This is a genomic window from Roseivirga sp. BDSF3-8 (assembly GCF_041449215.1).
Taxonomy (GTDB): Bacteria; Bacteroidota; Bacteroidia; order Cytophagales; family Cyclobacteriaceae; genus JBGNFV01.
Genome location: NZ_JBGNFV010000001.1, coordinates 4,474,103 through 4,531,773, shown reverse-complemented (window position 1 = coordinate 4,531,773; position 57,671 = coordinate 4,474,103). Strand labels below are relative to the sequence as shown.

At 47.0% G+C, this 57,671-nt stretch carries 54 protein-coding genes (2 of these 54 running past the window's edge); 16 read left to right on the top strand and 38 right to left on the bottom strand.

All coding sequences use genetic code 11. The annotated features are described in order from the left end of the window. The 3 genes from AB9P05_RS18725 to AB9P05_RS18715 all read right to left on the bottom strand — a co-directional run. Positions 1–134, bottom strand: the start of a protein-coding gene (locus AB9P05_RS18725) for a hypothetical protein (protein ID WP_371910366.1). The gene continues 730 nt to the left of window position 1, outside the view; 134 of the gene's 864 nt are visible here — the first part of the coding sequence; the start codon lies at positions 132–134; the stop codon falls past the left edge of the window. A gap of 1 nt (position 135) precedes the next feature. Further along, the gene (locus AB9P05_RS18720; protein ID WP_371910365.1) at positions 136–1,419 is read right to left on the bottom strand and encodes a S8 family serine peptidase; all 1,284 of its coding nucleotides are present in this window, start codon (positions 1,417–1,419) and stop codon (positions 136–138) included. A gap of 81 nt (positions 1,420–1,500) precedes the next feature. After that, the gene (locus AB9P05_RS18715) at positions 1,501–2,121 is read right to left on the bottom strand and encodes a response regulator transcription factor (RefSeq protein WP_371910364.1); all 621 of its coding nucleotides are present in this window, start codon (positions 2,119–2,121) and stop codon (positions 1,501–1,503) included. Between the two features lie 252 nt (positions 2,122–2,373). Between AB9P05_RS18715 and AB9P05_RS18710 the strand changes: the two genes are divergently transcribed. Together AB9P05_RS18710 and AB9P05_RS18705 are read left to right on the top strand one after the other, a co-directional pair. Next, positions 2,374–4,584 (top strand): TonB-dependent receptor domain-containing protein, encoded by a 2,211-nt coding sequence (locus tag AB9P05_RS18710; RefSeq protein ID WP_371910363.1) that lies wholly within the window; start codon positions 2,374–2,376, stop codon positions 4,582–4,584. A 50-nt stretch (positions 4,585–4,634) separates the two neighbouring features. Beyond that, a complete protein-coding gene (locus AB9P05_RS18705) occupies positions 4,635–5,021 on the top strand; it encodes a VOC family protein (RefSeq protein ID WP_371910362.1) in 387 nt (128 codons plus the stop codon). Positions 5,022–5,024: 3 nt separating this feature from the next. On the opposite strand, the gene AB9P05_RS18700 is transcribed toward AB9P05_RS18705, so the two are convergent. The 3 genes from AB9P05_RS18700 to AB9P05_RS18690 form a co-directional block, all read right to left on the bottom strand. Next, on the bottom strand, positions 5,025–7,847 hold the full coding sequence (locus tag AB9P05_RS18700; RefSeq protein ID WP_371910361.1) for an AAA domain-containing protein: 2,823 nt from the start codon (positions 7,845–7,847) through the stop codon (positions 5,025–5,027). A gap of 595 nt (positions 7,848–8,442) precedes the next feature. Further along, positions 8,443–8,856: a hypothetical protein gene (locus AB9P05_RS18695; RefSeq protein WP_371910360.1), complete on the bottom strand. Its 414-nt coding sequence runs from the start codon at positions 8,854–8,856 to the stop codon at positions 8,443–8,445. A gap of 48 nt (positions 8,857–8,904) precedes the next feature. Further along, on the bottom strand, positions 8,905–9,021 hold the full coding sequence (locus AB9P05_RS18690) for a DUF418 domain-containing protein (protein ID WP_371910359.1): 117 nt from the start codon (positions 9,019–9,021) through the stop codon (positions 8,905–8,907). Positions 9,022–9,065: 44 nt separating this feature from the next. On the opposite strand from AB9P05_RS18690, the gene AB9P05_RS18685 reads away from it, so the two are divergent. Further along, complete coding sequence (locus AB9P05_RS18685) at positions 9,066–9,302, top strand: helix-turn-helix domain-containing protein (protein WP_371910358.1); 237 nt, start codon at positions 9,066–9,068, stop codon at positions 9,300–9,302. A gap of 71 nt (positions 9,303–9,373) precedes the next feature. On the opposite strand, the gene AB9P05_RS18680 is transcribed toward AB9P05_RS18685, so the two are convergent. The 3 genes from AB9P05_RS18680 to AB9P05_RS18670 form a co-directional block, all read right to left on the bottom strand. Then, on the bottom strand, positions 9,374–9,859 hold the full coding sequence (locus AB9P05_RS18680) for a hypothetical protein (RefSeq protein ID WP_371910357.1): 486 nt from the start codon (positions 9,857–9,859) through the stop codon (positions 9,374–9,376). Continuing rightward, positions 9,856–10,875: an RHS repeat-associated core domain-containing protein gene (locus AB9P05_RS18675; protein ID WP_371910356.1), complete on the bottom strand. Its 1,020-nt coding sequence runs from the start codon at positions 10,873–10,875 to the stop codon at positions 9,856–9,858. Before AB9P05_RS18675 ends, AB9P05_RS18680 begins: the two co-directional genes overlap by 4 nt. A gap of 143 nt (positions 10,876–11,018) precedes the next feature. Further along, a complete protein-coding gene (locus AB9P05_RS18670) occupies positions 11,019–12,257 on the bottom strand; it encodes a DUF418 domain-containing protein (protein WP_371910355.1) in 1,239 nt (412 codons plus the stop codon). Positions 12,258–12,403: 146 nt separating this feature from the next. Here AB9P05_RS18670 and AB9P05_RS18665 point away from each other — a divergent pair, with 146 nt between their 5' ends. Beyond that, the gene (locus AB9P05_RS18665) at positions 12,404–12,838 is read left to right on the top strand and encodes a hypothetical protein (RefSeq protein ID WP_371910354.1); all 435 of its coding nucleotides are present in this window, start codon (positions 12,404–12,406) and stop codon (positions 12,836–12,838) included. Positions 12,839–12,963: 125 nt separating this feature from the next. Here AB9P05_RS18665 and AB9P05_RS18660 read toward each other — a convergent pair whose 3' ends face one another. The 9 genes from AB9P05_RS18660 to AB9P05_RS18620 form a co-directional block, all read right to left on the bottom strand. Then, complete coding sequence (locus AB9P05_RS18660; protein WP_371910353.1) at positions 12,964–13,401, bottom strand: hypothetical protein; 438 nt, start codon at positions 13,399–13,401, stop codon at positions 12,964–12,966. Beyond that, entirely contained in the window at positions 13,398–13,655 is a 258-nt protein-coding gene (locus tag AB9P05_RS18655) for a hypothetical protein (protein WP_371910352.1), read from the bottom strand. The genes AB9P05_RS18660 and AB9P05_RS18655 overlap by 4 nt, the downstream gene beginning before the upstream one ends. A gap of 51 nt (positions 13,656–13,706) precedes the next feature. Then, a complete protein-coding gene (locus AB9P05_RS18650; protein ID WP_371910351.1) occupies positions 13,707–14,555 on the bottom strand; it encodes a family 16 glycosylhydrolase in 849 nt (282 codons plus the stop codon). Next, positions 14,552–16,909 carry a beta-glucosidase BglX gene (gene bglX, locus AB9P05_RS18645; RefSeq protein WP_371910350.1) on the bottom strand — a complete coding sequence of 786 codons (2,358 nt, stop codon included), beginning with the start codon at positions 16,907–16,909 and terminating at the stop codon, positions 14,552–14,554. Before bglX ends, AB9P05_RS18650 begins: the two co-directional genes overlap by 4 nt. A 26-nt stretch (positions 16,910–16,935) precedes the next feature. Continuing rightward, complete coding sequence (locus AB9P05_RS18640) at positions 16,936–18,072, bottom strand: family 16 glycosylhydrolase (protein ID WP_371910349.1); 1,137 nt, start codon at positions 18,070–18,072, stop codon at positions 16,936–16,938. Positions 18,073–18,116: 44 nt separating this feature from the next. Next, positions 18,117–19,001, bottom strand: coding sequence for a family 16 glycosylhydrolase (locus AB9P05_RS18635; RefSeq protein WP_371910348.1), 885 nt, complete (start codon positions 18,999–19,001; stop codon positions 18,117–18,119). 168 nt (positions 19,002–19,169) lie between these two features. Then, the gene (locus AB9P05_RS18630) at positions 19,170–21,182 is read right to left on the bottom strand and encodes a PKD domain-containing protein (protein ID WP_371910347.1); all 2,013 of its coding nucleotides are present in this window, start codon (positions 21,180–21,182) and stop codon (positions 19,170–19,172) included. A 17-nt stretch (positions 21,183–21,199) separates the two neighbouring features. Beyond that, on the bottom strand, positions 21,200–22,669 hold the full coding sequence (locus tag AB9P05_RS18625; RefSeq protein WP_371910346.1) for a RagB/SusD family nutrient uptake outer membrane protein: 1,470 nt from the start codon (positions 22,667–22,669) through the stop codon (positions 21,200–21,202). Between the two features lie 6 nt (positions 22,670–22,675). After that, positions 22,676–25,759, bottom strand: coding sequence for a SusC/RagA family TonB-linked outer membrane protein (locus tag AB9P05_RS18620; RefSeq protein ID WP_371910345.1), 3,084 nt, complete (start codon positions 25,757–25,759; stop codon positions 22,676–22,678). A 585-nt stretch (positions 25,760–26,344) separates the two neighbouring features. Here AB9P05_RS18620 and AB9P05_RS18615 point away from each other — a divergent pair. Together AB9P05_RS18615 and AB9P05_RS18610 are read left to right on the top strand one after the other, a co-directional pair. Further along, positions 26,345–26,944, top strand: coding sequence for a transcriptional regulator (locus tag AB9P05_RS18615; protein WP_371910344.1), 600 nt, complete (start codon positions 26,345–26,347; stop codon positions 26,942–26,944). After that, positions 26,941–27,660, top strand: a complete 720-nt coding sequence (locus AB9P05_RS18610; protein WP_371910343.1) for a DUF3307 domain-containing protein — start codon at positions 26,941–26,943, stop codon at positions 27,658–27,660. Before AB9P05_RS18615 ends, AB9P05_RS18610 begins: the two co-directional genes overlap by 4 nt. An 80-nt stretch (positions 27,661–27,740) precedes the next feature. On the opposite strand, the gene AB9P05_RS18605 is transcribed toward AB9P05_RS18610, so the two are convergent. Together AB9P05_RS18605 and AB9P05_RS18600 are read right to left on the bottom strand one after the other, a co-directional pair. Then, positions 27,741–28,214, bottom strand: a complete 474-nt coding sequence (locus AB9P05_RS18605) for a hypothetical protein (protein ID WP_371910342.1) — start codon at positions 28,212–28,214, stop codon at positions 27,741–27,743. A 96-nt stretch (positions 28,215–28,310) separates the two neighbouring features. After that, positions 28,311–28,532, bottom strand: coding sequence for a hypothetical protein (locus tag AB9P05_RS18600; RefSeq protein WP_371910341.1), 222 nt, complete (start codon positions 28,530–28,532; stop codon positions 28,311–28,313). A 241-nt stretch (positions 28,533–28,773) separates the two neighbouring features. On the opposite strand from AB9P05_RS18600, the gene AB9P05_RS18595 reads away from it, so the two are divergent. Further along, positions 28,774–29,181 (top strand): hypothetical protein, encoded by a 408-nt coding sequence (locus tag AB9P05_RS18595; RefSeq protein WP_371910340.1) that lies wholly within the window; start codon positions 28,774–28,776, stop codon positions 29,179–29,181. Positions 29,182–29,614: 433 nt separating this feature from the next. Here the strand turns inward: AB9P05_RS18595 and AB9P05_RS18590 are convergent, their stop codons facing one another. From AB9P05_RS18590 to AB9P05_RS18570, 5 genes are all read right to left on the bottom strand, one after another. Continuing rightward, positions 29,615–31,240, bottom strand: coding sequence for a VWA domain-containing protein (locus AB9P05_RS18590; RefSeq protein WP_371910339.1), 1,626 nt, complete (start codon positions 31,238–31,240; stop codon positions 29,615–29,617). A gap of 210 nt (positions 31,241–31,450) precedes the next feature. Further along, the gene (gene tnpA, locus AB9P05_RS18585; RefSeq protein WP_371906921.1) at positions 31,451–31,897 is read right to left on the bottom strand and encodes an IS200/IS605 family transposase; all 447 of its coding nucleotides are present in this window, start codon (positions 31,895–31,897) and stop codon (positions 31,451–31,453) included. Positions 31,898–32,024: 127 nt separating this feature from the next. After that, complete coding sequence (locus AB9P05_RS18580) at positions 32,025–32,189, bottom strand: hypothetical protein (protein ID WP_371910338.1); 165 nt, start codon at positions 32,187–32,189, stop codon at positions 32,025–32,027. A 227-nt stretch (positions 32,190–32,416) separates the two neighbouring features. Beyond that, entirely contained in the window at positions 32,417–34,018 is a 1,602-nt protein-coding gene (locus tag AB9P05_RS18575) for an AAA family ATPase (RefSeq protein WP_371910337.1), read from the bottom strand. A gap of 25 nt (positions 34,019–34,043) precedes the next feature. Beyond that, positions 34,044–34,571, bottom strand: coding sequence for a peptidylprolyl isomerase (locus AB9P05_RS18570; RefSeq protein ID WP_371910336.1), 528 nt, complete (start codon positions 34,569–34,571; stop codon positions 34,044–34,046). 92 nt (positions 34,572–34,663) lie between these two features. Here AB9P05_RS18570 and AB9P05_RS18565 point away from each other — a divergent pair, with 92 nt between their 5' ends. Continuing rightward, positions 34,664–35,209 carry a hypothetical protein gene (locus AB9P05_RS18565; protein ID WP_371910335.1) on the top strand — a complete coding sequence of 182 codons (546 nt, stop codon included), beginning with the start codon at positions 34,664–34,666 and terminating at the stop codon, positions 35,207–35,209. Between the two features lie 89 nt (positions 35,210–35,298). Here the strand turns inward: AB9P05_RS18565 and AB9P05_RS18560 are convergent, their stop codons facing one another. The 3 genes from AB9P05_RS18560 to AB9P05_RS18550 form a co-directional block, all read right to left on the bottom strand. After that, entirely contained in the window at positions 35,299–36,351 is a 1,053-nt protein-coding gene (locus tag AB9P05_RS18560; RefSeq protein WP_371910334.1) for a SagB family peptide dehydrogenase, read from the bottom strand. Beyond that, positions 36,351–36,587: a hypothetical protein gene (locus AB9P05_RS18555; protein WP_371910333.1), complete on the bottom strand. Its 237-nt coding sequence runs from the start codon at positions 36,585–36,587 to the stop codon at positions 36,351–36,353. The genes AB9P05_RS18560 and AB9P05_RS18555 overlap by 1 nt, the downstream gene beginning before the upstream one ends. A 147-nt stretch (positions 36,588–36,734) precedes the next feature. Continuing rightward, on the bottom strand, positions 36,735–36,986 hold the full coding sequence (locus AB9P05_RS18550; protein ID WP_371910332.1) for a DUF5713 family protein: 252 nt from the start codon (positions 36,984–36,986) through the stop codon (positions 36,735–36,737). A gap of 793 nt (positions 36,987–37,779) precedes the next feature. Here AB9P05_RS18550 and AB9P05_RS18545 point away from each other — a divergent pair. Continuing rightward, complete coding sequence (locus tag AB9P05_RS18545) at positions 37,780–38,331, top strand: helix-turn-helix domain-containing protein (protein ID WP_371910331.1); 552 nt, start codon at positions 37,780–37,782, stop codon at positions 38,329–38,331. Positions 38,332–38,423: 92 nt separating this feature from the next. On the opposite strand, the gene AB9P05_RS18540 is transcribed toward AB9P05_RS18545, so the two are convergent. The 3 genes from AB9P05_RS18540 to AB9P05_RS18530 all read right to left on the bottom strand — a co-directional run bounded on the left by AB9P05_RS18540 (position 38,424) and on the right by AB9P05_RS18530 (position 40,459). Continuing rightward, the gene (locus tag AB9P05_RS18540) at positions 38,424–38,804 is read right to left on the bottom strand and encodes a hypothetical protein (protein ID WP_371910330.1); all 381 of its coding nucleotides are present in this window, start codon (positions 38,802–38,804) and stop codon (positions 38,424–38,426) included. Positions 38,805–38,813: 9 nt separating this feature from the next. Then, positions 38,814–39,362: an RNA 2'-phosphotransferase gene (locus AB9P05_RS18535; RefSeq protein WP_371910329.1), complete on the bottom strand. Its 549-nt coding sequence runs from the start codon at positions 39,360–39,362 to the stop codon at positions 38,814–38,816. Between the two features lie 197 nt (positions 39,363–39,559). Further along, a complete protein-coding gene (locus AB9P05_RS18530) occupies positions 39,560–40,459 on the bottom strand; it encodes a penicillin-binding transpeptidase domain-containing protein (RefSeq protein WP_371910328.1) in 900 nt (299 codons plus the stop codon). A gap of 121 nt (positions 40,460–40,580) precedes the next feature. On the opposite strand from AB9P05_RS18530, the gene AB9P05_RS18525 reads away from it, so the two are divergent. Further along, positions 40,581–41,537: a YitT family protein gene (locus AB9P05_RS18525; RefSeq protein ID WP_371910327.1), complete on the top strand. Its 957-nt coding sequence runs from the start codon at positions 40,581–40,583 to the stop codon at positions 41,535–41,537. Positions 41,538–41,581: 44 nt separating this feature from the next. Beyond that, entirely contained in the window at positions 41,582–42,124 is a 543-nt protein-coding gene (locus AB9P05_RS18520; RefSeq protein ID WP_371910326.1) for an immunoglobulin-like domain-containing protein, read from the top strand. A gap of 7 nt (positions 42,125–42,131) precedes the next feature. Here AB9P05_RS18520 and AB9P05_RS18515 read toward each other — a convergent pair whose 3' ends face one another. The 3 genes from AB9P05_RS18515 to AB9P05_RS18505 all read right to left on the bottom strand — a co-directional run bounded on the left by AB9P05_RS18515 (position 42,132) and on the right by AB9P05_RS18505 (position 46,853). After that, positions 42,132–44,942, bottom strand: a complete 2,811-nt coding sequence (locus AB9P05_RS18515; protein WP_371910325.1) for an MSEP-CTERM sorting domain-containing protein — start codon at positions 44,940–44,942, stop codon at positions 42,132–42,134. After that, positions 44,926–45,468 (bottom strand): exosortase K, encoded by a 543-nt coding sequence (xrtK, locus tag AB9P05_RS18510; protein WP_371910324.1) that lies wholly within the window; start codon positions 45,466–45,468, stop codon positions 44,926–44,928. The genes AB9P05_RS18515 and xrtK overlap by 17 nt, the downstream gene beginning before the upstream one ends. A gap of 164 nt (positions 45,469–45,632) precedes the next feature. Beyond that, positions 45,633–46,853 carry a hypothetical protein gene (locus AB9P05_RS18505; RefSeq protein ID WP_371910323.1) on the bottom strand — a complete coding sequence of 407 codons (1,221 nt, stop codon included), beginning with the start codon at positions 46,851–46,853 and terminating at the stop codon, positions 45,633–45,635. 182 nt (positions 46,854–47,035) lie between these two features. On the opposite strand from AB9P05_RS18505, the gene AB9P05_RS18500 reads away from it, so the two are divergent. The 3 genes from AB9P05_RS18500 to AB9P05_RS18490 all read left to right on the top strand — a co-directional run bounded on the left by AB9P05_RS18500 (position 47,036) and on the right by AB9P05_RS18490 (position 51,853). Continuing rightward, entirely contained in the window at positions 47,036–48,595 is a 1,560-nt protein-coding gene (locus AB9P05_RS18500) for a long-chain fatty acid--CoA ligase (RefSeq protein WP_371910322.1), read from the top strand. A gap of 190 nt (positions 48,596–48,785) precedes the next feature. After that, positions 48,786–50,576: a cache domain-containing protein gene (locus tag AB9P05_RS18495; RefSeq protein WP_371910321.1), complete on the top strand. Its 1,791-nt coding sequence runs from the start codon at positions 48,786–48,788 to the stop codon at positions 50,574–50,576. Positions 50,577–50,584: 8 nt separating this feature from the next. Next, positions 50,585–51,853 carry an alginate export family protein gene (locus AB9P05_RS18490; protein WP_371910320.1) on the top strand — a complete coding sequence of 423 codons (1,269 nt, stop codon included), beginning with the start codon at positions 50,585–50,587 and terminating at the stop codon, positions 51,851–51,853. 145 nt (positions 51,854–51,998) lie between these two features. Here AB9P05_RS18490 and AB9P05_RS18485 read toward each other — a convergent pair whose 3' ends face one another. Next, positions 51,999–52,274 (bottom strand): DUF3817 domain-containing protein, encoded by a 276-nt coding sequence (locus AB9P05_RS18485; RefSeq protein WP_371910319.1) that lies wholly within the window; start codon positions 52,272–52,274, stop codon positions 51,999–52,001. 417 nt (positions 52,275–52,691) lie between these two features. Between AB9P05_RS18485 and AB9P05_RS18480 the strand changes: the two genes are divergently transcribed. After that, complete coding sequence (locus tag AB9P05_RS18480) at positions 52,692–53,651, top strand: TMEM43 family protein (protein WP_371910318.1); 960 nt, start codon at positions 52,692–52,694, stop codon at positions 53,649–53,651. A gap of 24 nt (positions 53,652–53,675) precedes the next feature. On the opposite strand, the gene AB9P05_RS18475 is transcribed toward AB9P05_RS18480, so the two are convergent. The 3 genes from AB9P05_RS18475 to AB9P05_RS18465 all read right to left on the bottom strand — a co-directional run bounded on the left by AB9P05_RS18475 (position 53,676) and on the right by AB9P05_RS18465 (position 56,589). After that, positions 53,676–55,046 (bottom strand): sensor histidine kinase, encoded by a 1,371-nt coding sequence (locus tag AB9P05_RS18475; RefSeq protein WP_371910317.1) that lies wholly within the window; start codon positions 55,044–55,046, stop codon positions 53,676–53,678. A 138-nt stretch (positions 55,047–55,184) separates the two neighbouring features. Further along, the gene (locus AB9P05_RS18470) at positions 55,185–55,577 is read right to left on the bottom strand and encodes a DinB family protein (RefSeq protein ID WP_371910316.1); all 393 of its coding nucleotides are present in this window, start codon (positions 55,575–55,577) and stop codon (positions 55,185–55,187) included. A gap of 121 nt (positions 55,578–55,698) precedes the next feature. Further along, positions 55,699–56,589 carry a helix-turn-helix domain-containing protein gene (locus tag AB9P05_RS18465; RefSeq protein WP_371910315.1) on the bottom strand — a complete coding sequence of 297 codons (891 nt, stop codon included), beginning with the start codon at positions 56,587–56,589 and terminating at the stop codon, positions 55,699–55,701. Between the two features lie 134 nt (positions 56,590–56,723). On the opposite strand from AB9P05_RS18465, the gene AB9P05_RS18460 reads away from it, so the two are divergent. Beyond that, positions 56,724–57,671, top strand: partial view of an amidohydrolase family protein gene (locus AB9P05_RS18460; RefSeq protein WP_371910314.1) — the 5' portion only. It continues 399 nt past the right edge of the window; the window shows 948 of its 1,347 coding nt (coding positions 1–948); its start codon is at positions 56,724–56,726; its stop codon lies off the right edge, out of view.

Here is a 57,671-nt window from a genome sequence, read left to right as displayed (position 1 = left end):
TTTTTGGTGAGAGACTCGGGCGTCATCGGTTCGGCCAGTTCAATCGAAGATTTTCCGTTGCCTTTCGTTTTGGTACTGTAGCTATACGCGCTCATGTCCGGCAGTCGTGATAGAGTTGATGGTTCGTGTTTCATTTCAGTGCCTTATTTTGTAGTTGAGCAAGCGGAGGGCGTCCTGAATGTTAATATGTCCGTAGCCTGCTTTAATATCTTTGATCCGGTTGCTGACCTTATCAGAAGTATGTTTGATAAGGTATTTCATCTGATTGTCAGAAAGGGTAACCCCTTTGTGTGCAGCGGCTGTTTTCAGAATGGCAAGGCAGCCGGATACAAAGGGAGCTGCCTGCGATGTGCCGCTGCTATAGGCATATTCATCTGTGCCGTAGCTGCTGTAAATATTGGTACCCGGCGCCACCACCGACACATGTGCGCCGTAGGTGCTGAAGCCGGCCACATCCTCTTCCTCCCCACCGGCCCCGACGGCAATCACATAAGGGTTGGCACCCGGATAGTATTTTTGATTGCGTCCGTCATTACCCGCAGCCGCCACAATGGTGGTGCCTTTAGACCTCGCATAACGGATCACTTCCTCATGCGGCAGGCCGCCGCCTTCATGCCGTATCCCCAGACTCATATTTATGATTTCGGCTCCCTGGTCTATCGCATATTTTATTCCTGCATCAATATTCTCAAGGAGCCCCGCTCCTACCACCCCGTCTTCATTTTGAAATGCGCCCAGCACCCTAACGGGAAGTATTTTGCACCGTGGTGCAATACCGGGTGGCATGCTCCTGCCCTTTCCGGCTATGATACCGGCCACGTGGGTACCATGGCCCACCTCATCAGAGGGTTCGGCATCCGGCCCCAGGTAATCACCCACAAATGCATCGGCTCCATCGAGTATATCTACAAAGTCAAAGCCTCCTCCGCCTGTATGGTCCAGTTCGGGATGCTGTGCATTTACCCCGGTGTCCAGCACGGCTATCGTAATGTTCCGGCTGCCCTGCAGGTCCGGATCCAGGTGATTCAGCATCTCATGTCTGAGTCGTCGGCTCATTGTGGTAGAAGGATAGCTGAAGGGCCGCAGCGATGTGCTGAAAAACCCGGGAGGCCGTACGCTTATCACGTCGGAATGAAGGCGTATGTCATTTATCAATCCATCCGGAATCTGCGTGGTATCGCGCAGTATGATTCTGTAGTAACGGTTTAGGCCAGCGGCAATTTCCTCGTCGCTCCATTCACCTGCTTTGGGAGTATATTCCAGGGTGACGAAGACATCCTGCGCGTATTTTCGCATTACACCATCTATAGGCGTGCCCGTCCGGTCACACACCACTGACTTATCAGAGACGAAGGCCTGCCAGGAAGGTAACATACCCTCCAGAGGTTTATCAAACTGAATGACAAGGTGCGGCTTCATAAGGTGCGGTTTAATAGCTGGGATAAGTTCAGGAACCTACCGCACTCTTTCAATGGCCATTTCTAGTCATATTATATGCCCCTACACCATTCTGCGGCGACCTGCTTCACATACCATTTGGGCGGTGTTCTTTACCTGAAACTTTTCTATGAGATGCTTCCTGTGATTGATAGCGGTGTGAATACTGATACATAGCATATCCGCTACCTGCTTATTAGAGTACCCTGCTGCAATGAGCGCCAGTACTTCCTGTTCCCGGTTCGTAATATGCAGAGGATTGGAGTCAGCCCCTCCCGGCACCAGCCAGGCCGCCAGTTGAGTGTGTCTACCTGAATAACCTTGGGGTTCAAATACAAGATACCTTCTGACCCACTGCTGCCGGTGCCATATTCGCACACCCAGCGTAAAATACATGTGAGTCTCTATACCTGACATTACCCTGGTACAGGTTTCCTGTATCCACCCTAAGAGGGTATGCACCCCATTAATATCCTTCGGATGAAGGACCTGTTCAAGCTTAGTAAGGCCTTCTACTTCATGCGTGGCCTTCGAATGATGGTATTCGCTGGTTGTAAAATGGTAAACAAACGTATCTGATCCTTCAGGTGCTTCCCTCCCGGGTGTAAAAGTTGTTTGATCATTCCAATCCACCCCGAGAGCCTGGGCCGGATCAAAGGCATGATGATGTTTTGAGGTTATCATGTGGTTTGGGGTTGATAGGCACCTTTTAATGATACGCTATATAAAAAGTAACCCTGATTGAAGAGGAATTAAATACAAAACACATTGACGTACAGGTGATTATTATGTTTTAGACATATCTAAATTTTATTTTTTGATATGTTAAATAGTTTATTTAGCTTTGTAAAAACAAATATTGGGATGAGGCTTATTTTTATCACCTGTATACTTATCATTTTTTGCATGCCATCCTCCCTTGCACAAGGCATAATTTTGGGAAATATATCAGGTCCCGATGGCCCCGTACCCGGAGCGACCGTGCGTATTCTCCCGGGTAATACAGGTAGTGTGGCTGACGAAAACGGTTTTTTTCAATTAGATAATGTGCCGGAGGGCAAGCTTACTATCGAAGTAAGGTCCATAGGGTTCAGGGAGTACACTCACCTAATACAGGCAAAACCAGGTGATACGATAAGGCTCGAAGTAATACTGGAAGAAAACCGGCTAGGCCTAGACGAGGTAGTGGTCACAGGTACTATGCAACCTACCTTCTTATCCAAAAGCCCGGTTAAGATAGAGGTGATCACTTCCGAGTACTTCCAAACCTTTATGCCTACTGCCTCTGCCTCTATAGTAGAAGGAGTATCACTGGTAAACGGCGTACAGGAAACCATCGAGTGTGGTGTTTGCTTCACTAACAGCATAAGTATAAACGGCCTGCCTGGAGCTTATACAGCTATCTTACTCGACGGGGCACCTGTATACGGTAACCTGGCCGCTGTGTATGGACTCAATGGCATACCTGCTTCCCTGATAGACCGTTTTGAGGTGATAAAAGGCCCCTCCTCCACCCTTTACGGATCAGAGGCCGTCGCAGGCGTCATAAATATCATCACCAAAGATCCGGAAAACCAGCCCTTTCTCACAGGAGACCTGATGACCACCTCCCACAACGAGGTATTCGCAAATGCAGGGGTATCACTCAATTCCGGAAAATCCACTGGCTATATCGGGACCAACTACGGGCACATCGGGATATTCGAAGACCGTAATAATGACGGCTTCAGTGACATTGTCAATCTTGACCGCTACAGCCTTTTTACCAAGTGGGACCTTAACCGTAAAAGCGGCAAAAAGTGGACACTGGCTGGGAAGCTGCTTTATGAAGATCGTCGCAATGGGGTGGAATCATACCTGAAGGACCGCAACTACCGTAACTTACGGGGAAGTGACAGCCTGTACGGCGAAAGCATTTATACCAAACGGGCCGAGGTATTTGGCACCTACGAGATGGCCCTGCCTGGGAATATCCGCCTGGATTATTCCCTAAGCGTACACCGCCAGGACAGCTATTATGGAGCAGATCATTATGTAGCAGAGCAGGACATCCTGTTTGCCAACCTGGTGTGGTCTGAGCAAGTGGGCCGGCACAGCCTGCTGGGCGGGTTTACCAGCCGGCTGGAACGCTATGATGACAATACCGTAGCCACCTCAGAAGAAAATAGGAATGCTGCCAGCAGCCGGTATATTCCCGGGCTGTTCTTACAGGATGAATGGGAAGCTACCCCCTGGCTTACGCTACTGCCTGGCGCAAGGCTGGACCTTTACCCTGAGCACGGCCCGGTATTCTCCCCCCGCTTTAGCCTGAAAGCCAAGCCCGGCGAGTGGACTACCCTTCGGCTAAACTCCGGCACAGGCTTCCGTGTGGTAAACTTGTTTACGGAAGACCACGCCTTTGTCACCGGTCAGCGAAGTGTGGTCATTGAGGAAGACCTGCAGCCGGAACGCTCCTACAATGTGGCGCTAAATGTTAACCATGTCTACACCCTGGGCAGTGGACAGGGAATGGTGGACCTGGATGGATTTTACACCTATTTCACGAACAAGATTATCCCCGACTATAACACGCCGGGTGAGATACGCTATGCTAATACCGAAGGCCATGCCGTCTCCAAAGGGGTGGGGATGAACCTGTCGCATGAGTTTGCTTTTCCCTTGTCCCTCAATGCAGGCCTTACCTGGCAGCAGGTAACAGAAACGGCCCCTGATGAAGACGGCACTATGAGCACAAGACAGGTAGAGTTTGCCCCCGGATGGAGCGGTGTACTTACAGCCTCTTACCGGTGGAAAAAAGCTGGTCTCACAGTAGGTACTACTCTGCAATACACCGGCCCTATGGCCCTGCCGGAAGTCTATGACCTGGACCAGACCGGTACACCGGAAGACAGCCCCCGTCCGGTACGCTCTGAGGGTTTCCTGACCTTAAATGCCCAGGCGACAAAACAGCTCTCGGACACATGGAGCCTGTACGCCGGTGTACAGAATATCCTGGACTACATACAGCCCGTATCGCCTCTCACCGGATATAATGACCCTGCTGCGGCCCCGGGATTCAGTAGTTCCTTTGATACAGCCTATGCCTGGGGGCCGCTGCATGGCAGTGAGGTATACCTTGGAGTGACTTTTACATTACAGGACAAATAACCCATTGGTTATCAGCTTTTTTTATTACCTTATTTTGTAAAACCAAGCCAATGAGCGAGACGCCCTACTACCCTGCCATTACCCCCTACCTTATTATTGAAAACGCTGCCGGCCTATTAGATTTTTTACAAGAAGTCTTCGGCGCTGAAGCCCGTTCCGTTCAGCACCGGGAAGATGGACGTACCATTATGCACGCCGAGGTAACTATCGGTGAGGGGCTGGTCATGATTGCTGACTCAACTGAAGAGTTTCCCGAATCTCCTGCTGTACTATATGTATACCTGGATGAGGTAGACAAGTATTATAAAACGGCGCTGAAAGCAGGGGCAAAATCTCTGGAAGAACCTAATAACCAGGAATATGGCCACCGGCGGGCAGCCTTTGCAGATAAGCATAAAAACCACTGGTGGATCGCATCGCCCATACAGGCCAAATAATACTCACTCCGTGTCAAACAGGAAGGAATGCAGGGCTTCTTTCGTTTTTTTATGATTAAAATGCCAATCTGAATAGGGTAAGGGAAACATCACAATTCCGGCCCTTCCCAGTATGCGGTAGCGTTCCACATCGTGCATCGTTTCAAAGTCACCCGGATATCCCACCAAGTCTATCCCCATATATTTTTCATCCCGTTTGATCAGCATATCTATGCTCAGTCCGGCCACCGCATAATCCGGCCATACCATATCAAGGCCCCACTTCTTTACCTCGGACAGTACTTCTTTCAGGAATACGTCATGCGGACGGCCTGCTGCTACCGGCTGAGTATCAGGTAATGAAGTTCCTTCCAGAAACTTATGCAGCAGGCTTTGCGGTCTCACATCTATTGCCTCCACGGAGGTATAAACTATCTGTTGCCTCCTTGCCCGCGTAATGGCCACGTTAAATACATCCTCTTTGTCGATATGAATAAAAGCACTGTGATGACTGTCCGGATCTACGGCCATTGAAAGATACATATGGTCCCTTTCTTCCCCCTGAAAGCTATAAGGCGTGCCTACCCGCAGATTATGTTTCTCTATTTCACTAATGGAAAATGCCTCCATGATCATCTTACCCAACAGATCAGCCTGGGCCCGTAAAGGCGATAGGATGCCGATAGAGGTGCGGTACCCTGCATAAAGGCTGGCCTCTGCTTCCACCACCTTTCTCACATCATCGATGATCCGCTCTGCCTCTTCCGTATTTTCCCCTTTTCGATTCCTTTTACCAGACACAAATATCACTTGCAGAGCCTCTTCTTCCTGCTCCGGCCGCTGTGTCATAATGCGTAGCCCGCTCTCGTAAAAGTATTGGTTACTGAACTGTATGATAGGGGGCAAACTGCGGTAGTGTTCATCCAGCGTATCTAGTTGGTCCCCACTATTCACCCGGTTAATGGCCAGATGGAGAATACTGTTTTCGCGGTAGTTTGTGCAGAAGTCCGGTAGGGCGGAAAGAGTATGCCGGTCTCTAAGCATGGACTGCATGCTACGCGACAGGAAGCTCACATGGCGCAACTGAGCAGGGTCCCCCGCAATCACCACGCGCTTCGCCCGCTGAATGAGAGGCAGGCAACTGGCCATATCACACTGTGTGGCCTCGTCGATAATGAGCACATCAAACAGCTCCCTTTTCAGAGGCAGGGCATCTTTCACCTCCGGCATATTCACCAGCCAGACCGGCAGCGCCTTCAGTATGCCCCTAAAATCCGTTTGGTTATATTTGCGGATTCTCTCGGTGTCATTGGTAGTGGTCCAGGCCTCACGAAATTGCTGCAGGCTTTTGTAGTGGTCACGATGCCCGACCACCAACTCCACCACATAATGTAATTTTATAAGCCGGTGAAGATCTTCCTGTTGCTTTTGGTCCAGCTCCTGGAGGGTACGGACGCGCTGCCATACCGGCTCCTGCAGGCGGTTCATCACATTAATTACCTGGTCCTTGACCTTATCCCAAAGGCCTTTATTATTCTTTGCAAGCTGATGCCCCCATTCTATTTCCCGCTGGGTTTCTTTTTCTATACCCTCGGTAAGCGCTGCCATTTGCTTTCTGCGTCGGTCAGTCCTGCTTAGCAGCTCGTTGTATTCGCTGTTTACGGTACCTATACCTTTTACCGTACCCATACCCAGCTTTCGGAAGAGGTAGCCTGCCAGGTCACCCGAGGCCAATATGCCTTTTAAGTAGCGGCTTATGATGGTGCGATGCTCCCGCTTTTTTCCGGCACGAAGTGTAAACAAAGAGGTGCCGATCTGTTCCCTTAGCTTATTGTCAATCACATCCACCGCTTCATCCGTTCGGGAAGCGATCAGTACCGACTCCCCGCGGGTAAGGTGGTCCAGTGCTATGGCGCCTATCGTGTACGTCTTGCCCGTACCCGGAGGGCCTACCACGACAGTGAGCGTATTACGTGCAGCCGAGGAAAGAATCCGTTGCTGAGCATGGCTTAGCAAAACCGGAACCCGGTCACCATAGGCCCTAACCATGGTGGCCGTCTCCTTTACAGATTCTTGAAGGTCAAAAATATGCCGTAAGGGGGCCGAAAACTCCTGCCCTTCTGCCAGTTCCTGCAGTTCATTGATTATCCCCCGCGTTCCCGCCGATTTATCCACAAGACCAGCCATGCTAAAAGGTATCATCACCTTCTCTTCCGTAGCCTGCTTCTTAAGCTTCGTCGCCAGGGCTTTTGCCTTGGATGAGGCCATAAGCCTGGGGTATAAATACAATTCGGATACATCCGTATGTTCGAAATACGAAGCTCCTATATCAGCCAGCTTTCCGGCCTCGGAAAAAGGCAGGTAATTATCCGCAAACTCAGTAAATAAAGGGTTCTTATGATAGTCTATCTCCTGCTCGCCAAACAGCAGGCTCAGGAGGCTCTGGTTTATTCTGCGCTCGTCTGCTTTTATACCCAGGTAATAATCTTCCTCACGCTTTTCTATAGTAGCCGGCCATAGAAACAGGGGCGCAAACAGCCTCTTTACGTCTCCCCGGAAATCAGTGTAAGCGCCGCATACAAAAAATGATCCGTACAAAAACTCCTTTTCCTTCTCAAACAGGCTCAGCTTTTTCAGTATACTTTCAGCCTTGCCCCTGTCCAGCGGAATGATGGGCATACGGTCTGTAGCCAGCTCCTCCTCCCCTTCTACGATGACCTTTTCCTCTATTTTCCGGTCCAGAAAATCATAAATACCCGTGTCACGTTTATCCGACCGGTAGCAATCATGAAAATACCGGATAATATCCGAAATATCTACGTCAGGGGCAGTGGCTACTTTATCCATCCATGTGATTTAATCCCCCAATTTTAATGCACCCCGCAGGTTATTCCTATTTAAAATAGGGCCATTCCCTACCTATGGCGCTACATCCTACACCCGGAAGCACTTAAAATAAGCTGCTCCCAACCAGGGCATAGCCGTCAGGTAAAAAATCAAAGGACAGTGAGGTTGCGTAAGATTAAGTTTGGATACCCGCCTAAAAATTGTACTTTTACAATAGAGCACTTACTCGTGGCCTCGAAAAACCCATGCCTTTTTTTCCCAATCACCCACCCGATACTGAACCGTTTATAATCCGTCTTTAAACCATGTAGAGAAGGTTCCTCCTTCGTCCATCCTTCGGTCTGGACAGGCACACAAGGCACTACTGCATAATTGTACATTAAGAGGTTTGTGTACACCTTCCCCCTACTTCATAGCCATCAGGTTAAGGTTACAAATAGCCCAACATAGTTCATTAGCAATTCCCTACCCTACGGACGGGGACCGTAAGCCAGGTAGCTACCCTTAGCTCACCGTCAAAGGCCTGTACATGAAATTTGTAGTACCCGTCTTCAAACAAGGGTCCCTGGGTGTTTTACCGCGGATCTACGTAATCTTAGTCAAAAGGCAACAGGTCTGGCTGCAAATAGCTTCGTTTTGCCTTTGCATCCTGAAAAAGGTCAAATGAATAATGAGCTCGCAATAAGCTGATAAAGTCCGTTTTTAGCCTGGGGTATTGCTCGATAAGCGTGTGAAAATCAACTTCAGAGGCCTTCAGGTAAAAGTGATATACTATCCTTACGGCAGCTTCGGTTACTGTTTGGTTATACTTATCCGGTGCTCCGTTCTTTGCAGCAAACTGCCTGATTTGTTCACCTATATTATCAATTGCCTGCTCCACCCCATATTTCCGAATGTATACCCAGGCTAGTCGCAGATGAGCTTCATGGGTAAACAATGATGGATCCAGCGTTACGGATATCATCTGTTGCTCTAAGGGATCGTCAGAAAGGTCAAAATGTGAGGCCATAATATGATTATTTGATATAGGAAAATAAGCCTTGTGAATTATAATGATTCAAACGAACTGCTTGGGTGTAGCTGGTTCTTTTAGCATCCGGGGCCAACACCGGTAAGTAACGGCGCGCCACACATACTCTACCGGCCCGAACCGGAAGGCTCTGAGCCATATCATGCTAAACAGCAGTTGGAAGATGAATGCGCCAAAAGCGGTAACCAGTGTTTGCCAGGTATGAGAGGGATGAGATGAAGCCCAGCATTGAGACGGCCAAGAAGCTGGCCGATGCTTTGGAAGTATCGTTGGATTACCTGGTAGGTGAAGGAGATTTAAAAGTGCTGGATAAAAAAACGTTTCAACGCCTAGAAGATATTGACAAGCTGTCGGAAGCCGATAAACAGAACATTTTCTATACGCTCGATAATTTGATCAAAGCAGCAAAACTGAGAGCTCTATAAAAAAGAAAAGCCTCGGAGTACTTCCAGGGCTCTAGTGTTTTTAGTTCTGCTTAGTTAATTCATTGAGCCCTTTAAGCCGACCCATTTATTTCAAGATCGTAAACTTTGCCAGAACTTAAATTCACCTTCACTTTCCAATAGTGGCTACAACCATCAAAGACTAAAATATATTCAGTGTCTAAGCCTCCGTAATCAACATCTTTTGCCCATAACATATTAATCAATATTATTTTTTCACCAGAGGTATTGGTATAGCCTATGTACTGGCGGATATACTTATTAAGGTTTTTGTCAATGACGGGGCACTGTTTACTAACTTGGTTAAGTTTCCACTTGTTAATCTTTTCAATTTGATTAGCAAGCATCTGCTCTGCTTTTTTAACTTCCTCTAGAGTTGGTTCAAACCACTCTTTTTTGTCATCTACAAAAATGTCAACATCCTTGGTCACGATTACTCCCTTATATGATTCATCGATATCAAACATCTTTTTTGACTGGCTGCAAGCAAAGGTCGATGATAAAAGGATTATAGCTAATATTTCAAATAATTTCATCATCTCTTCTGTATTTTAATACTAATCGAAGGCACTGTGGAAGCTGGTACTAAATTTCTAATTGGTTTCGGCTTTAGTTTCAAATCATTATAATAGTTATTGCCGTAATAAATGCTATTGCCAAATGAATCGATTATAGGAGTACCACTATTATATTGAACTCTTAATGGCAAAAAGTTTTCTGCTCGTATTAAATTTTCACCATGCGATGCAAATATCTCTGCTTGGATAGTGTTACCTACTTTTTTGCCACTCACTGTACCTCTTATATCATCTACGCTGTGGTATAATTCATGAGCCAGTCCAACAAACGTAGGCCTATTGGTTAACCCTCTAGTGTCCAACCCACCATTTTGGCTGCTAACATCAAAAGTAACTTCATTTGTTTTGGTATTATACGAATTACCACTACCTGCAGAACCTTTAACGATGGTTACATTATCAGTAGAAGCTTGAAGTTCATCCACCAACTTGTTGCCCTCCTTGCCTGCAGATATTTGGCCTAGATTACTAACGGCTGTTTTTAGGAATCCTTTTAGTTGCTGATTACCATTTTTATCAACTTTAGTTCCTTTCCCAGTATATTGTGTACCATCGCTGTTATATAACTGCCCGTCAACATACAGAGCCTTATTATTTTTGTTGATTTGTATCCAGAGGGAGTCTCCGTTTATATCAATGTAGTTGATTGGGCTATTTGCTCCATATTGATAGGGAGTTAAGTCATAATATTTCTCAGCAAATCTATCAATGGTACAGAACCTTCCTAAAGCTGGATCCATCATCCTGGCCCCATAGTCGTACCACTCCAGTCCCAGTTCATTTTGCAGTTCCTTGCCATTGTACAGGTACTGGTTCTTAGCTTCACCCTCTCTTACATAGCTCATATTGCCATGGCTTAGACCAAAGGGGTAGTAGCTATCCGTCTGAACGATTGGAGTAGGTGTATGAATTAACTTCAGGTCGTCGAAATAGATGTCCTTAGCGGTGGGCTCTTCGTTGGTAACATAGACAAACACGAATCCTTCCTGCTCAGGACAAATACAATGCTAGTACCTCTACTATTACTGCAGAAAGGAAATTTTCGTGTTTAGTTTGAGGGCTATGCTAACCAGAGAGCAGCTTTTAATACATAGGGTCATAACCTATCCTAATCAATAACCTACTTAGCAAACGCTTTTACTTCCCCGCTTTTTTTCTTTATCCGGGGCCAGTAAAGATAAGTCAGCGCCCGCCACACATACTCTACCGGTCCGAACCGGAAGGCTCTGAGCCATATCATGCTAAACAACAGTTGGAAAATAAACACTCCTAATGCCATCACCAGTGTCTGCCAGGGGCTCAGAGTCTCGTACAATCCTAAGCCAATAGAAGAAAAAATAAGTAATCCGATCAGGCTCTGCATCAGGTAGTTTGTCAGTGCCATACGTCCGGCATACGCCAAAGGACTCAGTAGTTTTACCCATAACTGCTTCTGCATAAGCCAGGCTACCCCCCAGAGGTAACACAGCCCCATGGCTATATCACACAGAAACATGCTGCGGTACAGTACCGGCCCCAGGTCACTATTTTTGAAAACACCCGTGTCCGGTAGTACAAACAGGAATACCACCCGATAGGCATTAGTCAGTACAAACACGGAGATATAGCCCCATTTTGTGCTATTCAAAAAAGCAGGAATGTCCTTCACAACGCGTTTTTTACCAGCATACACTCCCAGCAGAAACATAGAGAAGGCGACCGGTGCCATAAATGAATACAGCAGGGGCATATTCGCCACATATTCATGCAGCCTGAAACGCACACCCTCCAGGTAGCTCCCTTCCCGGATTATTCGTACAGCTTCTTCCGAAGAATAGGCCTCCAGATATGAGGCCGGTTGAAAGTTCAAATACCGAAACAGCGTCCCCGATAGCTCTTCGTAATAGGGGAAGCATAACAACGCCACAGATGCCAGTAAAATGACCCTTGAGGGCACGCGAAAAACCAACAGGGTCAACACCCCCAGCACGGCATACATATGCACCACATCACCTCCCCATAGCAAAATGACGTGCAATGCCCCAATGACAAACAGAGCCGCCATACGGCGCAGGAAAAAGCCCCCGGACCTAATACCCCTATCCATGCGCTTGAGTGCCTGCATGGCAATGCCCAGGCCAAATAAAAAAGAGAATATGGGAAAGAACTTAGAGTAAAAGAACAACTGAAGTATCCTCACGGCCAGGCGATCAGGTGCAGATGTCCACTGTCCGGCAAAAGCATCCTGATTCATAAAAATACAATTCATGATCTCAATGTTAACCACGAATATGCCCAAGACGGCAAAGCCACGAAGTACATCCAGTGTAGGAATACGGCCCTGACTATCTGTAGGGCCTCCCAGGGTATTTTCTTTCATGTAATCCTTAAGGTTCTTTCGGGAGCCAAAAATAAGAAAATGGCTAGCCTTACGCCGAATAATCAGTAATTATTCATTTATTTAAAGCTAAGTACTGCTTCCCTGGTGGTGCCTTGAACCCATGTCTTTCTAAACCTACATTTACCATGAAAAAAGCCCGGAATATTTTTCATGTTATCAGCTACCTGCAATATCCTCTCATGGCTGCGGCCCTGTACTTTGCCATACAACCTTATCTCACTGGCTTTGAGGATGTGCTGGAAAGCATCAACATCATGCTCATATTCATGGGGGTGGCCATCAGCTTTTCTACCCTGCAGGATACGACAAAGACCCAAAACAAGCTATCCCTTAAAGTGTATCAAAACCCCAAAGCGGCCAGGGTATTCCTGATCTACCTGCTGGTGATCATTGTCGTATTCATGGGGGCCGGTTTTGTAGGGCTTCTAGGGCAGGAAGACTCAAAGCTCCGGGAGATCAGTATAGGCCTCATCGTACTGAGTATTGGCATGTTAGGCATGCTTAAAGCAGCAGTAGAAATGGCGGAGTATCATGGAGCTAAAAGAGAAAATCTAAGTTGATAACGTTCCAACACATTTATCGAAAGTGATTCAGTACCAAACTGATAAATTTCATTTGCGATTTGCAGCAGGTGTCTGCTTAGTTCTCATCGACTTTTAAAATATGTTAAGCCGACTAGTTATCATTAGTCCAAATAGTGAAATGATGTCAGTAGCCCTTCCCAGTCACTTTTATTTTGGCTTAGCACATTATACAGTATGATTTTTGATTTCTCATCTATGTGAATTACGGCTGCTTTTCTATTCGCATTGGGTTTAGAGAATTTTTGCTCCCAGCCGTTTATGTCATTTAGTTTATTTAGCACCTGATACATATCAGTAGTCTTCAAAGCGCTATCGCCGGGAATCATGCTTCTTTCACTTTCCTTATGCGGATATACCTGTATGTAAACCATTTGTCCTTTTGGATAAAAAAAGAAAAAGTCTTTACTACTAAAAATCCTATAATCATTTATTCCTTTAGGAAGCTTAATTAAAAATTTTAATGGCGCTGTGATTTCATCAAGGTGCCTACATCCACTCATTAAAAAGCACAACAATAAAAGGGTAAGAGTTTCTTTCATACAGCCGCCATCTTTAAAAGCCGCGAAAGAGGCTTACAATCAGTACATTCAAAAGTATAAGCGATTCCTTCATCATCAACCGTTATAACATTAACATCCTTAATTTTTATTCTTTCATCACAGGATAAAAAGGCGAGCTGATGTTTATCAAAACCCAGCCTATACTGAGAAAAGCAGCCATTATGAGACACAATAACCTTTATCCCCCCTACTTCCAAATTTTGTCCTGAGAGCCAAAAAAAAGCCCCCGCCATAATGGCGGAGGCTTATAGAAACCTGTAAATCCAAATTCTTATCAGGGTTTGTCAGGCCCCGGGCTTTTTATTATATACCCGCACATAGTCTATTTCAAATGGCTGGGGCCATACCCTATCATCAATGCCTTCCCGGCCTCCCCAGTCACCGCCAACGGCGGTATTGAGTATCAGGTGGAATGGTGCATCAAATGGCCAGCCTGACTTATCATCATTCCCTTTTTCAAGGGTGAGATAGTCCTCACCATCCAGCAGCCAGGTTATTTGCTTATCATCCCAGTCAATGGCATAAGTATGAAAGGCTTCGGACGCATCTTCGATCCTGATGCTATCAGACTTTTGGGTACCTTCCAAATGGTTATACTTATCGGTATGAATAGTAGAGTAAACCCACCCCTGGTTATAGCCAACGTGCTCCATGATATCGATCTCCCCATCGTCAGGCCATTTCATGCCACGCCCCTCAAGGGTCGGAAGCATCCAAATAGCAGGCCAGGTACCCCGGCCTTCCGGTAGTTTGGCGCGCACCTCTATGTAGCCATATTGCCAGTCACCTTTACCCTCTGTGACCAACTTGGCTGAAGTATAAGTACTGTCTTTACGGGCAGTGATCACCAGCTTACCATCTTCTACCGACAGATTGCCGGGAGAGCTTGTATAAGTTTGCCGTTCGTTATTTCCAAAGCCGCAAAGCTCGGGACATCCGTTTCCTTCAACAACTGTCCACTTGGTGGTGTCAACACCATTGCCTTCAAACTCATCCTGCCAGATAAGCTGAGCTTCAGTGCGTTCGGCACCTTCAGCCCCGGCCTGAGTAGCTGCCTCCTGCTTACTGTCAGATGTATTACAGGAGAAGAGGCAAAGGCTTAGGGGGGCTAATATGACCAGCCACCTCATCATATTTCACTCTTTTTCAGTGAGAAGGAAGCCTCCTGTACATTATCAGAAGCACTACCTATAAACACCTTGAATTCACCGGGCTCTGCGCCCCAGCTCATGTCATGGCGGTAAAAGGCCAGATCCTCTTCCGATATCTCGAACGTAAAAGTCTTAGTCTCACCCTTTTTAATCATTTCCTTACGGAAAGCTTTAAGCTCTTTCACAGGGCGTGTGACACTGCCTACCAGGTCGCGGATGTAAAGCTGTATAACTTCTTCACCATCATGGTCACCCGTATTGGTTACCTCCACGCTTGCGGTCAGGGTGTTGTCCCCTTCCATTACGTCATCGCTCAGGGTTACCGGGCTGTATTCAAAGGTGGTGTAGCTAAGTCCGTGGCCAAAGGCATACAAAGGCGAATTTTCCACGTCGCGGTATTTCGATTTGTACACACGCTCGCTCAGTGGCTCGGAGTAGTCACCTTCATAGGGGCGTCCAGTGTGCTTGTAATTATAGTAAATAGGCGCCTGCCCCACGTGGCGCGGGAAGGTAACGGGCAGCTTACCCGCAGGATTATAATCACCAAACAGCACATCAGCAGCGCCGTGGCCTGCTTCCGAACCCAGGGCCCATACCGCCATGATGGCAGGCACCTGCTCATGCAGCTCACTGATGGCCATGCCTCTTCCGCTCATTACCATGGCTACTGTAGGCTTGCCAGCCTCCATAACCTTGTTTACCAGTTGCTGCTGGATACCGGGCAGGCCAATGTTAGCCCTGGAGCCGGCTTCACCGTTCATGACAGCGCTTTCACCTACGGCCAATATAACCACATCGGCTTTGCGGGCTGCCTGCAGTGCTTCGGCAAAGCCGTCAGTCTTATTATCGTACAGGTTACAGCCTTTGGCAAAGATGACGTTAGTACCCTCTCCGGCCCGCTCTTTGATTCCCTGCAGGAAAGTAACAGGATGCTGAGCTTCACCAAAGAAAGACCAGGTACCATTCATATCCGACTGGTTATCTGCCAGCGGCCCTATCACCGCAATAGTCTTCTCATTACCGGTAAGAGGTAATACCTTATCTTCATTTTTCAGAAGTACAATGGACTTCCGGGCTGCTTCACGAGCTACGGCCAGGTGTTCTTCACTCCTGATCTCCTCTTTCTCGCGGGCCTCTTTACTGTATTTATAAGGGTCATCAAACAGGCCAAGGTCATACTTGAGCTGGAGTACATTCCGTACTGCCTGATCCAAATACGCTTCGTCAATTTTACCGTTGCGTACCATGTCAGGAATATGGTCCAGGTAGGCATCGCCCATCATGTCCATATCCACACCGGCTTTGAGTGCCATGGCTGCTGCTTCAGCATTGTCAGCTACGTTTCCATGGGCTACCATTTCGGTTATGGACTGCCAGTCAGACACGACCATACCTTCAAAGCCCCACTCATTTCTCAGGATATCATCAATCAACCACTTGCTGCCCGTAACGGGCTCGCCGTTAAGTTCATTAAAAGAGGTCATGACAGTTGCTGCGCCTGCCTCCACAGCTGCCTTGTAAGGTACAAGGTAGGTCTGGCGCAACAGCCGCTCGCTCATATCCACGGTATTGTAATCACGGCCTCCCTCGGCAGCGCCATAGGCGGCAAAGTGCTTCACGCAAGCCGCCATGGTTGCTTCATCGGTAAGATCATCGCCCTGAAAACCGCGGACACGTGCTTTGGCTACTTCGGAACCGAGATAGGGATCTTCGCCTGCACCTTCGGCCATACGCCCCCAGCGACTATCGCGGGCGATATCTACCATAGGCGCAAAGTTAAACGTAATACCTGCTGCCGTAGATTCTCTGGCGGCTACACGCTCAGCTTCTTCTATAAGGGCCATGTCCCAGCTTGCTGCCGTACCCAGCGGAATGGGAAAAACAGTCTTAAAGCCATGGATCACATCAGCTCCAAAGACCAGGGGAATCCCGAGGCGGCTTTCTTCCACGGCAATTTTCTGCAGACGGGCGGTATACTCTGCTCCGTGTACATTGAACAGCCCCGTCATGGTACCGTTCTTTATCTTCTCATCAAACTTATCGCTTTCGCTGGTGCGTACAGTAGGGCCGGTATTAAACAGATCACCTACGTAAAAATTAAGTTGGCCAGCCTTTTCCTCAAGAGTCATCTTGGCCAGTAATTCCTCCACTATGGGGGCATATTTGCGGGTATTGTTCTCAGTCATTCGTGGTTTGCTTTCAGACCTGTCCACGCAACTATACGTTACTACAGCTAACACAGCCAGGGTGATGGTAAAAGTAATAGTACGAATAACTGTCGAACAACGGAACATACCGTTAATGTTTGAAGGGCTTATACCCTGCCTTCTTTTCATCCCTTTCAAAATTTTGGTTTAGCGTCTTATTGTTGCTGAAAAATGCGTACGTAGTCCACAGTCATTTGCTGTGGAAATTGGGTGGAGCCATCCGGACTACCAGGCCAGTTACCTCCTACCGCAACATTGAATATGAAGAAGAACTCATCTCTGAATTCACTCAATGCCTCAGGAGTAATATCTACAGTATGATACTCCACATCATCTACCAGCCATGTAATGCTTGATGCATTCCAGATGATAGAAAAGACATGAAACTCATCTGAGAATTTGCCCGAGGTTAACGAATAGTCGCCACCATAATTAGCGTAACTGCCATTATTGTCCCAGTGAATGGTACCATGTACAGTAGCATCGCGGTTTCCGGTGCCGCCAATCATTTCCATGATATCAATCTCACCACAAGCCGGCCAGCTTACCGTATTGATGTTTGACCCCAGCATCCATAGAGCAGGCCAGATGCCTTGTCCTTCAGGTAATACGGCACGTATATCTACACGGCCATACTGGAAATTCTGCCTACCCTGGGTTATAATTCTTGAAGACGTGTAGGCCCTGCCTCCGTAATTCTCCTGACGGGCTTCTATGGTTAGATAGCCGTCCTGTACGGATGTGTTTTCCTGGCGGTAATACTGAAGCTCGTTATTTCCCCAGCCACAAAGATTAGGGCAGCCATCACCTATTTCATATATCCAGTCATTCGTATTCAGGCTATTTCCTTCGAATTCGTCACGCCAAACGAGCGTCATGCCGTCATAGCTATCCGGAGTGGAGTAGCCGGAAGGATATTCATTTGAAGGCTCGTCCCGGACTACTGATACTGTCAGCGTCTGAGAGGTAAACCCGCCGGTAGTACCATGTGCACGTACCTCCACATCATAATCGCCCGAAGCTGAATAGGTATGTACGGCTGTGCCGTCTTCCGAGCGATAAGGAGATTCGTTTTCTTCCTCTCCGAAAAAGTATTCGTAATAACTGATATTAGATCCTGTAGCCGTGAAGGTTACCGTGCCTGAACCATCACTGGCTATATCTGTACCTACGCTAAAGGTATCCGTTACAGGTTGGGAAGGGGAATCGTCATCCTCCCCGCCGCAGGCTACTGCGGCGAGAAGAAACAACGAACCAAATAGAAAATTTAATACAGGTGTTTTTGATATCATAATAAGGGTTAACCTTTAATAGTTAGGGCAATCCCCAGCCTGACTTATTGGAAAACGCGTACGTAATCCACAATCATTTGCTGAGGGAAGCTGGTGTTCCTGTTAGGGCGTCCTACAAGGTTACCTCCTACTGCTACATTGAACAGGAAGAAAAACTCTTGCTGGAACTCACTTAATTGCTCCGGCGTGATGTCGATCACATGGTATTCAATATCATCTACATACCAGCGAATGAAGGTATCATCCCAGCTAATACTGTATACATGAAATTCATCCGCCAGAGAAGGACCTGAAACAGTGTAGTTGCCACCGTAGCTGGCAAACTGTCCGTCATGGTCCCAGTGACATGTACCCAATACGGTACTTTCATCTCCACCGATCATTTCCATGATGTCAATCTCACCACTGGCAGGCCAGCCTGCAGTAGAGTGGTTGGCACCAAGCATCCAGAGTGCAGGCCACATGCCTTTACCTCTTGGCATTTTAGCACGAATATCTATCCGGCCGTACTTAAAGCTCTGCTTTCCTTCTGTTTTGATACGGCCACTGGTATAGGCCTTAGCCCCAGTACGCTCTTCCCGGGCCTCGATCACCAGGTGTCCGTTCGCTACAGATACATTTTCAGATTTATATACCTGAAGTTCATTATTGCCCCATCCGCAAAGATCAGGGCAACCATCACCAAGCTCGTAAGACCAGTTAGACGTGTTCAGGCTGTTACCATCAAACTCATCAGCCCATACCAAGTTCATGCCTGAGTAGCTGGTGGGGGTAATATAACCATCAGGTGCCATAGCACCTGCCATATTATCAACTTCAATACGATTTTGCGGCGTTAGTGACTCTTCGTCTGTACTACATGCTGATGCCCCTACGACAAAAGCAATACCTAACAACTTTGATAATAAAGATAGATTCAGTTTATGCATAAGACTTATGTTGATTATTATGATTTGGATATCGCATCAGTATATGATGGAGGTTAGGTATGCCTCTTTGAAGGACTTTTCACAAAGATCTGCCGGCAGCTTGCCATCATGGCAGGTCCGGGTATTTAGTAAATAGCCGGCCCCGGGAATGAGGCCGGCTATTGGTCATTAACTATTGGGTATCAGCACAAATGACCAGAAGATAGAACCGTCTCCGGTAACATCTATGGTAAGAGAGAGTTCCTCACTTGCACCTGATGTATAGTCCAGTACAGTATAAGTCACTGAACCATCCGTGGCAGGAGGTGGGGGATTGTCGCTATTATTATATTCACCTCCGTTATATGCCTTAGGCAGCACAATAAAAGCCCCTGTGCCTGTTACGGTAATTGTAGCAGGGTCTCCTCCGCTTGCAGGGTTAAAAGTGAAGCTATGTGAGCCACTCATCCAGGCCTCAGCATCAGTGCCACTCAGGTTAGCTTCATCCTGGCAGCCTTCATTTTCAACTCCCATATAGGCTTCACCGAAAATATCACCTTGGGCATCGTATTCATATACACCACCGTCCTGAAAGATGAACAGGTCATTGAAAAGACAAGGGCGGTCTCCTGATATATCTACGTCAAAACCAGGATACCATTCGTCAGAACCAGGCGTAGGGCCTACTCCGAAAGCACCTGCAGCAGGCTTCAGCCTCCATGCTTTCGTTCCGCCGCCGGTCAGGTCGGCAAGTGTGAGTGGCTGTGATTCTCCTGAAGCAAGCTGGATGTCATCAATATAGGCAATCTCGTCAGCACCTGCCGTACCAAAATCATAGAATACACTGATGGCATCATAGGTATTAGCCATATCGAAATCAGCATAGGTACTGTAATCGAAGGTCAGTACCTCCCAGGTATTTGCTACGGTAGTAGTAGCCGTAACTTCGGCAAATATCGTCGGAGGGTCACTTTCTGATGGCTTGGATGAGCTGTCTTCCAGCTTAAGCAGGATAGGTACACCAGCACGTGGTGACCATACCTTTACGCTAAGTACAGGATTACCACCAAAATTGATAGGACTTTCCATCTGTATATTCGTTCCTGCCCAGGTCTCGGCTCCCGCACTTTTTACCAGTTGAGCTACGCTATCAGATGTATTAATACCTGATGGATCAGGGTTCGCTATGACGCTACCCGCCGTGCCACCAAAATCACCCCAAAGGTAGGTTACTCCGGTCTCTTCGAAAGTAAGCGGAAATGAAGGGTAAGTAACCTCAGGCTCTTCGCCTCCGCCTCCACCACCCTGGGTAGGATCATATCCGGCACGAATCAGGCGTATGTACCATGACAGACCATCGTTTGCCGCATCAAGAAAACGCAGTTCCATCACATCTTCAGTGATTGATACTATCTCGTATGTATTTACACCTGTATAATACCCGAGGAAGCCACCCTGTGTGATAGACAGTATTGGATTCTCTCCTTCTGTCTCCGTGATCTGCCACTGCAGGTTGTCTGGTGCAGTATAAGGGGCAGTGTAATCACCTACATCGCTCTCAACAGCTCCTGAGAAATCAGAAGTATGTTCAGCATTAACATACACATTACCACTGGTCTGCATCTCAAATCCATAACCGGCCAGGGTAAAGATATACTCATCATCGTACATTCCTCCACCGCTTTTCTCCAAAGCGCCGGCAGCATACCATTCAGGCACTTTACCTTGTCCACTCGGGGGGTTAGGGCCTACACCAAAGTGTCCGGCGCTGGCAGAGTCTATCACCCAGGTCTTACCATCCTGAGCATCAGGACCTCCGGTTAGGGCATTGAAAAGAGGCTTATCTAACAATGTTGGATCATCCTCTGCAATAGTAATGGTCTCAGTGTGAGAAGCACTACCTCCACCGTTATACACGGTCAGCGTCACGGTATACGTGCCTGCATCAGGGTAACTCCCTGTTATAGTTTCACCTTTACCAGTTTGTCCATTACCCAGATTCCAGGTTTTGATAAACCCTTCTCCGGTGGCTGTAAAGTGCACGATATTATCTGTAGAAGCATCACGTTCTGTAGAAAACAACGCATCTTCCTCTGTAGGAGGCACCTCATCGAGGTCAAATTCCTCCTGACAACTGTAGAGCAGGCCTGCCGTAAGGAGCAGACCAGCCATAAGAAGAAATGAATATATATTTTTTATCATGAAATTAGATTTTATGCTTAGTACCGAGGGTTTTGCTGCCACCCTGCATTAGCCAGGTCTATCTCATCCTGGGGTATTGGGAATAGTTCGTGCTTACCCACTTCGAAGCCTTCGATCTCAGCTTCAGCCTGGCCAGTTCTAACCAGATCAAAGAAGCGATGGCCTTCGCCGGCAAGTTCCACGCGACGCTCATCCCATATAGCTTCTACAAGTACCTGGCCGCTTAGGTTCACAGGATCCAGATCAGCACGATCCCGTACCTCATTCAGGTATTGAAGAGCCAATGCTTCGTTAGGGCTGCTCTTACGCGCATGGGCCTCTGCTGCCATCAGCAATACATCAGCAAAACGGATCACACGGTGATTTACCGGGCTGGTAAGGTCCGTATCCGGCTGGCCCAGTTCGTCAAGACGCTTCATGTATTTATTATTATAATACCCGGTATGCCCGCCTGCACCCTGTACGTAATCCACTTCCTCTGCCTGCTCGGCCGCGAAAGCTTCTATGTCAAGAATAGTAGGCTCCAGGCGGATATCCCCTGGTTCAAAAGCATCTACAAGATCCTGCGTGGGCAGGTTGTAGCTGTTACCGTCTGAGTAAACAGGTCCGTCGTATCCACGGATGCCGTGGAAGCCAACTGCGGCAAAGCCCTCAAGGCATACAAAGCACTCATAGCCACCACCTTCTACTCCCACATACTGGATATCGAAAACAGTTTCCACGTTTCCTTCACTGGATACACGGAAGAGTGTACTAAAGTCATCATAAAGGTCATAAGGACCTTCATTGATCACCTGATCCAGCACGCCGGCTGCCTCGGTAAATTTATCCTGGTAAAGGTAAGCCTTACCCAACAGGGCCAGGGCTGCTCCCTTAGTCACGCGACCTTTATCGGCCACGGTCCAGGTCAGGTTTTCGGCTGCCGTCATCAGGTCCTGCTCTATCTGAGCATATACTTCAGATGCCGGTGTACGCTCCAGTTGGCTTACTTCGTCTGTACCGATTCTTTCGTTAAGTATAACCGGCACATCACCAAAGAACTTTACCAGTTCGAAGTAATAGTAGGCTCTCAGAAAATGCGCCTGGGCCAATACCTCCTCCTTGCCAGAGAAGTCAACATTATCCTGATGTTCAAAAATGTAATTCACGCGGGTGATACCAGCGTAGTTCCATCTCCAAATCTGGCGAAGCTCGTTGTTTACCCCGCCATGGGTCATATTATCTATCTGGTGAAGACCCTCCGTATCGGTCACACTCTCGCCTCCGGCGATGGAGTTGTCAGAAGCAATCTCACCTATCCAAAGAGACAGGTAAGAAGTTTGCAGCAGGTCATAGGCACCTGTCAGTGCGCGGTAATAATCTTCTTCACTACGGAAGTAGTTGTCTGCATCTATTGTGTACTCCGGATCGATGTTCGTATAGTCACACCCTACACTCACCACCAAAGCCGCACATAAGATCAGTATGGTTTTAGATAAAAATCTCATTTCAGCTTAGAATTTTAGGTTGAAACCAGCCATGTAGATAGTTGCCTGGGGATAGAAGCCATAGTCTATACCAGAAGCAAGCGGATTACCATTGTTAAAATCCGGATCATAGCCCATATACTCTGTGAAAGTAAAGGGGTTAGTCGCAGATACATACACACGAAGCTGCTCAGCACCAATATTTTGGGTAATACTTTCAGGAAGGGTATAGCCCAACTGCAGGTTTTTCACCCGTAGGAAAGAGCCGTCTTCCACAAAGTAGTCTGAGATTACGTAATTATTGGTAAGCTCAGTGGTCAGCCTGGGGTGTTCGTTCGTTGATCCCGGGCCGGTCCAGCGACCAAGTCTGTAGTCCAGCAGGTTTGAATATGGCTGCTGGCGCTCATAGTTACGCAGGATATCGTTGCCGATAGAAGCGTACATATTAGCCACAATATCGAATCCGTGAACATTCAGGGTCAGGTTAAGGCCCATGGTCATGTCCGGAATGGGAGAACCAATGATGGTCTTATCTGAGTCATCACTGAAGTTTACCTCGCCATCACCATTCTGGTCCACAAAACGAAGGTCTCCGGCCTGGGCAAGCGGCTGGTCTACGCCACGGCTGCTTACTTCCTCAGCCGTCTGGTACACACCGTCCGTCTCATAACCGAAGAAGTAGCCAAGGGGGTAGCCCACTTCCATACGGCTGGAAGTCGTTCCTCCTACACCGAATGCACCGGTTTCAATGAATTCCACACCCTGGGGAAGGTCAATTACCTCGTTATCGATAGTAGTCAGGTTATATCCTACGCTAAAATTGATATTGGGGGTGATTTCCTGGCCGTACGTGGCAGAAAACTCAAACCCTTGGTTTCTAACCGTTCCGGCATTCACAAATGGAGGATTACCAGCAGCTCCGTAAGCACCCAGTACACCGGATACGTCAGGCTGGAAGAGCAGGTCACGGGTAGTTTTCACATAGTAGTCCAGGGTCAGTGACAGCCTATCATTCAGCAATGTAAGGTCGCTACCTATATTAAACTGTTCAGTAGACTCCCACTTAAGATCCGGGTTGCCAAGGGTACCGATCGCCACACCTGTAATCAACTGGTCATTGAAAGGATATACACCTTCGCCATTAAGCAATCCACGGTATCTGAACAGACCAATCTGGTCATTACCCGATACACCAAAGCTTGCACGTAACTTTACGAAGTCAATGGCATCACTGGTCCAGAAGTCTTCTTCTGAAAGCAGCCACGCAGCCGAACCGGTAGGGAAGTATCCCACCTGATAGTTAGGGCCGAAATTGCTTGACTGATCACGTCTTACCAGTGCACTGAAGATGTAGCGGTCTGCATAGTTATATTCACCTCTAAGGAATATAGACTGCAGACGCTGCCTGAATTGGTAGCTCGACACATTATTCAGCAGATCACTACCGTCAGTGGCTGAGATGTCCGCGTATTCATTGCTGTTATAAGGTACGTTATAAGCGGTACCACTCAGGTTTTTACCACGTTCACCCCACATAGAACCACCCAGGGTAGCTTTTACGCCATGTAGTTCCCCAAACTTCTGGTTATAGTTCAGGAATGCCTCCAGGTTATAGTTAAAGAAGGTGCTTATCGATTCGTTCACACTATTACGAATCGGGATTTCCACATCAGTCGCAATCTCAGTAGTAATAGGATCCAGATCGGCATTCAAAGCTGTATTCTGTGGCTTACCTGAGCCATAATAGACAAGCGGGTTAAACTGCTTATAATCTACCAGAGCGTAGTTATATCCGGCGCGGCCGGTTACGGTAAAGGCATCCGAGATATCGTATACAATCTCCTGTGTACCGACTAACTTGTTGGTTACGGCTTCATTGAAAGAGTTTTCAATCTGCGCCAGCGGGTTGATCACATCATTGATGGACTCAATGTAGGAATACGTTCCGTCTGCATTTCTTACCGGGGTGGTCGCAGGAGCATTGATTGTGTTGTACAACACACTTGAAATAACGTTTTCCGGTAATACACTTCTGTTCTCATTTGTATAGAGTAGCGTATTGTTCAGCGTAACCTTGGGAGCAAGGTCGGTGCTGAAGTTGAGGCGGAAGTTATAACGGCGGTAGCCTGATTTATCCCCTCCTACTATACCTTCCTGATCCAGGAATGAACCACCTACTGAGTACGAAGACTTTTCCGTACCACCGGTTACCGTCATATTATAATTCTGGATAGGGGCACTTACGAATACCTCATCCTGCCAGTCAGTACCTTCACCTAATGCATCAACATCAGTAAAAGGGGCTACCATGCCACCTGAGGCAAACGTTTCATTTTTCAGGATAGCATACTCGCGGGCATTCAGCAGGTCCAGTTTACGCGAGGTCTCTTGTACACCGTAGTAGCCATTGAGGCTTATGGTGGGCTTGGAGTTACGCCTGCCTCTTTTAGTCTCGATGATGATCACACCATTGGCGGCGCGCACACCGTAGATACCGGCCGTACCGTCCTTCAGTACGTTGATAGACTCGATATCGTCAGGGTTAAGGGCAGACAGACCGTCCGTATCATATACGATACCATCCACCACTACAAGAGGAGCATTCTCTCCATTGGTACTAAGTCCACGGATACGGATATTAAGTCCGCCACCTGGTGAACCGGATGCACTGTTAATCACCATACCCGGTACCTGGCCCTGAAGCGCCTGCTCTATACGCTGAGGCTTCAGCTCCTGGATAGCGTCGGAGTTTACAATAGATACGGCACCTGTCAGTTCCTTTTTGGTGGAGGTACCATAACCTACTACTACTACCTCGCTGAGGGTCTGCAGGTCTTCCAGCAGGCGTACATCGATGGTAGAGCGGTTACCCACCGGAACGGTTTCCGATACATACCCTATGTAACTAAATACCAGGGTATCACTTGAAGAGGCATTAAGCGAAAAGGCACCATTGATATCAGTGGTGGCTCCCCGGCTAGTGTTCTGAACCCGGATGTTTACACCCGGTAGCGCTTCTCCCTGAGAATCAGTAACCGTACCCCTAACGGTTTGAGCCTGAGCTAGCTGCGCCAGCGACAGAAAGAAGGCAATTAGTAGATAGTGCTTCATATTGGATTTAGTGTTTCCGTTTGCTGCAGCAGGCGGGGTCAGTTTCCTTTAGTTACCCACCTGCATACAGGCTTTATTTGAATGACATCACCCGACTTTCACGAGTATCTAGCTTTTGTTACAAGGAAAGCGAAACAAACAGTTCTGAAATTCCGCAAACGTTATAACGCCGCTTACAACAGGCAAAGAGGCATTTTTACCTGTTACTTGACCATGGTATTTGTATCAATAGAGGGGGATTCGTGTAACAAGGCCGTGCGGAAAGGTTCTAACCTTTCCGCATTTCTCACCTGCTATCAGAATCTTTCGGAGACGGAGCTTTACAAAGGTGGGTTTCCTTTAAAAGAAAAATCACACTAGCCAATCTCCCGATTTTGATACGGAGTTTTTACCCGTGGCGAGGGTCTCTTTTCCCCTCGCCTATCATGCGAATGCTTTCAAGCTTAAGTGAATAGGAAACACGCACTTATCGGGTAATTGCCCGATATTATTGATTATCGGTTAAATAGCCGATAATTTGAATTATCGGATAAATAGCCGATATTGTAGGATATCGGCTAAACAACCGATATTAATACACTAATTATGATCGCAGTAATTACCGGAGACCTTATAGGTTCGCAGGAGCACAAGCCGGATGAATGGCTCCCTGCTTTAAAAGAAACGATGGGCCTGTTCGGAAAAGAGCCGGAAGACTGGGAGGTATATCGCGGAGACAGTTTTCAGATTATTCTGACTCCGGAAATGACCATCAAAGCAGCCCTCATGATAAAGGCAGCCATGAGGCAACTGCCGGGCCTGGGGGTAAGAATGGCCATAGGTCTGGGTGATGAGGCATACCATTCCGGAAAGATCACGGAAAGTAACGGACCTGCATTCGTAAAGTCCGGAGAGTGCTTTGAAGCACTTAAGAAAACGACTATGGCCATAAGCAGTGATGACGCTATTAGTGATGAACTCTTTAACTATATGCTCGAGCTTGCTTTGCTTACCATGGATAACTGGCATCCGGCAACGGCCGGAGTTGTAAGTGCGGCCCTGAAATACCCCGGCCTTACTCAAAAAGAGCTGGCGGCAAAGCTGGGCAAGTCGCAAAGCAGCGTAAGCGAGGCGCTATCGCGTGCCGGATACGATGAGATCACAAGGCTGCAGGACTTTTTTATTTCATTCTACCTGAAAAAATGACCGAACTGGCTATAAAACTACTCCTGGCACATCTGCTGGGCGACTTTGTATTACAACCTGATAAATGGGCAGCGCATAAGCGCAAAAAGAAACATCGCTCGCCTTACCTGTATTTACATATACTGGTACACGCGCTCCTGTTACTGATCATCTTGGGACCCTCTACCCCCTACTCCATGGCTTTATGGTTAATCCCCTTATCACACCTGGTAATAGATGTGCTAAAGCTTCATCTGGAGCGCAGGCGCTACGCCTCCTTATCATTCTTTGCCGACCAGGCCGCTCATCTGCTGGTGATAGCAGGGGTGGTATACCACTACTTTCCCTACACGCTACTGCCTGACTCAGTGGTCACTACTGAAAACCTGCTCCTGCTTACCTCCTTGCTCTTTGTAAGCCAGGGTCTGGCCGTGGTCATGCGCATACTTATGGCCAAATGGGACGTAACAGGCGAGAGCAGGGACGACTCCCTTATGCAGGCGGGCCGCCACATAGGTATGCTCGAGCGTTTATTTGTATTTGGCTTTGTGGTAGGCGGACAGTGGCAGGCTATTGGGTTTCTTATTGCCGCCAAGTCTGTATTTCGCTTCGGTGACCTGAGCAAGAGTAAGGACAGGCAGCTTACGGAGTATATCCTAATTGGTACGCTGCTGAGTTTCGGGCTGGCAGTGTCTGCGGCGCTAGCCTACAAATACCTCGTAGCCAAACTGCCCTAATTATCAGTTACTCTTCTCAATCCTTTATCAAAAAAAACCGGATCTGCTGTGCAGAACCGGTTCAAATTCAGAGCAGGTCTTTACACATTAAAATAGCTGCAGCTTTGGAAGGTTCTTTCTGTCCTATACTCCTCTACAATCTTATTACCTTCCTGGCAACTCTTTTTATAAGTACATGTGCCATAGCAGTAGCTACTGTAGGCCCATTCGGTGCAGCAGCAAGATACCTTAATCCAGGGTGAGCAGCTCTCTTCTGCAGGTTGACCGGACAGAAGTTCGTTGTATCCCTCACGGGTGCCCCCGTATTCCAGTGTGGCGTACTGAAAGTCCCCCTCCTCAGTAAGCCGTTCTATAAGGGCCACTTTCTGCTCAGAGGTCAAGTCCAGATCCTCAGGCAGACTCCAGCTATATACCTCGACTTCTACACCCGGTAGCCCCGCATCAGGGGCATCCGGCTCTGCCGCCTGGTCATTACAGGCAGTAAAGCCAAAAATTCCCACAAAAAACAGGCACACCATCAGGGCGCTTTTCCAAAGGTTTTCATTAGTCTTCATAAAAAATTGGTTTGGTTGTTAAAAAGACAGAAAGTGTTGCTTCCTTTCTTATTTGTTACCAATAAATGAAGGGGTACTGAAATAGGAGTGCAGCGGTCAGAATTTCATGCTGTATTCCTGGGTGTAATAATAGCTGCGGGCAAAATTACAATAGGAGATCGGCGCCTCGAGATCCTCACGAAGCTCTTTAATGATCTCATAGGTCATGCGCTCCGATATACCAAGCTTAATGGCCAGCTCACCTGGGGTGCCAGTGCGGCGTTTGCGGATCATGCGATCGATCCTTTGGAGTCTTCGGATATACTTCAGGTATCCCATAGCTGAATGTGGGTTAAAAAATGAATGAATCGTAAAAAAGTATACCCAATAAGAGACTAGATAATTTACACAAAGCTGCCGGAAATCCACCAATTTCCTTTCTCATATACCCGGCAGCCTGCTTTCTAAGCAATAAGACCTTACTGAAATAATATTGCAGCAGGGTTCCTAAATAAATACCTGGGTTAACCAACCGGGGAAGGAGGCGCATGAACTGTCATTAAGGTAAATCCTGTCAAATATGAAATGCCTTCTGATTAGTTTTGTACTCATCCTTTTTTGCATAGGCTGTAGTGAAGAGGATAGTCTGCTCCCCCCACCCGCCGTCGATGAAACAAAGGCCTATATTCGCCTGAAAAATGAAACGCCATTCCAATTCCTATCTGTGACGGCACATTCTTCCGAAGGAGATATTGAGTTCCCCTCCCTGATGCACTTCGCCAGCAGCCACTACCAGGCATATCCGGTGAAAGTAGCAGCAGTAACTGCCCGCGTTAAGGGGTTAGAAAACCCCCTCAGCTCAGCGCCTGTAGGTTATTTCGGCGCTGTGCTGGCTCCGGGTCTGTATACATGTGTGATAAGCGTGGAGGCTGATCCTTCGGACGGTACTCAACTACATTTGGAAATGGCCACCGACCGTGAATTTTAATATGACCAAAAAAGCAGAACCTCATGATTCTGCTTTAATTCTCAGCGGGTAATTTCTCCACGCTCCTGTGCCTAAGCTCATTTCAATGAACTCTATCAATAGCAAATACAGACGTCCTCCCTGTTTGTCTCAGATACTTCACAGGGAGTACAGTACGTCCCATTCTCTGTGCAGTACCTCGCATCGGCCGACACTTTTCCTCCCCCATTGATCCCGGAGAAATTGGCAGTGGTCACGAAACTCGACACTTTAAGGTCGGAGATAGAGATTTTTCCTCTTTTCATAGCATAATAATGTTTGGTAAAACTAAGTCATTTAATGACTTACCTAATATACCAAATACCAATCAGGGATGAAAGAGGAATTAAATACCCTGATGTTACAATCATTCTCTTTCTCTGTTAGTCAATGATCCATTTGCTCTATTAATCAATCATATTCCTCTTTCCACCACGCCTTTCACATCATTATAAAGTGCTTTCATTATCCCTTTTTCGCGGGGGTCATAAAGCCAGTTATTGTCGAAGCGGTCAATGATACGCTCATTACCGTACTCCGAGAGGGTAAGGGAATGAAACTGGGTACCATTATTTTGCTGGTGATGCGCCATCAGCTTCAATAGTTCGTCATCCATACGGTACATGATAAAGTCACTGATCACCAGCACATCTGCATGCTTATATTCATAGCGATCCAGTTGACGGATGGCTTCGTATAGGGGCAGACTCACATCCGTACCCCCATGGAAAGACATGCGCAGAAAGGCCGCCACGCGATCTACCGAGTCAGCCAGATTCAGTAAGTCCAGTGTTTCTATGTTGGTAGAAAAGTTGATAAGGTAGGCCTGCCGGTCTTCTTTAGCGGCCATTTTCAGTATGCCGAAGCACAGTATCTTGGCAATCTGCTCAGGCTCTCCCTCCATAGAACCGCTGGTATCCACACAGACGACAAAGGGCCCTTTTTCCTTCAGCCGCACCTTCTGATACACCTCCGTTCTCTTTTCGCTGCGTTCGTCCAGCCGTTCATCACGGTACTGCAGAGTCAGCAGGTTTTTATCCGCATACTTTTTGAGAAAGGCCAGTTCCGTATCCTCGCGGCTGAGCAGTGATACCTCACTGCTCAGCAGGTTATTCAGGTCGTCACTCTCATGCACGCCTGTTACCTCCGAGCGCATAGTAGGGTCCGGCACCCAGTCCTGGTGTATGACGGTACGCTCAAATACCTCCTCCTCCAGTTCATTTTCTGCCTCGCGCATCTTACCCAGCAGGTCTGCCAGATGCTGTAGCTGGTCTTCCCGCTTCAGCAGGTCGTCGTACTTTTCCAGTACATCGAAGCTCGTCTGTTTCCACAAGGCCCTCGACATATCCCAGTAGCGGCCAACATATTCCATAAAGGGCGAAACCAGCTTTTGCAGCTTGGCATACTCCTGCGCCTTTGCTTCCAGCGTGCCACCATATTCATTTTTATACTCCTCCAGCTTACTTATCTGCCATTCAAATATCTTTGCCTGCAGCAGGGCATCCCACTGGCGCAGCAGATCTGTAAGAGCCCGGTCTGCTTCTTCTTTTTCGCTTGCTGGTATATCATAGTGCTCGCGTCCGCGGATGAGGGATTTGAATTTCTCTCTAAAAAAATCGGGGTTAAGGCGATCGTTCGGGTACTTGCCGTCCAGGTAGTTTACCAAGTAAGGCCAGCGTGGCACAAAATGCTCCATTGTGGTTATGGCCCACCCTTCCAGACGCTCCTGCTCATCATGGTAGGGGTTTTTGGTTTCTATCTTCTTCCATACATTACGCAGCCAGTAGAGAGTGTCCAGCACCACCTGACGGCTTAGGGCCTCATTTTCGCCCATTACCTCAGCTACATCCGGCTTAAGCAGCAAGTCATCGAAGGCCCCGCGGAAATAGTGAAAGTAGCGGTCGTCGATCACTTCCGGCACCTCCACCCCGGGGTCTATACGGTGGTGCAGGTATTGCACCAGGTATTGGCGGGTGCGGCGATCGAGTAATTCGCCAAACTCCACAAACCGGTCGAATGCTTCTTTCAATTCTTTATCCATACGCTATTAGTTTGTCAGGAAAGTAGCTTATGCTCACCCCTGACGAAAATATGTTAGTGTCTGTGCGTGGCCTGTGTGCTCCCCGGTAAAAGCATAATGCGCTGTCTTTCATTTCTTTATTTAAGCAGCTTCTAAAAAGTCTGCGACCAAATAAATTACCCCCACCAAAGGAGGGGGTTTTCAATGGTTATTACCCCCAAAGGGGGATAGTCAGTTATCGAATAGCGGGATATCTATATCCCCATCCTCTTTCTTATCTTCCTTCTCCTGATACTTAACATACCGCTTTATCTTTTCTTCATCTATGCCTACCGTACTTACAAAATAGCCTCGTGACCAAAAATGATTGCCCCAATAGGGTTTTCTGCGAAGACTCTTGAAGTTCTTAAACATCATGATCGCTGTCTTACCCTTGAGAATACCCATGAAGTCTGATACACTAAGTTTCGGAGGTATACTACATACCAAATGAACGTGATCTGGCTGAATGTTCAACTCTTCTACCTTGACCTCCTTCCATTCACATATCGTCTTTATCTTATTCTCCAACGTATCTGCAACAATATCACGAAGTATACGGTGGCGGTACTTCGGGGTCCATACTACATGATAGACACAATAGTAAAAGCTATGCGATAGCTTACGATACTTGCTCATTCCACAATATACCCCTACTGGCATAGCCCTCAAACATGACCACCGTCTAAGACGGTGGTTTTAATTCGATTAATAAAAAAGCCACCCAAAAGGTGCGGGATGGCTTCTTTACTACGCTGTATTATGCTTAGCAGGGACTAAAACAAGGGTTATACTTAGTTCCTCCGTAGTACCCGCTATTGTCTCCGCAGAAGTAAGTGACATCTGTATACCCACCGCCTACTATGCGGTCTCTGGTTTTAAAGCTCTTTACGTTCAGATCATTAAGTGAAAGCGTTTCCTTTTTCATCATCAGGATAGTTTGGTTAAATTATTAATGAAAGACTGTATCAGCCTTATTCATAATAACAAATACCTACCCCCTATTCAAAAAACGCCTGTACCTACGCGTTATACCTTCTGCATATCCTCTTAAAAACAAGCTTTAAATCAAATTTCACTAATCAGACATAAGGGCATAATCAGCTATAACTTACCATCAAACCCGGATGTATAGTCTGTTTAGATAAAGCATTTTTTTCAGGAAATATTATCATAGCTGTATTTGATTTGCTCTAATTGCAGGCGTACCCGATGCAGGGCCTCGGTCACCTCACGGTGATTAGCCGTGACGATGGGAGCCAACCGGTGGTCAATAAACAGATTGGTTTCCACCTGGTCTAATTCCTCCGGGCTTTCGGCCTCCAGCCGGTCTATCTGCTGCAGGATGTAACCATGCAGCTTTTCGTAGCGCTCATTCCAGAACTGCTGTACCAGCCGGTGAGGCTTCTTCATGAGCATCTCCGTTTCTTCCTGCTTCATCGTTATAAGGCTGAAGCTATATTCTACTGAGCTATACTTAACCAGCACCGTATGTTCGGTAAGGCCTTTCTTAGTCTCAAGGCGATTTACCAGGTTATTTTCTTCATCATAAAAGTTAGTCACAGTAAACTCCTCCCTGCTCAGCTTATGAAAGTCATTGATGCGGATGTACTTACCATCAAACTGACTACTGTCTTTCACCAGCTCGAAATAGGTTTCTTCATAGGGCTTGGGCATTTCGCGTGTTACCGTATTACGAATGCGTATTTCTCCGTCCACCTCTTTGTCAAACGCCTCTGTCTCCTTTTTCAGCATGCTCAGGCGGGTAGTAAGGCTATAGCCGTGTTTGCGGATGCTCTCCCCTACTATTTCCCGGATCACCTCCTCCTGACCGGGTTTATTCCACAGGCAATGGATGATCAGAAAGCAGTCCATCAGATCTGCCTTGGGGCGGTCGTTCAGGAATGCACTTGTACGCATCAGACGTATAATCTTCTTCCAGCGGCGATCATAGGTCAGCACCAGCGAGGCGCGGTCTTTACGGGAGGTATTGTAGTCCTCTACCTTTTTACGGATTACCTGTATGGTATCCAGTACCTCATCGGGCACCTCTACCTGGTCTATGGCCTTGCTCCATTCTTTTAGCTCGCTATTACTAATCTGATCCTGAGGGGCTACCTGTACCTCATAGACATCCTGCGTATCGGTGATCATGCGCAGGAAGTTTCGTGACTTTTGTATACCATCCATCTTATACCGGATAAGGAAGCGGTCCCAGAGGGGCTCAAAGCTTTCGCCTTCCGGCGGCAGTTCATTACTGGCAGCGATGATTCCGTGCAGATCCACTTTCATCTCCTGCTCTCCGTTACGGTATATTTTTTCATTTAAGATGGTAAGCAGCGCATTTTGTATGGCCGGACTGCTTTTCCATATTTCATCCAGAAACACCACGTTAGCCCCGGGCAGGTATTGATCGGTTTTGCGCTCATAGCGGTCTTCCTCACGGAGTTTTTGTATAGAAATAGGGCCAAATACTTCGTCGGGTGTACTAAACCGGCTCATGAGGTACTCAAAGGACTTTCCATCGCGGAAGGCATGCTTTAGCCGTCTCGCTATCAGACTCTTGCCCACACCGGGAGGGCCCAGCAGAAAAATACTCTCCCCTGCCACAGCAGCCAGCAGAGACAGCTTGATTACCTCTTCACGTTCATAGAGCCCCTTGGTGAGCGCCTTGATAAGGCGGGCGGTCTTATCTCTTACCTGTATTGTGGACTGAACTGCAGCCGTCTCACGGGCCTCTGTCACCGTTTCCTGTTCCATGAAATCTTCTTAATAAGCCTTGTAATTAGTCTCTTCTGATGCCGTCAGCGGGAATATGGTGGTTGCGGGCAAGCTCCTCAGGCGTTGCCTCTCTTATATGTAGTACCTGGCCCGAAAAGTGCAGGGTTTTACCCGTCATCACATGGTTAAAATCCATTTTTACGGTCTCCTTATTCCACTCTACCACCCGGCCGGTATGGGGGTCACCCTGGTCGTCTTTCAGGGTGAGCGTCTGGCCCTCTGCCAGCATGCCATCGGGTACCCGTCCGTCCATCTCAAAAGCACTCATGGGCACATCAATGATATTTTCTGCCTGCGGCTGACCGTATGCCTCATCCGGCGCTAGTGTAAAAGTGAAGTAGTCACGCTCAGAAAGACCCTTCAGCTTATCTTCAAAGGCAGGTAGTAATGAGCCGGTGCCAAACAGGAATTCAAATGGGTAGTAATTATCCATCACCTCAAGAACCTGCCCGCGTTCATCGTTTTCTCTTAATAGGTACCTCAGGGTTACTACCCTGCCATCTTTTATAGTAAGTGGGGCTTCCTTTTCCATTACTTGCGTGTTTATGTTGATAACGGCAAGAATTCGTTAAGGTTTTAGGGGCTTTTCGTTAAACAAATTGGCATGAAGACTGTAGGATAAGTATGGAAACCACGAAGACACATACATCCTTTTATTATATACTCGCTCTCGGCCTTTTCACACTTGTGTTTAGTGCCTGCCGCAATACGGAAACAGGCACCAATATACCTGAAGCCACGATAGAAACGACCCTGGATACGGAGGACATGGAAGCTCCTGACCTGGGGGAAAAGGTGCCGCCAGCCACGGCCCGCATTATGGGGGAAGTGGTAAATATATTATTACCGGAAGAAGCCTCTGATCTGAACCACACCTATTGCGACAGCCTGCCCTGCCGTGCTGAAATAAGGGTGGTAAGCCTGATCGGATTGGGCGACGGTTTTGATGCTCAATTAGATATGGACGATACGATAACCGTATATTTCCCTACCCCGGCGCTCTCCACCGAAGAGCTGATTATGGAAGGTAGTTCCGACCTGAGAGAATATACTACCTCAGGCCTGCATACCGGCGACCTGTTCCGGGCAGACCTGCAGGTAAATGACGATGCCAGCAGCCTGGACGATAGCCCTTTCGTGGTAGGAAGATTAGTCAGGAGCGGGAAATAAGATTTATTTCCCGCTCAGATATGATGCGGCATCCCTCTCATAGGTATGATGGAAATGATCAGGCAAGCGATGCAGATGATAATTTTCGCCTAGTCCACTGCCCAGCCTGCTGCACACGCGTAAAGAGCAGGCTGCAGGTAGGGGTCGTTAGCAAGCTTATCCTCGATCAGTTTACAATTAAGGGCTGCTGTCGTAAAAGGCCCCAACCCCATAGCCGTACTCACAAGATGAAAGGTCTGTCCCAGATGGCCTAAATCCATATTGATCACCCGGTAGGCATGGCTGTTCTCATACTTCCACATATTCCGTTTAAGCATGGAAGTGAGAATACAAACCACCGAGGCATCTTTAACCCACTCCTGCTTAGAGCATACATGTACTCCCCACTCTCTGAAGTCTCCTGCCTCTATAAGGCCAAGGCTATGTGTTTTTGTGTTATAGTGATAAATACCTGCCTCCCAGCCTTCAACATTATTCACCACCACATATATTTCAGCCGGATGCCTGGCACCCCCTGAGGGACTGGTTTTGAAAATAACATCACCAATACTTCCACCATTCAACTCGCCTGTTTTACCAAAAGAGTAGTATAATAAATCACTGAACCGGAAGGAAGAAATGCTGCTCCCTGAAAACTTTCTACAGGTTCTGCGGGCCAGTAGGGTTTCCTGCAGGGTTAATGAGGGTAATGTGCCCGGACCAGGCAGATTTATATAGGCTAATCCTTCAATTTCATAATAGGGTGAAGGGGGGATTTTTTCACGGGCCTTTTTATCCAGCTCTGCATATACATACGTATTATTGGCTTCGAAGCTGACGTAATTTGTACGGGCGTGGTAGTGCCTTGCCGGCAGGTCCCATTCCCAGGAATCGATCGTAGCTTCACGTGCGGCTATATCGCTTCCCTGCTTTACTAAAATATCCCGCTCAAGTAAAGAATCAATTAGCTTTTCGGCCTCAGGTACATGCGAAAGTGCTTCTATTATTTTATGATAGGGCAGAAAATCACTGCACTTATCCAGTACACCCAATACAGGAGGACTTAAAACAGCCAATTTACCGGAAACATAATTTTCTCCGGTAAATTGTCCGTCATTATAGTAAAATATCAGCGCAGAGCTCCTTTTAAGGTGTGCCTGCATTATACACAGCAAGTATCTCCGCGGTATGTATAAGCAGCTACCTTAATATCTGCCCGCTCTTTACCATCTACTATAAAGGTGAGTTGTGCAGGTTTTTTAGGATCCCAGTTATGCCAGTGTTCTTCAAGAGCAGCATATTGTTCTTCAGACAACTTGACCTGGATTTTCTGATCGGCAGCCAACTCTTTTATCATTTTTGCTGACTCGTCAATCATTTTTTGCTTGTCGTTTTCCATAGGTAGTAAGGGTAGGTATTATAAAATTTTATTAATGTATTAATCTACAATAAATAAAGAACAAATACCATCACAACTTACTGAATTATAGAACCTTACTAAATAAACAGAAGGGTCTGAACAGCCCCTGGGGCTTTTTCACTTACCTTACCAGTTTCTGGGAGCAATAAGCTCTTCTATATCAGCCTCAGCGAACCCATAGGATTGAGCAATATATTCAAATTCGATAGCGATGATCTCTCTTGCTGCGGTCTCTATCTCACTACCTTGTGCGAAAAAATCATCCTCCAGATCATTAATTCTTTCCGTCGCTTCATGGGTAAGGGCATAAAGCGCCTCCAGATCCTTAGGCTTTTCGCTTTCTATCTGAAAGCACAGAGTCACTAATACGTTTTTCACTCTATCAACCAGCCCGTCAGGAAGTAATCATCATCGTACATTCCTTTCAGAAATTCATGGTTTTTCACCTGTTCATTGGTAAGATTTTGTTGATGCACTTGTATGTAGTTGTGTTGGTTATTACAAGAAAACGATAACAGTAAAAAGCTGACTAAGAAATAATGGCGTAACATTAGAGTAGTATGCTTAGCGAAAACCCAAATACGATAAAAACTGAGAGTGATAAATATACCAAATAGTAAACTATACGGAAATTTTTCCGCTTTTCATAGCTTTTTTGCCGGAGAATACCTAGCTCGATAACCCACCCAAAAGTGTATAATGCCTGTAAGGTCAAGCCCATTAGGAGATAGATAAAAGGGATACTAATGAAAGCAATATAAAAGCTGGCGTATCCTGTCAGCATCATAATAGCCGTATAGGCAATACGGGCTATTTCCCACCACAGAACCGTACCGGTATTCGTATACCAGTAAGTCGAGGCAGTAGGCATGAGATTGATCATTTTCATCATTCTACCATTCTCATCATAATTTATCTTATACGGCTCCTTTTTTGCCTTAGGTTTACCAGTACCATTCCACAGTCAATCAAATATAATGTATCTGGTAAATTTTACTTAGATAGGATCTTTATTAGCTACAAGGCAACCAATGCACCCCGCCACCGCCTACCTGAATACCGTTAAAATCGTAGCAATTTATTTGTAGCAGAAAAAATTGCCACATAATAAATGCCACAAAAATGTAGCATTTATTTTCTGCTGGGGTAAATTGCTACAAATAGTAAACGAATGGCTTCAAAATGGATCAATGAGTTACGCACAGACTTAGGCTGGACACAAACGCAAATGGCGGCCTACCTGGGTATAAAAAGAAGTTTATACTCCCTGGTAGAACTAGGCGAACGGGAGGTGTCCGCTAAAGCGAACATAAAGCTGCTGGAGTTATACCAGGCAGCGCAAACAGCTATGGAGGCTAAAGCTCAGGATGAAAGCCCCTTGAGCGAAACAGAAGCAGATGAACGGAAAGCCCTGGACGCATATATCCGGCTAAAAATCCTCGAAACCGAAGAGGCGCTGATACGTGCTAAACGCCAGCTGGAAGAAGCTGAAAAGACAAGGCAGAAGGTTTTACGTGCTATCAGGTTACAACCCATTCTGCAGGAAGTAATAGCTAAAGAGCCACAACCGATTCAAGGACTGCTGAAGCTGCAGACAATGAAAATGGAAAAACGGCTGCAGAAGGCTAGCCTTTCGAGGCTGCTGGAACTACGTGCGGCCGCTGATGCCCTTGAAGCAAAACTGATGAGCTACAAGAAGGGGATGGCCTGGGGGCTTTCTTAAATTACCTTACAGGTAAAGGTGGTTTTTTCACTTATTGACACTTCATATTCAATGGTATCGCCTATCCTACTGGATTTCCTCATCTCATCATCCTAGAGGTAAACAATCATACCATCATTCAAATGACTATTTTTATTAAACCTATCAATAGAGACAATAGCAGACTGCTTACGCTTTTTCATACCAGCCTTAATATCCTCGTTACATGTGCTGAGCTGCCTGCCGGATGAGATGAGGGTGAGTACCAGCATGGGTATAGAAAAAACACTACATATGGCAAAAAGCCAGGGAAGAGTGATCAAAAAGTCTTTTCCTTCCTTATAGTGCATATACGCACCGATGACCACGGGTACACCGATTAATATGAGAAGCCAGGTAATTACCTGACTTCTTTTATTTTTCATGATATGTTCTCTATCAAGTTTCAGCACCTCCCTGTCCTTATCCGATAAGGGGATAATTTCATCACTCATCAGGTATAATCAATTAAAGTCTATATAACTCACGGGCACCTCCAGAGTGAGCCAAACGCCATTTTCGGACTGGAAGAACACATGACCCTCCTCATGCATACGCCGGGAGTGTATGGTCAGTATGACAGGCTTGCCATAGCGCATACCTACTGCTTTGGCAGTCGCCTTATCTGCGGAAAGATGTACGTGATGCCGTGATTGCCGCTGCAGTCCGCCTGCCATAATAGAGGCTACATTCTTATCAGCCGTCCCGTGAAAGAGCGAATGAGGTGGTTCTTTGGGCATAAGGCCCAGGTCTACCGGAATGGAGTGCCCCTGATTGGCCCGGATCTTCCGACCGTCTTCCGAAAAAGAAAAGCGCTGTTTATTATTATGGCTGACGATAAATTCGAGCTTTTCACGGTCAAATCCGGGGTGCATATCTGACCGGGACTTTTCGATCAGTTCATCTATGTTAGCCCAGCCTCCCTTATCAAGGGTGATACCGATGGTTTCCGGTTTATGCCTGAGTATAAAGCTGAGGAATTTGGAAAGCCCTTTTGCTTCTTTAGCTTCCATAAAGTATTAAATATTAAGCACATGGCATAAGTTTCATCATCTATGATGCCAGTACGCCATATGGCAGGGTTAATTAAATTAACGAGACCTCCTCTACCTTGCCCCTCTGGAAGGTTGTGTGTCGGAAAAGTCAGATAGGCTGAAGGGTAAGGGCTATAATAAATAGAAAGCTGGGGCCATAAGCGAAATATATATTTTTACAAAGCGTCTAGTTCTTTTAATACCTGCCTGGTGATCTCTTTACGGCAGGCACCGAAGTCAGGATTCGGCGTTTCCCTGTCTTTTGTAATTCTGGTAGCAAAGAACCAAGTATTATCGGTTTTTTTCAAATAGCCTACCCACCAGCCGGTGTCTGTGCCACCGGCGCGTGTCCAGCCTGTTTTGGCTCGCAGAGTATATGCCTCGTTCTCTTCCACCACCATCATGTCTTCCAGTATATCATAGTGAGCTTCTGAAAAGGGAAAGGAGCGGTGATAGATGCCCATCACAGCCATTACCTGTTCTTCGGGCGAGACGCCAAACGGACCATAATTCCAGAAGTCCATACCCTCCACGGACAGGTCGCCGTTGCCATACCCTAACCTTTCGAGGTATTGCGCATAAGTTTCTTTGCCTACCTTTTTAGCCAACTCTATATAAGCCCATCCGGCAGACTTACGGAAGGCCTCCTCCAGCGGCATACTGTGATAGATATCCGGCCGGTGGCCGTATTTAGCCGTATCGTAGGCTACTGGCCAGTATATACTGTCCTTTTCACTGGCCACAGCTCCTTCTTTCAGCAGTATCAGGGTATTCAATATTTTAAAAGTAGAGGCGGGCAGGGTCCTGACTTTCATATCGGCTGTGTCACTGGTGTACCACTGCCCGGCACTGAGGTCGTAAATAGTGATGCTACCGGCTACCTGACAGCTACTGAGGTAGTTGTCCCAGCCTTCCATTAACACCACAGGAGCTTTATCATCATTATTATCCACCTCTTCCGGGCCAGGCTCATATTTATCTTCCATGGCACTGATGCCCACATAAAACAGGCTTGCAGCCAGCAGGCCGCCAAAAAAAGTGATCATACACCCATATTTCGCAATCTTTCTCCACATACTATTTATAAGGTCTGGTCCGGTACGAAGGTAAGGAAGCCTCGTAAATTTTCCAGGTTTATCCTCTTCGCTCCAACCCTACCCACCGCCGGCCGTTATCAAAAGGACATCTGATTGCCCAATGAATAAAGCCCTTCGTATCACCTTAGTATCCCTTAATCGCCTGCTTGGCGGCCCTAAGTCCGGGGCAGGAAGGCTGCGTGACCTGAAAGTAGACCTTAAACATGCCCTCAGCGACTTTTTTAACCTGAGTGTGGGGGTACTCGCTGCATCATTTGGCCTCAAGGGATTTCTTATACCCAATCACTTTATTGATGGCGGGGTGATGGGTATTTCCCTGATCGTGGATGTATTTACGGACATTCCCCTATCCCTTCTAATTTTCTTGTTTAACCTGCCCTTCCTGGCGCTGGCCTTTTGGGCGGTAAATAAGCGCTTTGCTTATAAAAGTATCCTGGGCATTATCATGCTATCCCTCGCCATTTACCTGATACCCTACCCTGCCATCACGCAGGACAAGATTCTGGTGGCCACCTTTGGCGGTTTCTTTCTGGGACTGGGCATAGGCCTGGCCATTCGCGGCGGAGCCATTATTGATGGCACAGAGGTGCTGGCTATTTATGTCAGCAAAAAAACCTCGCTAAGTGTAGGCAATGTAATTCTGATCTTTAACCTCTTTATATTTCTCACGGCGGCCTATGTATTCACAGTGCAGATCGCCCTATATGCCATACTTACCTACTTTGCAGCCAGTAAGACAGCGGACTTTGTCATAGATGGTATAGAGGAGTACACGGGAGTCATCATAATCTCTGACCATACGGACGGCATCAGGCAGGCTATCATTGAGCGCATGCACCGGGGCTGTACTATTCTTAAAGGTGAGAAGGGCTACAGCAAGGTAGAAGGCGTTCATGCAGAGACCCGTATCGTATATACGGTAATCACGCGCCTGGAGGTAGCGCGTCTGAAAACGGAAATAGATAAGGTGGACCCTAACGCCTTTCTCATCATGTCATCCGTGAAGGACACACGCGGGGGTATGATAAAGAAAACAGCCCTGAAGAAGATCAAATAAAGCCTTTGCTGTGACACTTTGCTAAAAGATCCGTTATAGGAAGTATGGGATCAATATTCAGAACATTACAAGCAAAAACAATTTTTTTCAAATTTGCCAGCCTGCTGGCCATATTATGTATGGTACTTATCACGTATGCTTGTGACTCTCAGGATGGTGAGGAACGGAAGCAAAATACAGCGGATACCACTGAGGCGGCAGAGCAGACCCCGGGTATGAGCACAGATATGTCTGAAAATGAGGCAAACGGTATAATAATGGCCATTGAGCCGCCTACCTTTATCGCCGACTCTATGGAGATGGCCCGAATTACAATAACCAATAATACTGACGAGGTGCTCACCTTTGGTGAACGGTTTCATGTGGAAGAGAGCAGCAACGGGGAATGGAATAAGCTTGACTACCTGGACGAAATCGCTTTTAATGATATCGCTATGGAAGTGCAGGCCGGACAGTCCAGGGAAATGAGCATTGACCTTCGCACAGGAGATTATTATACCTTTGATAAAGGTCTGTATCGCCTGTGCAAGCAAATGAACATGAACGGTACAGACACTACGCTATGCACTCAATTCCGGGTGGAATAAGACTACCCTATACAGCAGACCTTTTGGCTGCGCGGCGTTGCCTGTAGTATATAAACAGGATAAGTAACGCGGCCAGTATATACCATTCCGGCTCACTCATGCGGGCCACATCCTCCCCTGCATCCAGTGACGGATTTCCGGACAATACCTCTTCCTGCTTTTTCATCAGCATGGCTTTCTGCGCCTCTGTTTCTACCACGATGTATGAAGTGGCAGGGGTCATTACTTTAGAGAGGAAACTATACTTCACCATCTGCAGCCATTCATCACCTGCCACCTCGGGGTGCAGTATGTGAGCCATCTGCTTGGCCTGCAAGGCCAGGGCACTCTGCCAGCTTTTCTCATGTATGTCGGCTTCCGGTAAGGTAAACAGGTCATTTTTCAGCACCACACTCGCCCTGCCATCCAATCTCAGGTAATGAACCTTCCCCTCGTGTTCCCACTGTACCACGTCAAATTCACGGCTAAGCAGCCTATCATTGGTGACAGGCAAAGAGGGCTCTGAAATCAGGGAGTGAGTACGTAAAGACCCGTCGGGCTGCAGATGATAAAAGGCACTTGATTCGGGCACTGCAAATTGCATATCCGCAAAACTCTCCGGCCAGATTCCTTCAGACAAGCTGTCACTTATCACAATCATGACAGGGTATGCAGGGGCATTATCCTGGTAATGCCGGGCCAATATCTGTCGCATGGCCCTCTCTGCAAAAAAGCCGTTTTCAAGCGTAATTCCCGCTACTTGTTCACGCCATTTTTCCGTATAGTCCATGGTACGCACGGTACTATTCACCAAACTTATTTGTGCACCTTCTAACCTCTCTGTGCCTGCTTTACTGAAAGCATCCATTGCGCTGATAATATGATCATGACTGGCCCGCACAGAGGCATCAATTATAAAGTGGTAATATGGGGTACGATTAGCCGGGGGCAGAGCCGCCTTCCGGTCAGAGGGGATATACACGGCATGCTTACCATCTATAATTTCTGAATCCAAAACCTGTGCTTCTCCAAGCATCAGTGTATGATCGTCAATGATCAACTCCACCGGTTCTTTATGCACAAATTCAATACCTGTGCGCCTTACTTCACCTTTTAAAAAAGGAAATACACGAAACGCCACTTTATTGACGGTGAGATAGTATAATATACCCGGGTCCCTCCTATACCCCCGGATCTGAGTATACACCCATAGGGCCGATTTCTTTTCAGCCAGGATCCCGTATTCCTTTCTGTCTCCTACGTACAGATAATAGTCGCTTATGTAGCAGCCTTGGGGCAGGTTCAGTGTGGTAATGTATTCCCCATTCTGATCGCTGGTGCTGTAGTTGGTAATTTCCAGCGCTACCCAACTTCTCCATGTGCCGCTTGCTTCGTCATACTTGCTGCTTACCTCCGAATGGTTTATCCTTACCTCAGCTTCCTGAGGCTCATTCTGTCGCCGCTGTAGCCCTACATGTTCAGGCAGGGCAAACACGCGCTCTATCTTCTCCATCTTGGTATTGGATAGCACCAGGTTATCCATTACCAGCCAGTGATAAAACGTACTCAAGAAGGGGGTTCCAAAAGACACCCTACCCCTCGATGCCACCTGGGTATGTTGGCTGTTTCTGACCACTTTCAGCAGGGTCTTCCTATCCGGCTCATACGTTTTGCTATAATCAGGATAGTCCATATACTCCAGTATGGCAAAGAGCTCCTGCCGGTCATGCATATAAGTAGCGGTAATAAGGCCTGGTAGCACCAGAAAGCTTAAAGCAAGTAGTCCATAAAGTAACTTTTTGGAATAAAAGACAGATAGATCACGTATATCTTGCCATAACTCCCGCACATGCACTACTATAAGCAAGGAGGGGGATAACATTAAAAATCCTAAGCCAAAAGCGATGATGGCTATGATGGAAAGGGGCAGATAAGGAAGCAGTACGAAGAAAAAGTATAAGGTGTAGGAAAAGGTGATGCTCCTTCCGGTAAATACGGCCAGTCTGAGGCGCTTCTTACGAAGCGGAGGCAGGCATAGGAGGATCCCGTTTACAACGGCCAGAATAAAAAACCATGGATCACCAAAGTTACCAAACAGTCCATTCGAACTACCAAAATCATTATAAAGTAAACCCTGGTTCAGCGCAAGGCCTAGGAGAGGAAACACGATGGCAAAGGGCACCTTCCAGACGAGCGCATATTTATTTAGCCTGTCTGAGTTCTTATATACCAGTATATAACCGGCCCGGAATAACAGAAAGAGGAAACCCAGGGTAAGCGCGATGAATAATAAAAAAAGCGCATGCGTACCAAACCGCCCGGGATCAGGGTGCCAAAGGGAGGAAATGACACTAATATAAAAGAAGAAAAGAAGGGGTATGCTCACAGCGCCCGCAAGACTCAGCCAGCCAGCCTGGCTACTTCTGGATGGGGTAAGTTTATAGATCAGCTCTGCCATGACAAAAGCCAGGGTAGGCATTAAGAAAGTAAGCGGATATAAGGGAAGGTTTTCAGCTATCATCCAATCCGGAATGGCCCCACCGATGAGATCATCATAGTGAATCATCATCACGTACAGGAATACAGTATAGCCGCACAGAGCCACAGCAGCGTACCAAAGGCTTACTGGTTTTTTTCTTATGATCAGATAGACCGTATAGGCTGCATTCAGCAGGGCCATACAGCCAAGGATGCCCCCAAACACCTTCCATAAAAAGATGCTCTCAGGATTCAGTTCCGATTGAATGATGCTGTACTGCGCCCCATAGAGAAAAAACAGAATGCAAATCGGCAGGGTGTTTATGATAAACAGCCACCAGGGGTTAAACAGATTGCGCATGGAGGTTTTTACGTCTCAGGAATGTTTCAGAAATTATGTAGAGCAGCACCAGAAAAGTAATATGAGTAGCTATTCCCATCCCCTCGTGAAGGATGACCTCATCCAAGGCTACCCTTCTCACCATGGCAGGCTCAAAGGTCATGGACATGAGAATCCGGGAAGCATTCACCAAAATGGTGAAAACATACGCCAGGGCCAGGGTTATCGGCACGGCAGTTAAGACCCAGTGAGCTCTTTTCGTATACCTGAGCAAGAGGTACGTAAGCATCAAATAGCAGAGTAGCATCAGGTTATATCCGCTGCAAGATTTATCGATCATAAACCCATAAAAGGCATGATAATACCCCTGTTCCGGCATGTAAACTGAGTTGCTATCGGATAGCAGACAAACCAGAAAGTTGACCGGGGCCAGCAGAAACTGAAAGAAAGCTGTATCCGCCTGGCGGAACAGAAGTTTCAGGCCCAGAAAGATAAGTGTAGCCACCCCGAAGCCAAACATCCGGGGACGGGTAAGAGCATTTTTCATATTTATCAGTCCGGACAAATGTACATTGAAAACGCAAAACAGTCAGTAGAAGTATTACTAATACTTGTTTTTGTAATAATACAGGGGGTGCAGGCACTTTGCTCTCTGGAGCCAGGCCATGTTCTCCGAAGCTGGTAATTAAAGAATTATCGTTTTACCCCGGCCTAATTTTCTACTTCACGTGTGATGTACTCCGGCAGTGTTGCCACAGCAGCGGCAATGTCTTTCTCCAAACGGGCCTTATGGGTTTCGTCCTCCAGATAATCCGCATACCCTGAAATCAGGTAAAACCCAATTAGGCGATTAAAAACGTCCAGCTTAGCATCAGTGACCATAGCCAGCAGGGTAGCCTCAGTTACTTCCGGATACCGGGTTTCGCTAAGGGCCCGGGCAGTACGGCTCACGCTGCTGGTGTAGTGGTGCTCAGCAGGATCAGCTGTGCGCAGGGATATACCTATCATCAGGTCCAGCACCTGTATATTAAGCTCCTCCAGTTCCTTTATATAGGTCTGCCGCCTGGTCCATGCATAATTACCGTCGCTTAAGCGCTCAAAGCGATCATTCATAATATCCAGATGGGCTCGCAGGAAGACTTGCCAGTTGACAGTAGCGGCGGACAGCACTGCCATATTCACCGCATGGCGCCTTGGGCTGTCATCCATACTGCACATACCCATCACCCGGGTTTGTCGCATACGGCTCAGAAGTTTTTCCTTTTTTTTATCAGACAGGGCCTCCCAATTGTCAGGCATATCGACATTTCCATAGGTGGCATCACGGGTAAACTTAGAGGTGGTGGTGTCTATCAGACAGTCCGCATAGCCTACCTTATGGGCATATGTACTGGGCATGACCGCGGAGTGAAAAGTTTGTGGTATATAATAAGCCTCCATATATTCCTTTGAATATTCGTTTGCAGGATAATGTACTACATAATAGCCGGTGTCACCTTCCTTGTATACATCCGCATCACAATATAGGGAGTTGCCACTTCCTTCCATACCCATACTGAAAAGGCGGACCTTTTCCTCCTGGTCACGATTTGTATAAGCAGTAGAAATTACCAGCAGCGTGTCAGATATTTCTGCCACAGGGTACTTTTCCCTGAAGGCCTTCAGCGGAATGTGGTCCTTCATATCGGAAAAGGCCTCCTTCATATTGCCTTCGGTGAGGCTGATGTAAAACCCTTGTGCCTGAGGAACAGAAGCATAAGTACGGTTAAGATCGCATGTTTTGTAGGTTAGGTTCAGCGAGTCTACAATGCCACGCAATTCAAACATAGTACGTTTACTGTATATCAGGCCATTATCATAGGTGGTGAATTCCTGCCCTATGGCTTGGAAGGCAGTAGTAACCAAAAGGGTGAATAAGAGGAGGTTTCTCATGGTGTAGTAGTGGTTTTCTTTGCAAAAAGGACAGACAGGTTATAGAAATACTATACTCTGGATGCTCGCATAGAGGCTTTTCCATACAAGGACAAAAAATTTTCACCTGTCTGCTATCCTCTAAATTTTCCTTATCTTTTACACCTGAAATCATTCACACAAACCTGAAAAAAGAAAATACTATGTTGAACTTAGCCATCCTGCTGGAAGAAAGTGCGGTGCGTTACGCTGATAAAGAAGCCATTGTGTTTCAAGGACGCCCCCTGACATTTGCCCAGCTAAACGGCGCTGCCAACCAGGTAGCTGCCGGCCTTCGGCAGGCAGGTATCCGCCAGGGAGACAAAGTGGCCCTGAGCTGCGCGAACCTACCCTATTTTCCTATGGCTTATTACGGTATACTGAAAGCAGGTGCTACAGTAGTACCTCTTAATATCCTCCTTAAACCTGACGAGATCGCTTATCACCTGCAGGACAGCGAGGCCAAAGCCTACTTCTGCTTCCAGGGCACTGAGCAGCTTCCGCTTGGTCAGATGGGGTATGCTGCTTTTTCCCAGGTGGATAGCTGTGAACACTTCATTACCATTACGGTAGACCCGGCCGCTGAGTCACCCTACGAAGGCAGCAAGACCATGGGACAGCTCATGCATAATCAGCAGCCTGTGGACGATACGGTACAGACCCGGCCAGAAGACACGGCAGTCATCCTATACACCAGCGGCACTACCGGCAAGCCTAAGGGCGCCGAGCTTACCCACTTTAACATGTTTTACAATGCCCGGGCCAGTGTAGACCTCTTTGGGTTTACCAGCGAAGACCGTCAGCTTATCGTATTGCCCCTCTTCCACAGCTTTGGTCAAACGGTACAAATGAATGCGGGCATACTGGCAGGCGCCACTACCTACCTGCAGCCCCGTTTTGACCCGCAGGCTGTGTTCACTTCTCTTAAAGAAGACGCCATCAGCGTATTCGCCGGCGTCCCTACCATGTATTGGGCCATGCTTAACTTTAAGGAAGGCGAGCAATACACCAATGATATACGTAAAAGCCTGAGGCTGTCAGTCGCTGGTGGCTCTTCCCTGCCCCTCAAAGTCCTCGAAGACTTTGAAGCCAGATATGGGGTGCCTATCCTGGAAGGTTATGGCCTGTCCGAGTGCTCTCCTGTAGTAAGCTTTAACCACCTTGACCGTGAACGTAAGCCCGGCTCCATCGGTACGCCTATATGGGGTGTACAAATGATGGTGGCTGATGAGCAAGGGCAACCGGTGGCCAATGGAGAAAAAGGTGAATTACTCGTACGTGGCCATAATGTAATGAAAGGCTATTTTAACAAACCCGAAGCAAATGATAGTGCTTTACGTAACGACTGGCTGCATACCGGTGATGTGGCCACCCGTGACGACGACGGCTACTACTATATAGTGGACCGTACCAAAGACATGATCATCCGTGGAGGATTTAACGTGTACCCTCGCGAAGTAGAGGAGCAAATGATGCAACACCCTGCGGTGTCTATGGTAGCCGTAATTGGCGTACCTGATGATGAGAACGGGGAAGAAGTGAAAGCCTATGTTGTGCTTAAAGAAGGGCAGCAGGTAAGTAATGAGGAACTGAAAGCCTGGTGCAAAGAGAAAATGGCTGCCTATAAATACCCACGGCACATCGAGTTCAGAGACGCTCTGCCTATGACGGCTACCGGCAAGATCCTGAAAAAGGAACTGAAAGCTGAAATGGCAACTGCCTGATCTGATTAGTATCGCAAATTTCTTAATGTCGTTCGCCCCCGCGGACGACATTTTTTTTGGAAAAATCAATAGCCGCTACCTATCATTTCCACTAAAATCCTGATTGGTGTAAGAATACGCCGCATTAAGAACCATTTAAAGTATAAATTAAAATTAGTTTTGTTCAAACACCTAATCTAATTTTAACTATATGAAGCTGGAAAAGAAAGTCACTCTTCTGATGTGTGGCGTGCTTACCATCGTTGCTTTGCTTGTCAGCGGTGTCTCCCTTTATTTTATCAAACAGCAAACCGACAAGGAGATAAAAGATTTCAGAGACAGGGAGATGGCCAACCTCCGCACGCACCTCAAGGATATTGTAGATGTGGGGTATGGCGTACTTCACTCTCAGTATGAACAGGCCAATGACTCAAACCACCAGCTTGAATATATTAAAAAGAACCTCATCCCTGACGACAGCCTGCACCGGGCTGCCTCCGATGACAGCCTTCTCACAGTATATGGCGCCCAGGCAAGAGAGGGGATTATAAACGAAGCCTTAAGGATATTAAAGGACTCTCGCTTTGACTCAGGAAACGGCTACTTCTGGATCACTAACTCCCAGCTACCCTACCCTACTATGATCATGCACGCAGCCAAGCCTCAGAATGAAGGTAAGGTTATGAGTGCTGAAAAGTATAACACGGAAAAGTACGATAGTAAAAACATCTATCAGGCACGGGTGGAAGGTGCACTGGCAGAAGGTGAGGCTTTCGTAGAATATGTAATCGAAAAGCCAGAGACTGGCGAGAAGGAGGAAAAAATAAGCTACTCAAGGCTCTATAAACCGCTCGGGTGGATCATTTCATCAGGCGTTTATACAGATAGTGTGGCGGCTATGGCGGCTGAAATGAAAACAGAGTACTACAATGACCTGCGCCGTACCTACCTGATCATTGTACTGGCCACTTTTGCCGCGCTTGTTTTTGCTTCTATACTTACATACAGGTTTACCAGCAGTATTGTACAGATGATAAACCAGGTGAAAGACCGCCTTAAAAGGCTCGCAAGAGGTGAAAAGGTGGAACTTATCCAAAGAAAAGCTAAAAATGAGATCGGGGAGATGACAGAATCCCTGAATAACCTGGTGGAGGGCACCAATTCCTATGTGGATTTTGCAAAAGAGATAGGCAACGGAAACCTGACCCATGAATTCACTCCTTTGAGTGAACAGGATGTGCTCGGCAATGAATTACTTCAGATGCGAGAGAAGCTGCAAAAAACCTCTGAAGAAGAAAAGCAACGTAGCTGGAGTACACAGGGCATGGCTATGTTCGGGGACATCCTCCGCAGCAATCAGGAAAATACCGTCAAACTCTGTGATGAGGTTCTCAGGGCGTTGGCAAAGTACGTAGGCATAAATCAGGCTGCCATCTACCTGGCCGAGGAGCGCCCCGGCGGGGATGGTGTGCAGCTCGTGATGACCTCCGTGTATGCTTATGATCGTAAGAAATTCATGGAGCGAACAATTGAGATAGGCCAGGGACTGGCCGGGCAGTGCTATCTAGAAAAAGAAACCACTGTGCTTACAGAAGTTCCGGATGACTACCTCACTATCACTTCAGGACTGGGTGAGGCCACTCCAAAAAATATCGTTCTTTTTCCCGTGAAATATAATGATGATATATTCGGTGTGATGGAGATAGCTTCTTTTAATGTCTTCAAAGACTATGAAGTAGCTATGATCGAGCGATTATGCGAAAGTCTCGCCTCTACAGTGGGATCAGTAAGAACCAATGAAACCACGCGTGATCTGCTGGAAAAAGCCCAGATGATGGCAGACGAAATGAAAGCTCAGGAAGAAGAGCTACGTCAGAACCAGGAAGAGATGCAGGCCACCCAGGAAGAGATGCTGCGTAACCAGCAGGAACTTACCGAGGAAAACCAGGCCCTGAAAGCCGAACTGGATTCGCTTAAAGCTTCTGAAACAACTAAAGGATAACCTAACGTATGACTCTTACACGCCTGATTCTTTCAGGAATTCTCCTGCTGACCTGTACCCAATTGTCACTGGCCCAGTTTACGCTAGGGGCTGAAATGAGGCCTAGAGCCCAGTTTCGCAATGGCTACCGCACATTAAAAGCAGAAGGTGATGACCCGTCTTTCTTTATCTCACAGCGGACGCGGCTTAATGCATTTTACCAGAAAGACGACCTGTTTACTACCTACATCTCGCTGCAGGATGTGCGCATATGGGGCGATCAGGACCAACTGGCTGATGAGCCATCTACCGGTGTATTTGAGGCATGGGCCCGACTAAAACTGCTTAACAAGCTATACCTGAAAGCGGGCCGTCAGGAATTGAGCTACGAAGACGGGTACCTGCTGGGCCGCCTTAACTGGAGGCAAACCGGCCGCAGCCACGATGCCGGTATATTTCAGTACGCTGACAGTACCTTTCAGGCCGATCTGGGGCTGGCCTTTAACCAGGATAAAGGAAATATATTCGGCACATACTACGAAGGAGATTATTACAAGTCTTTGCAATTCTTATGGATGAAAAAGTCCTGGAAGCACCTCGAAGCATCCTTTCTATTCATCAACCGGGGCATGCAAATGGCGGACAGCTCGCAAAATTTTGAGCAGACCTTCGGGCCTACCCTTGCATACAGTAAAGAACGGTTTTCGCTAAAAGCGAGAGCCTACCTGCAACGAGGCAAAAATGCGGACGACCTAAGGGTAAATGCCCACTTCTGGTCTGCTATGGCGGCGTACAGGTTTTCGGATCAATGGACATGGAAGGCAGGGGCTGACGTTCTTTCCGGTATGTCCTATTCAGACGCTGCTTCCCCTACCCTTACAGAAACACGTACATTTGATATACTATATGGCCTGCGACATGGCCACTTTGGCTTCATGGATTATTTCTACCTTAATTTTACACCTACTACAGGCCTGATAGACGCCATGGTAAAAGGAAGCTATTCCCCAAAGAAGAACCTCAAACTCAATGCAGATATACACTCATTCTCCAGCTATGCCCAACTACCAGTGGAAGAACCTGGCAATGAGAGATATGAAAAACATCTGGGCGTAGAAACAGACTTATATCTGAGCTATTCGCCAAATGATGAGCTAACCCTTACCGGAGGTTATTCTCACATGCTGGCTACCGAATCTATGGAAGTGGTGAAAGGCGGACAATCCAACGGATTGAATAACTGGGTATGGCTTGCGCTAACCTTTAAGCCTGTTTTTATTTCCACAGATAAAGAATAAGAAAAGCCCTGCAATATCCAAAATTTGGATATTGCAGGGCACCATCTTTGTCCGGAAACCAACCTTCTTACATCAAAGCATACAGGAAGTTATCGCAATATTGACCTGCCTTTAACTGCCTTAAAAACCTTTAGGTAAAGCCAGGCTAATCCCTGAAAATCTTCCTGTCTGCCACAAAGGTACCGAAGGGAAGTACGGAAGCCAGCAAGGCCAGAAATGAGACTTTTACCGTCCAGGATCGCCGAACAGCCACTACTAATACCAGCATAACGTAGGCTATAAATAGTACCCCATGGGCCATGCCCGTTATCCGCACCATATCCGGTTGGTCAAAGGCATATTTGAGGGGCATCGCAATAAACAATAGAACAAGAAAGGATATACCCTCTAAAAGGGCCGTAATTCTCAGCGCAGGTATCATAACTCAATGTAAACTCAAGAGGGACTACTATTCAGAGAGTAAATCTAATAAGCCGACCGGTAATTCCCATCAGGACTAATCAGATTACACTATGTAATCATCCTGCTTTTTGTAAATGTAAGCTTGAAGAAATGAAAAATGTATAGCAACTGCATGTTATAACAGTTAACCACACCACTTTCTGTACATCCGTTTGACTACCTAAGTAACATCAAACAGGAAGCATTTGTATTTAACTAACTGGTTCCTAACACTTATAATAATATCACCATCCCAATTAAAGCTAAAAAAAGCACACTTGTAGAGGGCTATCTTAATCCGTACGGTTCGCTTGCCTCATTCGTGTCATATTTGTTTCGTGGCTTTTAAGATAGCCATAACGAATTATACCTGAGAGGCACCTTAACTTTTTAGCGCATGAGTTCATACTCTTCCAATAAGGATATGACGTTGAAAGGCGAAAAAACACTGCTGAGCATTCCGGCGACCTTTTTGGGAATCCTGGCCCTCACAGCAGCCATTTTGCTATTATTTTGGAATGAATCCCGTAACCGCAGAGACACCGAGCAACTTCAGCAAGCGGCTGCAGGCATGAGCCCCTTTTCAGATATGCCCCAGAACCAGGAACCCGTACCCGGGCAGCTATACTGGGTATCTGATGAACTTACCAGTGCTGACTTACTAACAGACCCTCAGTTCGGCATTACCGTCAGGGGTCTGAAAATGAAAAGAAGGGTTGAAACGTATCAGTGGGTGGAAGAACCTGCACGGGTAAATACTTATGCCCATGCGCTCGCTTACGAAAAGGAGTATACCTACAGCAAAGTCTGGCGTGAGGGCCTGATAGACAGCCGTAGTTTTAAACGTCGCGAAGAGCACTTAAACCCAATGAAAATCCCGGTGGATGGGTTGGTGATACAGTCTGAAAAAGTGTATGCCGGAAGCTACCCCGTCAGCAGCAGGCTACTGGCATCGGCAGATAACTATATGCCCTATATACCTGAGCATCTTGATTCAGAAACTCCATCCTTACCCGCCGGAGTATTGTATATAGGGGAAGGTAGTCCCGAGAACCCTAAGATTGGTGATACAAAGGTATGGTGGGAGGTTGTGCCGGAAGGGACTTACAGCCTGCTCTCAACCTATAAGGAAGGGATGCTGGAGCCCTACGAAGCCAAACCGGGTCAGCAAATCGGTATTGTTATGCCGGGTGTTGTCACAAAAAAGGTTATGTTGAATCACCTGAAAGATAATCAAAAGTTGCTCACCTGGTATTTACGCGCACTAGGTACCATCCTTTGCCTTTTTGCCCTTTACCTTTTCAAGCTGGCAAGGAGTCGCCAGCGCCTGGCCAGCTCACCCTACGCAATAGGATAAAGACCCATGGTTGATTAAAAACTCCTATTTTTCCGGAAAAACTGCCTTGCTTACCAGGTGTGCATCCTGTAGTCTTGGCTGCTCCAGAGGCATAGAAAATGTAAATCGGGTACCAGTGCCTGATACAGAGTCCACCACAATAGAGCCATTCAGTCTTTCAGCTACCTCACGGGCAATATAGAGGCCCAGGCCTGTGCCATCTGAAGTTTCCGCCCCGCGGTAGAACATCTCGAAGATCCTCACTGTCTGCTCAGCTGGTATGCCGGGGCCGTTATCTTCTACCGTCATCAGCAAGCTCCCATTTTTCACCACCAGTTCTATTCTGATAAAAGGATCCTCCCTATCAAGCCTGTGGTACTTAATGGCATTGCTAATCAGGTTGTTTAATATTATCGTCAGTCGATACTTATCAGCAAAAACCGGAGCCCCTATCCTATCATCTATTTGAAGCCGGATCAATTCTGCACCTGGCATAAAACGCAGGCCTCTTACCACCTCATCTATCAATTCCGGCACTGCCAGATATTCCGGATTCACTACCTGGCGACTATTTCGCGAATAGGTAGTGATTTCAAAAATGAACTTTTCAAGATGATCCACACGCTCCTCCATCATATTCAGATAGTCAACCTCAGCGGGCATTTCGTCCCGTCTGGCCAAGTCAATCAGCCCCTTTATGGAAGCAAGCGGGGCTTTGAGGTCATGAGAAGCACTATAGACAAACCGGTCAAGTTCCTTATTCGCCTTTTCCAATTGGCGATTTTTATACCCCAGATCCTCAGTAAGGGTCCTCAGTCTTTCCTGATTATGTTCCAGGTTACTTTCAGCTCGCAGGTGAGCTTTCACCATAAAGTCTACAATGAAGTACAGGGTAACAGCAGCACTCAGGTAATTCAGCAGGAAGGAATAGGCATGGTCACCTGTGATACGGTAAGGAATAATAGAGGATTCATAGCCGGTGACTTCCAGAGCAAGAATAAGGATGATCGGAAGTAGACTCATGGTCCATCGGATCAACTGCTTATGATACTCAAATAGTACGAAAGGAAGGCAAACCATAGGCATGAAGAGGAAATACATGCCATAACTGCGCGGTACCATATTAGCTACCACATAAAACGCCAGGTTTATGAAAACGACCAGGTATAATCTGCTAAATATAAAATACCCTCGCCTGTTGAACAGGTAGATCAGTACAATATTGAAAAGCAACACCATATCAATACCTACACCTACCCACACCCTGTGGTAAGCATCCAGTATTACATGTGCTACTGCGGCCAGTATACCCAATAGTAAAACCTGGGTCATCAGACGCTGCTGGTAAACAAATTTTAAAGACGAGCTGGCAAGTTGTGATTCTTTGAATTGTGAAATTCGCTTGCTTAATCCCATTTATTAAACCTAATTCTTTCTCCTCTTTTCCTTCAGTTGGTCTCTTCTTTAAAATAGGTACATGCCGGTTTTAACAATAAGCGTACAAGTATAATTCAAATGAAGTGGATTTACTAACAATAGAATACTACAACTCACTCATTCTCTGAGGTAAAAAATATAGTCCGTAGCAGGAGGATTTTCACCGTTTTGCCTGAGTAGCAGGGCCAGTTGTCCCCGGTGATACGCGCCGTGTAGCAGGAGGTGCTGCAAAATATCCCGTACAAAATTTCTGAAAGTTTGCCCTTTGGTATTCGTATAATCCGCTTCCATGCTTAACCGGCTCTCAGTCTCTGCGATACGCCTGATATCTTCCAGGTTATGTTCAGCCATAGCGAGCCAGCTTTCAGACGAAAGCTCATCCCAGGGACCTGGCGTTTTTTCTGTTCGAGACAATATCCTGTCCGTCCATATTCTCTCTGCCTGCAACATGTGCGAGGTGATGCGAGCTGCTCTTTGCGGGATATCAGGCATTTGAAGTAACTGCTCCATCAAGGCCTTATTAGCCTGATGATTGTACGTGAATGATTTAAGAAAATACTCCCGATCCATACCTTATCTTTCCCGCAATATAAGGGAATAATTACTGTCCGGATATGCTAAAAAGGTCAGATTATGATGCCAGAAGGGCTTGCCTGTATTGTGCGGGAGTATTGCCGAATCGCTGGCGAAAAGACTGGATAAAATGTGAAGAGTTCTCAAAGCCACAGGCATATGCTATTTCCTTTACAGAAAACCCTGTGGTGGCCAGCATGGTATACGCCTCCTGCAGTTTACGCCCCTGTATCCACTTACCTGGAGACTGGCCATACGCCTGCTCAAACTTCCTCTTGAAGGTACTCAGGCTACAATCAGATAAAAAGGCAAGCTGCTCAAGCGAGAGGTTGTCCTTAAAATGCATTTCCATGAGCTTCTCCAAATCACACACGGCAGGATCGTACAGACGACGAAACAGGGACTGAAAGCCCGGGGTAGCCTTGGACATAATAAGCAACTGAACGATCTCCTGTATTTTGATAGTGAGCATAGAAGAAAGGAAAGGCTCAGGCTCCTGAACCGGAAAGTACTGTCTCAGACTTTTCCCAAACTCATCAATCCGTAGATCCGGCCCTACCCTTACCATATCACATGTATCACCCACCGTACCGTTTACCACCGGAGGAGTAGTAATATGAGATAGATTCCGATGGGCAAATTCGTCATTAAAAAATATGAGAAAGCTTTCGTATGGCATTTCACCCTGGGGCTTTTCAGACATAAGGTACTGGCCCTTCTTTAGAAAAAACCCTTCGCCCGGAGGCACTGTATTATTGCCTGTGTGGTGGTACAGCATTTTTGAACCACTTCGTATCAGTACGATTAGGTGGCTGTCCAGTTTTACTTTGACTCTGTCAGCGGATCGCTGCTGAACGTAATGAACAACAGAAGCATTGCCATCGATTGTGGAAATACGTTCGGAATAATCAGCAAATAGAGTGGGCAAACTGGCTACTTGTCTTTGCATAAAACTGGAAATCTGATGCTTGCATCATAAGATACGCTTTTTAACACAAAATCCTATACGTAATTTTAGGCGTAAGACTAAGACATAATCACGTGCAGGCAGTATATTAAAGCAATACAAACACAAACAGACTTATGACGAAATGTTCAACTTTTTTATCTGCCTTGCTATGTATTTTTCTGTGCTATATAAATGATTCTCACGCCCAGGAGCGCAAAGCCCTGGTAGGAGGAACACTGGTAGATGGTTTTGGAGGCACGCCTATACAAAACAGCGTTATCTTAATTGAGGGAGAAAAGATTAAAGCTGTAGGCACCCAGGGATCACTTGAAATCCCCGGTGACGCCGAAATAATCAGCACCGAAGGGATGACCGTAATGCCAGGTCTGTGGGATATGCACGTACACCTTATGATCAATGGACATGCCACCTATAGCGAGTGGCACCCTACCTATCGGGACACATTTAAAGAAGTAATAATGCCTGCCTCAGCTAATCAGCTTCTTATGGCCGGTGTCACTTCTGCCCGTGACCTCGGGGCGCCTCTTGAGGAAATTATGAGTGTAAAAAACCGCATCAATAGCGGGGAAATACCCGGCCCCACCCTCTATGTTTCCGGTCCGTTCATACAGCACGCACCCTACCCCGGTACAGATGATTATCGCTGGGGAGTGAGCGGGGAAAAAGATGCCCGTGCGAAAGTAAAGAAGCTTGCCGATGCCGGAGTAGACTGCATCAAACTAATAGATCAGGATGAGATGACCCGAGAGGAGGTATTTGCTGTAGTGGATGAAGCTCATAAAAACGATCTGCCGGTAGTGGCCCACGCCCATCGCCCAAATGAAATACGCCTCGGACTTGAAGCCGGGGTAGATTGCTTTGAGCATACCGGCTTGTCTTCGGCACCTGCTTACCCTGATGATATCATGAAAATGCTGGCAGAAAGAACCGCCCAAATGAACAAAGGCCCGCTATTCTGGACCCCTACCGTAGAAGGACTCTATAATTATGAATATGTGCGCGATAACCCTGAAAAACTAGACAATGACTGCTGGAAGCTGGGATTACCCGACTCGATAGTA

What these genes read in the sequence shown, in the direction of transcription:
- AB9P05_RS18535 (WP_371910329.1), bottom strand. Translation starts at nt 39,362, where the DNA reads ATGGAAGCTAAAGAAGCAAAAGGGCTTTCCAAATTCCTCAGCTTTATA.
- tnpA (WP_371906921.1), bottom strand. Translation starts at nt 31,897, where the DNA reads ATGAGCAAGTATCGTAAGCTATCGCATAGCTTTTACTATTGTGTCTAT.
- AB9P05_RS18485 (WP_371910319.1), bottom strand. Translation starts at nt 52,274, where the DNA reads ATGATACCTGCGCTGAGAATTACGGCCCTTTTAGAGGGTATATCCTTT.
- AB9P05_RS18520 (WP_371910326.1), top strand. Translation starts at nt 41,582, where the DNA reads ATGGGATCAATATTCAGAACATTACAAGCAAAAACAATTTTTTTCAAA.
- xrtK (WP_371910324.1), bottom strand. Translation starts at nt 45,468, where the DNA reads ATGAAAAATGCTCTTACCCGTCCCCGGATGTTTGGCTTCGGGGTGGCT.
- AB9P05_RS18635 (WP_371910348.1), bottom strand. Translation starts at nt 19,001, where the DNA reads ATGCATAAACTGAATCTATCTTTATTATCAAAGTTGTTAGGTATTGCT.
- AB9P05_RS18605 (WP_371910342.1), bottom strand. Translation starts at nt 28,214, where the DNA reads ATGAAGACTAATGAAAACCTTTGGAAAAGCGCCCTGATGGTGTGCCTG.
- AB9P05_RS18580 (WP_371910338.1), bottom strand. Translation starts at nt 32,189, where the DNA reads ATGATGAAAAAGGAAACGCTTTCACTTAATGATCTGAACGTAAAGAGC.
- AB9P05_RS18620 (WP_371910345.1), bottom strand. Translation starts at nt 25,759, where the DNA reads ATGAAGCACTATCTACTAATTGCCTTCTTTCTGTCGCTGGCGCAGCTA.
- AB9P05_RS18500 (WP_371910322.1), top strand. Translation starts at nt 47,036, where the DNA reads ATGTTGAACTTAGCCATCCTGCTGGAAGAAAGTGCGGTGCGTTACGCT.
- AB9P05_RS18630 (WP_371910347.1), bottom strand. Translation starts at nt 21,182, where the DNA reads ATGATAAAAAATATATATTCATTTCTTCTTATGGCTGGTCTGCTCCTT.
- AB9P05_RS18480 (WP_371910318.1), top strand. Translation starts at nt 52,692, where the DNA reads ATGAGTTCATACTCTTCCAATAAGGATATGACGTTGAAAGGCGAAAAA.
- AB9P05_RS18610 (WP_371910343.1), top strand. Translation starts at nt 26,941, where the DNA reads ATGACCGAACTGGCTATAAAACTACTCCTGGCACATCTGCTGGGCGAC.
- AB9P05_RS18565 (WP_371910335.1), top strand. Translation starts at nt 34,664, where the DNA reads ATGGAAACCACGAAGACACATACATCCTTTTATTATATACTCGCTCTC.
- AB9P05_RS18590 (WP_371910339.1), bottom strand. Translation starts at nt 31,240, where the DNA reads ATGGATAAAGAATTGAAAGAAGCATTCGACCGGTTTGTGGAGTTTGGC.
- AB9P05_RS18490 (WP_371910320.1), top strand. Translation starts at nt 50,585, where the DNA reads ATGACTCTTACACGCCTGATTCTTTCAGGAATTCTCCTGCTGACCTGT.
- AB9P05_RS18515 (WP_371910325.1), bottom strand. Translation starts at nt 44,942, where the DNA reads ATGCGCAATCTGTTTAACCCCTGGTGGCTGTTTATCATAAACACCCTG.
- AB9P05_RS18465 (WP_371910315.1), bottom strand. Translation starts at nt 56,589, where the DNA reads ATGCAAAGACAAGTAGCCAGTTTGCCCACTCTATTTGCTGATTATTCC.
- AB9P05_RS18700 (WP_371910361.1), bottom strand. Translation starts at nt 7,847, where the DNA reads ATGGATAAAGTAGCCACTGCCCCTGACGTAGATATTTCGGATATTATC.
- AB9P05_RS18720 (WP_371910365.1), bottom strand. Translation starts at nt 1,419, where the DNA reads ATGAAGCCGCACCTTGTCATTCAGTTTGATAAACCTCTGGAGGGTATG.
- AB9P05_RS18705 (WP_371910362.1), top strand. Translation starts at nt 4,635, where the DNA reads ATGAGCGAGACGCCCTACTACCCTGCCATTACCCCCTACCTTATTATT.
- AB9P05_RS18670 (WP_371910355.1), bottom strand. Translation starts at nt 12,257, where the DNA reads ATGAAAGAAAATACCCTGGGAGGCCCTACAGATAGTCAGGGCCGTATT.
- AB9P05_RS18690 (WP_371910359.1), bottom strand. Translation starts at nt 9,021, where the DNA reads ATGATATGGCTCAGAGCCTTCCGGTTCGGGCCGGTAGAGTATGTGTGG.
- AB9P05_RS18470 (WP_371910316.1), bottom strand. Translation starts at nt 55,577, where the DNA reads ATGGAGCAGTTACTTCAAATGCCTGATATCCCGCAAAGAGCAGCTCGC.
- AB9P05_RS18600 (WP_371910341.1), bottom strand. Translation starts at nt 28,532, where the DNA reads ATGGGATACCTGAAGTATATCCGAAGACTCCAAAGGATCGATCGCATG.
- AB9P05_RS18495 (WP_371910321.1), top strand. Translation starts at nt 48,786, where the DNA reads ATGAAGCTGGAAAAGAAAGTCACTCTTCTGATGTGTGGCGTGCTTACC.
- AB9P05_RS18615 (WP_371910344.1), top strand. Translation starts at nt 26,345, where the DNA reads ATGATCGCAGTAATTACCGGAGACCTTATAGGTTCGCAGGAGCACAAG.
- AB9P05_RS18595 (WP_371910340.1), top strand. Translation starts at nt 28,774, where the DNA reads ATGAAATGCCTTCTGATTAGTTTTGTACTCATCCTTTTTTGCATAGGC.
- AB9P05_RS18715 (WP_371910364.1), bottom strand. Translation starts at nt 2,121, where the DNA reads ATGATAACCTCAAAACATCATCATGCCTTTGATCCGGCCCAGGCTCTC.
- AB9P05_RS18640 (WP_371910349.1), bottom strand. Translation starts at nt 18,072, where the DNA reads ATGATATCAAAAACACCTGTATTAAATTTTCTATTTGGTTCGTTGTTT.
- AB9P05_RS18655 (WP_371910352.1), bottom strand. Translation starts at nt 13,655, where the DNA reads ATGGCGGGGGCTTTTTTTTGGCTCTCAGGACAAAATTTGGAAGTAGGG.
- AB9P05_RS18530 (WP_371910328.1), bottom strand. Translation starts at nt 40,459, where the DNA reads ATGTGGAGAAAGATTGCGAAATATGGGTGTATGATCACTTTTTTTGGC.
- AB9P05_RS18540 (WP_371910330.1), bottom strand. Translation starts at nt 38,804, where the DNA reads ATGAGTGATGAAATTATCCCCTTATCGGATAAGGACAGGGAGGTGCTG.
- AB9P05_RS18660 (WP_371910353.1), bottom strand. Translation starts at nt 13,401, where the DNA reads ATGAAAGAAACTCTTACCCTTTTATTGTTGTGCTTTTTAATGAGTGGA.
- AB9P05_RS18570 (WP_371910336.1), bottom strand. Translation starts at nt 34,571, where the DNA reads ATGGAAAAGGAAGCCCCACTTACTATAAAAGATGGCAGGGTAGTAACC.
- AB9P05_RS18560 (WP_371910334.1), bottom strand. Translation starts at nt 36,351, where the DNA reads ATGCAGGCACACCTTAAAAGGAGCTCTGCGCTGATATTTTACTATAAT.
- AB9P05_RS18680 (WP_371910357.1), bottom strand. Translation starts at nt 9,859, where the DNA reads ATGATGAAATTATTTGAAATATTAGCTATAATCCTTTTATCATCGACC.
- AB9P05_RS18650 (WP_371910351.1), bottom strand. Translation starts at nt 14,555, where the DNA reads ATGATGAGGTGGCTGGTCATATTAGCCCCCCTAAGCCTTTGCCTCTTC.
- AB9P05_RS18625 (WP_371910346.1), bottom strand. Translation starts at nt 22,669, where the DNA reads ATGAGATTTTTATCTAAAACCATACTGATCTTATGTGCGGCTTTGGTG.
- AB9P05_RS18475 (WP_371910317.1), bottom strand. Translation starts at nt 55,046, where the DNA reads ATGGGATTAAGCAAGCGAATTTCACAATTCAAAGAATCACAACTTGCC.
- AB9P05_RS18665 (WP_371910354.1), top strand. Translation starts at nt 12,404, where the DNA reads ATGAAAAAAGCCCGGAATATTTTTCATGTTATCAGCTACCTGCAATAT.
- AB9P05_RS18505 (WP_371910323.1), bottom strand. Translation starts at nt 46,853, where the DNA reads ATGAGAAACCTCCTCTTATTCACCCTTTTGGTTACTACTGCCTTCCAA.
- AB9P05_RS18575 (WP_371910337.1), bottom strand. Translation starts at nt 34,018, where the DNA reads ATGGAACAGGAAACGGTGACAGAGGCCCGTGAGACGGCTGCAGTTCAG.
- AB9P05_RS18695 (WP_371910360.1), bottom strand. Translation starts at nt 8,856, where the DNA reads ATGGCCTCACATTTTGACCTTTCTGACGATCCCTTAGAGCAACAGATG.
- AB9P05_RS18525 (WP_371910327.1), top strand. Translation starts at nt 40,581, where the DNA reads ATGAATAAAGCCCTTCGTATCACCTTAGTATCCCTTAATCGCCTGCTT.
- AB9P05_RS18555 (WP_371910333.1), bottom strand. Translation starts at nt 36,587, where the DNA reads ATGGAAAACGACAAGCAAAAAATGATTGACGAGTCAGCAAAAATGATA.
- AB9P05_RS18545 (WP_371910331.1), top strand. Translation starts at nt 37,780, where the DNA reads ATGGCTTCAAAATGGATCAATGAGTTACGCACAGACTTAGGCTGGACA.
- bglX (WP_371910350.1), bottom strand. Translation starts at nt 16,909, where the DNA reads ATGAAAAGAAGGCAGGGTATAAGCCCTTCAAACATTAACGGTATGTTC.